Origin of the sequence: Streptomyces sp. NPDC007875 (genome assembly GCF_042868035.1) — a bacterium.
Lineage (GTDB): Bacteria > Actinomycetota > Actinomycetes > Streptomycetales > Streptomycetaceae > Streptomyces > Streptomyces antimycoticus.
In genome coordinates this window covers 55311-108769 of the sequence record NZ_JBIADZ010000027.1, presented here as the reverse complement: position 1 = coordinate 108769, position 53459 = coordinate 55311, and the positions used below count along the sequence as shown (strand labels likewise).

53 protein-coding genes and 4 pseudogenes (1 of these 57 only partly in view) are annotated in these 53459 nt (G+C 69.8%); 19 read left to right on the top strand and 38 right to left on the bottom strand.

The window, feature by feature from the left end; all coding sequences use genetic code 11:
- Positions 1-110 precede the first annotated feature (110 nt).
- Positions 111-683 carry a helix-turn-helix domain-containing protein gene (locus ACFYOY_RS38665; RefSeq protein WP_351902114.1) on the top strand — a complete coding sequence of 191 codons (573 nt, stop codon included), beginning with the start codon at positions 111-113 and terminating at the stop codon, positions 681-683.
- A gap of 297 nt (positions 684-980) precedes the next feature.
- Positions 981-1316: a hypothetical protein gene (locus ACFYOY_RS38660; protein WP_351902297.1), complete on the top strand. Its 336-nt coding sequence runs from the start codon at positions 981-983 to the stop codon at positions 1314-1316.
- A 119-nt stretch (positions 1317-1435) separates the two neighbouring features.
- Here the strand turns inward: ACFYOY_RS38660 and ACFYOY_RS38655 are convergent.
- Positions 1436-1576: pseudogene (locus ACFYOY_RS38655) on the bottom strand (RidA family protein); the annotation flags it as partial.
- Positions 1577-1718: 142 nt separating this feature from the next.
- On the opposite strand from ACFYOY_RS38655, the gene ACFYOY_RS38650 reads away from it, so the two are divergent.
- On the top strand, positions 1719-2387 hold the full coding sequence (locus ACFYOY_RS38650; RefSeq protein ID WP_351902116.1) for an SGNH/GDSL hydrolase family protein: 669 nt from the start codon (positions 1719-1721) through the stop codon (positions 2385-2387).
- A gap of 40 nt (positions 2388-2427) precedes the next feature.
- Here the strand turns inward: ACFYOY_RS38650 and ACFYOY_RS38645 are convergent, their stop codons facing one another.
- From ACFYOY_RS38645 to ACFYOY_RS38630, 4 genes are all read right to left on the bottom strand, one after another.
- The gene (locus ACFYOY_RS38645; protein WP_351902288.1) at positions 2428-3336 is read right to left on the bottom strand and encodes a class I SAM-dependent methyltransferase; all 909 of its coding nucleotides are present in this window, start codon (positions 3334-3336) and stop codon (positions 2428-2430) included.
- 101 nt (positions 3337-3437) lie between these two features.
- Positions 3438-4547 (bottom strand): NAD(P)-dependent alcohol dehydrogenase, encoded by a 1110-nt coding sequence (locus tag ACFYOY_RS38640; RefSeq protein WP_351902118.1) that lies wholly within the window; start codon positions 4545-4547, stop codon positions 3438-3440.
- Positions 4544-5947 carry an aldehyde dehydrogenase family protein gene (locus tag ACFYOY_RS38635; RefSeq protein ID WP_388592290.1) on the bottom strand — a complete coding sequence of 468 codons (1404 nt, stop codon included), beginning with the start codon at positions 5945-5947 and terminating at the stop codon, positions 4544-4546. The genes ACFYOY_RS38640 and ACFYOY_RS38635 overlap by 4 nt, the downstream gene beginning before the upstream one ends.
- A gap of 8 nt (positions 5948-5955) precedes the next feature.
- Positions 5956-6732 carry a (5-formylfuran-3-yl)methyl phosphate synthase gene (locus tag ACFYOY_RS38630; protein WP_351902122.1) on the bottom strand — a complete coding sequence of 259 codons (777 nt, stop codon included), beginning with the start codon at positions 6730-6732 and terminating at the stop codon, positions 5956-5958.
- 614 nt (positions 6733-7346) lie between these two features.
- On the opposite strand from ACFYOY_RS38630, the gene ACFYOY_RS38625 reads away from it, so the two are divergent.
- Together ACFYOY_RS38625 and ACFYOY_RS38620 are read left to right on the top strand one after the other, a co-directional pair.
- On the top strand, positions 7347-7628 hold the full coding sequence (locus ACFYOY_RS38625; protein WP_388592310.1) for a hypothetical protein: 282 nt from the start codon (positions 7347-7349) through the stop codon (positions 7626-7628).
- A 30-nt stretch (positions 7629-7658) separates the two neighbouring features.
- Positions 7659-7907, top strand: coding sequence for a hypothetical protein (locus ACFYOY_RS38620; RefSeq protein ID WP_388592288.1), 249 nt, complete (start codon positions 7659-7661; stop codon positions 7905-7907).
- Here the strand turns inward: ACFYOY_RS38620 and ACFYOY_RS38615 are convergent.
- The 6 genes from ACFYOY_RS38615 to ACFYOY_RS38590 form a co-directional block, all read right to left on the bottom strand.
- Positions 7904-10831, bottom strand: a complete 2928-nt coding sequence (locus ACFYOY_RS38615) for an alpha-glucuronidase family glycosyl hydrolase (RefSeq protein WP_388592287.1) — start codon at positions 10829-10831, stop codon at positions 7904-7906. The two genes, ACFYOY_RS38620 and ACFYOY_RS38615, sit on opposite strands and share 4 nt — an antisense overlap.
- Before the next feature lie 155 nt (positions 10832-10986).
- Positions 10987-12126 (bottom strand): serine hydrolase domain-containing protein, encoded by a 1140-nt coding sequence (locus ACFYOY_RS38610; RefSeq protein WP_388592285.1) that lies wholly within the window; start codon positions 12124-12126, stop codon positions 10987-10989.
- The gene (locus ACFYOY_RS38605) at positions 12123-12956 is read right to left on the bottom strand and encodes an IclR family transcriptional regulator (RefSeq protein ID WP_351902126.1); all 834 of its coding nucleotides are present in this window, start codon (positions 12954-12956) and stop codon (positions 12123-12125) included. The genes ACFYOY_RS38610 and ACFYOY_RS38605 overlap by 4 nt, the downstream gene beginning before the upstream one ends.
- A 51-nt stretch (positions 12957-13007) precedes the next feature.
- Positions 13008-13418 carry a Rid family hydrolase gene (locus ACFYOY_RS38600; RefSeq protein ID WP_351902128.1) on the bottom strand — a complete coding sequence of 137 codons (411 nt, stop codon included), beginning with the start codon at positions 13416-13418 and terminating at the stop codon, positions 13008-13010.
- Positions 13415-14542, bottom strand: coding sequence for an enolase C-terminal domain-like protein (locus ACFYOY_RS38595; protein ID WP_351902130.1), 1128 nt, complete (start codon positions 14540-14542; stop codon positions 13415-13417). The genes ACFYOY_RS38600 and ACFYOY_RS38595 overlap by 4 nt, the downstream gene beginning before the upstream one ends.
- A 14-nt stretch (positions 14543-14556) precedes the next feature.
- Complete coding sequence (locus ACFYOY_RS38590) at positions 14557-15327, bottom strand: creatininase family protein (protein ID WP_351902132.1); 771 nt, start codon at positions 15325-15327, stop codon at positions 14557-14559.
- Between the two features lie 62 nt (positions 15328-15389).
- Between ACFYOY_RS38590 and ACFYOY_RS38585 the strand changes: the two genes are divergently transcribed.
- The gene (locus ACFYOY_RS38585; RefSeq protein ID WP_351902294.1) at positions 15390-16328 is read left to right on the top strand and encodes an ROK family protein; all 939 of its coding nucleotides are present in this window, start codon (positions 15390-15392) and stop codon (positions 16326-16328) included.
- Positions 16329-16339: 11 nt separating this feature from the next.
- On the opposite strand, the gene ACFYOY_RS38580 is transcribed toward ACFYOY_RS38585, so the two are convergent.
- Genes ACFYOY_RS38580 through ACFYOY_RS38560 form a run of 5 tightly spaced genes read right to left on the bottom strand, consistent with a single transcriptional unit; the run spans position 16340 to position 21528 of the window.
- Positions 16340-17212 (bottom strand): ATP-binding cassette domain-containing protein, encoded by an 873-nt coding sequence (locus ACFYOY_RS38580; RefSeq protein ID WP_351902134.1) that lies wholly within the window; start codon positions 17210-17212, stop codon positions 16340-16342.
- Positions 17209-18054 carry an ABC transporter ATP-binding protein gene (locus ACFYOY_RS38575; protein WP_351902136.1) on the bottom strand — a complete coding sequence of 282 codons (846 nt, stop codon included), beginning with the start codon at positions 18052-18054 and terminating at the stop codon, positions 17209-17211. Before ACFYOY_RS38575 ends, ACFYOY_RS38580 begins: the two co-directional genes overlap by 4 nt.
- Positions 18051-18965: an ABC transporter permease gene (locus ACFYOY_RS38570; protein ID WP_351902138.1), complete on the bottom strand. Its 915-nt coding sequence runs from the start codon at positions 18963-18965 to the stop codon at positions 18051-18053. The genes ACFYOY_RS38575 and ACFYOY_RS38570 overlap by 4 nt, the downstream gene beginning before the upstream one ends.
- Complete coding sequence (locus ACFYOY_RS38565) at positions 18962-19954, bottom strand: ABC transporter permease (protein ID WP_351902140.1); 993 nt, start codon at positions 19952-19954, stop codon at positions 18962-18964. The genes ACFYOY_RS38570 and ACFYOY_RS38565 overlap by 4 nt, the downstream gene beginning before the upstream one ends.
- Positions 19954-21528: an ABC transporter substrate-binding protein gene (locus ACFYOY_RS38560; protein ID WP_351902141.1), complete on the bottom strand. Its 1575-nt coding sequence runs from the start codon at positions 21526-21528 to the stop codon at positions 19954-19956. Before ACFYOY_RS38560 ends, ACFYOY_RS38565 begins: the two co-directional genes overlap by 1 nt.
- A gap of 319 nt (positions 21529-21847) precedes the next feature.
- On the opposite strand from ACFYOY_RS38560, the gene ACFYOY_RS38555 reads away from it, so the two are divergent.
- Positions 21848-22309: an RICIN domain-containing protein gene (locus ACFYOY_RS38555; protein WP_351902143.1), complete on the top strand. Its 462-nt coding sequence runs from the start codon at positions 21848-21850 to the stop codon at positions 22307-22309.
- 543 nt (positions 22310-22852) lie between these two features.
- Here the strand turns inward: ACFYOY_RS38555 and ACFYOY_RS38550 are convergent.
- From ACFYOY_RS38550 to ACFYOY_RS38540, 3 genes are read right to left on the bottom strand one after another with little or no spacing between them, the layout of a single operon-like run.
- Entirely contained in the window at positions 22853-23329 is a 477-nt protein-coding gene (locus tag ACFYOY_RS38550; protein ID WP_351902145.1) for a helix-turn-helix domain-containing protein, read from the bottom strand.
- Positions 23313-24368, bottom strand: coding sequence for an LLM class F420-dependent oxidoreductase (locus tag ACFYOY_RS38545; protein WP_351902147.1), 1056 nt, complete (start codon positions 24366-24368; stop codon positions 23313-23315). Before ACFYOY_RS38545 ends, ACFYOY_RS38550 begins: the two co-directional genes overlap by 17 nt.
- Complete coding sequence (locus ACFYOY_RS38540) at positions 24365-25537, bottom strand: acyl-CoA dehydrogenase family protein (protein WP_351902149.1); 1173 nt, start codon at positions 25535-25537, stop codon at positions 24365-24367. Before ACFYOY_RS38540 ends, ACFYOY_RS38545 begins: the two co-directional genes overlap by 4 nt.
- A 252-nt stretch (positions 25538-25789) precedes the next feature.
- On the opposite strand from ACFYOY_RS38540, the gene ACFYOY_RS38535 reads away from it, so the two are divergent.
- Both ACFYOY_RS38535 and ACFYOY_RS38530 read left to right on the top strand, forming a co-directional pair.
- Positions 25790-26788 carry an NADP-dependent oxidoreductase gene (locus ACFYOY_RS38535; protein ID WP_351902151.1) on the top strand — a complete coding sequence of 333 codons (999 nt, stop codon included), beginning with the start codon at positions 25790-25792 and terminating at the stop codon, positions 26786-26788.
- 97 nt (positions 26789-26885) lie between these two features.
- Positions 26886-27380, top strand: a complete 495-nt coding sequence (locus tag ACFYOY_RS38530) for a flavin reductase family protein (protein WP_351902153.1) — start codon at positions 26886-26888, stop codon at positions 27378-27380.
- A 235-nt stretch (positions 27381-27615) separates the two neighbouring features.
- On the opposite strand, the gene ACFYOY_RS38525 is transcribed toward ACFYOY_RS38530, so the two are convergent.
- The gene (locus tag ACFYOY_RS38525; RefSeq protein WP_351902155.1) at positions 27616-28533 is read right to left on the bottom strand and encodes an AraC family transcriptional regulator; all 918 of its coding nucleotides are present in this window, start codon (positions 28531-28533) and stop codon (positions 27616-27618) included.
- Between the two features lie 73 nt (positions 28534-28606).
- Positions 28607-29515: a zinc-binding dehydrogenase gene (locus ACFYOY_RS38520; protein ID WP_388592278.1), complete on the bottom strand. Its 909-nt coding sequence runs from the start codon at positions 29513-29515 to the stop codon at positions 28607-28609.
- Between the two features lie 551 nt (positions 29516-30066).
- Between ACFYOY_RS38520 and ACFYOY_RS38515 the strand changes: the two are divergent.
- Positions 30067-30324: pseudogene (locus ACFYOY_RS38515) on the top strand (LamB/YcsF family protein); the annotation flags it as partial.
- 329 nt (positions 30325-30653) lie between these two features.
- On the opposite strand, the gene ACFYOY_RS38510 reads toward ACFYOY_RS38515, so the two are convergent.
- Positions 30654-31055 carry a RidA family protein gene (locus tag ACFYOY_RS38510; RefSeq protein WP_351902159.1) on the bottom strand — a complete coding sequence of 134 codons (402 nt, stop codon included), beginning with the start codon at positions 31053-31055 and terminating at the stop codon, positions 30654-30656.
- Positions 31056-31158: 103 nt separating this feature from the next.
- Between ACFYOY_RS38510 and ACFYOY_RS38505 the strand changes: the two are divergent.
- A pseudogene (locus ACFYOY_RS38505) lies at positions 31159-31541 on the top strand (winged helix-turn-helix transcriptional regulator).
- Positions 31542-31678: 137 nt separating this feature from the next.
- Here ACFYOY_RS38505 and ACFYOY_RS38500 read toward each other — a convergent pair.
- Positions 31679-32287: a TetR/AcrR family transcriptional regulator gene (locus tag ACFYOY_RS38500; protein ID WP_388592276.1), complete on the bottom strand. Its 609-nt coding sequence runs from the start codon at positions 32285-32287 to the stop codon at positions 31679-31681.
- Between the two features lie 43 nt (positions 32288-32330).
- On the opposite strand from ACFYOY_RS38500, the gene ACFYOY_RS38495 reads away from it, so the two are divergent.
- Complete coding sequence (locus ACFYOY_RS38495) at positions 32331-32762, top strand: VOC family protein (RefSeq protein ID WP_351902166.1); 432 nt, start codon at positions 32331-32333, stop codon at positions 32760-32762.
- A gap of 65 nt (positions 32763-32827) precedes the next feature.
- Here the strand turns inward: ACFYOY_RS38495 and ACFYOY_RS38490 are convergent, their stop codons facing one another.
- A complete protein-coding gene (locus tag ACFYOY_RS38490; protein ID WP_388592275.1) occupies positions 32828-33769 on the bottom strand; it encodes a LysR family transcriptional regulator in 942 nt (313 codons plus the stop codon).
- Positions 33770-33840: 71 nt separating this feature from the next.
- Between ACFYOY_RS38490 and ACFYOY_RS38485 the strand changes: the two genes are divergently transcribed.
- Together ACFYOY_RS38485 and ACFYOY_RS38480 are read left to right on the top strand one after the other, a co-directional pair.
- Positions 33841-34728 carry an SDR family NAD(P)-dependent oxidoreductase gene (locus tag ACFYOY_RS38485; RefSeq protein ID WP_351902172.1) on the top strand — a complete coding sequence of 296 codons (888 nt, stop codon included), beginning with the start codon at positions 33841-33843 and terminating at the stop codon, positions 34726-34728.
- A gap of 44 nt (positions 34729-34772) precedes the next feature.
- Complete coding sequence (locus tag ACFYOY_RS38480) at positions 34773-35702, top strand: SDR family NAD(P)-dependent oxidoreductase (RefSeq protein ID WP_351902175.1); 930 nt, start codon at positions 34773-34775, stop codon at positions 35700-35702.
- Between the two features lie 90 nt (positions 35703-35792).
- Here the strand turns inward: ACFYOY_RS38480 and ACFYOY_RS38475 are convergent, their stop codons facing one another.
- Both ACFYOY_RS38475 and ACFYOY_RS38470 read right to left on the bottom strand, forming a co-directional pair.
- The gene (locus ACFYOY_RS38475) at positions 35793-36227 is read right to left on the bottom strand and encodes an SRPBCC domain-containing protein (RefSeq protein ID WP_351902178.1); all 435 of its coding nucleotides are present in this window, start codon (positions 36225-36227) and stop codon (positions 35793-35795) included.
- On the bottom strand, positions 36224-36571 hold the full coding sequence (locus tag ACFYOY_RS38470) for a metalloregulator ArsR/SmtB family transcription factor (protein ID WP_351902181.1): 348 nt from the start codon (positions 36569-36571) through the stop codon (positions 36224-36226). The genes ACFYOY_RS38475 and ACFYOY_RS38470 overlap by 4 nt, the downstream gene beginning before the upstream one ends.
- Positions 36572-36941: 370 nt before the next feature.
- On the opposite strand from ACFYOY_RS38470, the gene ACFYOY_RS38465 reads away from it, so the two are divergent.
- Together ACFYOY_RS38465 and ACFYOY_RS38460 are read left to right on the top strand one after the other, a co-directional pair.
- Positions 36942-37304, top strand: coding sequence for a hypothetical protein (locus ACFYOY_RS38465; RefSeq protein WP_351902184.1), 363 nt, complete (start codon positions 36942-36944; stop codon positions 37302-37304).
- Positions 37305-37845: 541 nt separating this feature from the next.
- Entirely contained in the window at positions 37846-38430 is a 585-nt protein-coding gene (locus ACFYOY_RS38460) for a flavodoxin family protein (RefSeq protein WP_388592271.1), read from the top strand.
- Positions 38431-38750: 320 nt separating this feature from the next.
- On the opposite strand, the gene ACFYOY_RS38455 is transcribed toward ACFYOY_RS38460, so the two are convergent.
- From ACFYOY_RS38455 to ACFYOY_RS38430, 6 genes are all read right to left on the bottom strand, one after another.
- Positions 38751-39086, bottom strand: coding sequence for a YnfA family protein (locus ACFYOY_RS38455; RefSeq protein ID WP_351902189.1), 336 nt, complete (start codon positions 39084-39086; stop codon positions 38751-38753).
- A gap of 61 nt (positions 39087-39147) precedes the next feature.
- Positions 39148-39654: a MerR family transcriptional regulator gene (locus ACFYOY_RS38450; protein ID WP_388592269.1), complete on the bottom strand. Its 507-nt coding sequence runs from the start codon at positions 39652-39654 to the stop codon at positions 39148-39150.
- A 137-nt stretch (positions 39655-39791) separates the two neighbouring features.
- On the bottom strand, positions 39792-40301 hold the full coding sequence (locus ACFYOY_RS38445; protein ID WP_388592267.1) for a GNAT family N-acetyltransferase: 510 nt from the start codon (positions 40299-40301) through the stop codon (positions 39792-39794).
- Positions 40298-40717, bottom strand: a complete 420-nt coding sequence (locus ACFYOY_RS38440) for an arsenate reductase ArsC (protein WP_351902197.1) — start codon at positions 40715-40717, stop codon at positions 40298-40300. Before ACFYOY_RS38440 ends, ACFYOY_RS38445 begins: the two co-directional genes overlap by 4 nt.
- Positions 40710-41825: an ACR3 family arsenite efflux transporter gene (gene arsB / locus ACFYOY_RS38435; RefSeq protein WP_351902200.1), complete on the bottom strand. Its 1116-nt coding sequence runs from the start codon at positions 41823-41825 to the stop codon at positions 40710-40712. Before arsB ends, ACFYOY_RS38440 begins: the two co-directional genes overlap by 8 nt.
- A complete protein-coding gene (locus tag ACFYOY_RS38430; RefSeq protein ID WP_351902203.1) occupies positions 41822-42232 on the bottom strand; it encodes a metalloregulator ArsR/SmtB family transcription factor in 411 nt (136 codons plus the stop codon). The genes arsB and ACFYOY_RS38430 overlap by 4 nt, the downstream gene beginning before the upstream one ends.
- A gap of 80 nt (positions 42233-42312) precedes the next feature.
- Between ACFYOY_RS38430 and ACFYOY_RS38425 the strand changes: the two genes are divergently transcribed.
- Positions 42313-42792, top strand: coding sequence for an ArsI/CadI family heavy metal resistance metalloenzyme (locus ACFYOY_RS38425; protein WP_351902206.1), 480 nt, complete (start codon positions 42313-42315; stop codon positions 42790-42792).
- A gap of 44 nt (positions 42793-42836) precedes the next feature.
- Here the strand turns inward: ACFYOY_RS38425 and ACFYOY_RS38420 are convergent, their stop codons facing one another.
- Positions 42837-43736 carry a LysR family transcriptional regulator gene (locus tag ACFYOY_RS38420; protein WP_351902209.1) on the bottom strand — a complete coding sequence of 300 codons (900 nt, stop codon included), beginning with the start codon at positions 43734-43736 and terminating at the stop codon, positions 42837-42839.
- Between the two features lie 84 nt (positions 43737-43820).
- On the opposite strand from ACFYOY_RS38420, the gene ACFYOY_RS38415 reads away from it, so the two are divergent.
- Positions 43821-44807 carry a DMT family transporter gene (locus tag ACFYOY_RS38415; protein WP_388592263.1) on the top strand — a complete coding sequence of 329 codons (987 nt, stop codon included), beginning with the start codon at positions 43821-43823 and terminating at the stop codon, positions 44805-44807.
- Between the two features lie 18 nt (positions 44808-44825).
- Here the strand turns inward: ACFYOY_RS38415 and ACFYOY_RS38410 are convergent.
- Positions 44826-45014: pseudogene (locus ACFYOY_RS38410) on the bottom strand (maleylpyruvate isomerase N-terminal domain-containing protein); the annotation flags it as partial.
- Positions 45015-45100: 86 nt separating this feature from the next.
- Here ACFYOY_RS38410 and ACFYOY_RS38405 point away from each other — a divergent pair.
- Positions 45101-45574 (top strand): nuclear transport factor 2 family protein, encoded by a 474-nt coding sequence (locus tag ACFYOY_RS38405; RefSeq protein ID WP_388592261.1) that lies wholly within the window; start codon positions 45101-45103, stop codon positions 45572-45574.
- 89 nt (positions 45575-45663) lie between these two features.
- Here the strand turns inward: ACFYOY_RS38405 and ACFYOY_RS38400 are convergent, their stop codons facing one another.
- From ACFYOY_RS38400 to ACFYOY_RS38385, 4 genes are all read right to left on the bottom strand, one after another.
- Positions 45664-46704: a vWA domain-containing protein gene (locus ACFYOY_RS38400; protein WP_351902218.1), complete on the bottom strand. Its 1041-nt coding sequence runs from the start codon at positions 46702-46704 to the stop codon at positions 45664-45666.
- A gap of 138 nt (positions 46705-46842) precedes the next feature.
- Positions 46843-49119, bottom strand: coding sequence for a family 43 glycosylhydrolase (locus tag ACFYOY_RS38395; protein ID WP_351902221.1), 2277 nt, complete (start codon positions 49117-49119; stop codon positions 46843-46845).
- Positions 49120-49212: 93 nt separating this feature from the next.
- Entirely contained in the window at positions 49213-52869 is a 3657-nt protein-coding gene (locus ACFYOY_RS38390) for an alpha-glucuronidase family glycosyl hydrolase (RefSeq protein WP_388592258.1), read from the bottom strand.
- A 63-nt stretch (positions 52870-52932) separates the two neighbouring features.
- Positions 52933-53459, bottom strand: the end of a protein-coding gene (locus tag ACFYOY_RS38385; RefSeq protein ID WP_351902227.1) for a sugar-binding domain-containing protein. It continues 1270 nt past the right edge of the window; the window shows 527 of its 1797 coding nt (coding positions 1271-1797); its start codon lies beyond the right edge, outside the window; the stop codon is at positions 52933-52935.

Sequence of the window (53459 nt, the reverse complement as noted above, 5' to 3'; positions counted from 1 at the left end):
CCATGGCCTACAGTGGAATTGGGGGCGTCCCCACTTACGTGACGAGAGGCTAAGTGGGCGCCCCTCCGTTTAGCAAGTGAAGGGGACCGGAGAGGGAATGGCGACCGCTGATGGCCGGCAGTGCACAACGCCCGTTGCGAGCTGACGCGCGGCGTAACAGAGACAGGATTCTCGCGGCCGCGGTGCGCGTGTTCGCCGAGGAGGGGCTGGACACGCATCTGGAGCGCATCGCCAAGGAGGCGGGCGTGGGCAGCGCGACGCTGTACCGAAACTTCCCCACCCGTGAGGCTCTGATCGAGGCGGTCTACCGCAACGAGGTGGCTCAGCTGTGCGACGCCGTCCCCGATCTGCTCGAGGAGAAGCCGCCCTACGAAGCCCTGCGCGCTTGGACGCGCCTCTTCCTGGACTACGTCACCGCGAAATTCGGCATGGCCGACGCCTTGCGTGCCATCGCCGCCGCGGGAAGCAGCCCCTACGGCCACAGCCGGGACATGATCCAGGCTGCCGTCACGGCCCTGATGGACGCGTGCATAGCCGCCGGGGCGATCCGCACCGACATCAGCCCGACCGACATGGGCGCCGCCCTCGAAGGCATCGCCGTCACCTCGGCCATGCCCGAACACCGGGAACGGGCTGAACGCCTGCTCGACCTCACGCTGGACGGGCTGAGGGCCCGTTCGTGATGCCGTCTCCACGGCGGAGCCGTGCAGACCTGTGCCCATGCGACGCCAGATGACTGGCCGTGTTCGCGGGCTTGGAGTCGGCTCCGCACGCGCTGACGGAGATGATCGCCGGCCGAACGACTGGAAAGACGCTCGTCAGCCTCGGCTGACTCGATGCGACAGCGGTTCGGGAGCCACCGGGCCGTCGCTGCCCAGTCGGAAGGTGCACGAGTTTCGACAGCACAGATCCATGCCCTAGGGTGCAACGCTGCGCCCTGGCGCGCATAACTTTCCGACCCACCATCACGGGGATCTCTCATGCGTTTGGCCACCACACTCCTCCTGATCGGCGCCCTGCTCGGGGCGACACCCGCCGCGGCCCACGCGGCGCCGACGCGTGACTCCGTCTCGTACGTCGCGCTGTCGTCGAAGCGAGGCGGTGGCACCAGCGGCGGCGGGGTCAGCAAGGTCGGCGGCAACAAGAAGTCGAACGGCAGCGGTTACTCCTCCCGCAGCAACGGCGGCCACTCGTCCACCGGAAAGAAGAAGATGCCCCTGTGGCAGGCGATCCTGTTCCTGCTCCTCCTGGGAGGTCTCATCGTCTGGGCCGTCGTCAAGCTCATACGCAAACTCCGGAAGGTCGTCAACGCCTGACGGCCCTTCGGCGGCGCCGTGGCGCGGACCGGATGCCACCGCCCGGCTCCGCCCGGCGGCCGCACGCCGCGTCCTGCGCGCCGCGATCTCCTTGATGCCGGAATGGCGACAAGCTCAGGCGGGCGCTCCGTGTCGGCGATGAAGCTGATCTCGATGACCTGGCCGGGGAGGGTCGGTTCGGTGACGCCGAGGGCCGTGCTGGCCGGGCGGTGGTCGCCGAAGTGCGCGAGGCTGCCCTCCGCGGGGGCGGCGGAGCCTTGGTGTCGGCGGCATATCGGGGGCTGTCGGTCCGATGTCGGTGAGGTCCGACACCTTTCGAGAGGTCCTGCCGGATGCTCATATCGCCGCGATATCAGCGTTCTCATCCGGTTTCCTCTCCTCACCCGAGTTCAAGGAGCGCACATGACGATCACTGTCCGACCGGGAAGCACCGTGATGTTCACCGGCGATTCGATCACCGACTGCCAACGGCTGGAGAGCGAAGACGGTCTCGGGTTCGGCTACCCGCTGCGCGTCGCGGGCGAGTGGGGACTGCGGCACCCGGACCGGCCCGTGACCTGGCTGAACACCGGGATCGGGGGCAACAAGGTGATGGACCTCGAAGCCCGCTGGCAGACAGACGTACTCGACGCGCGCCCGGACGTGGTGTCGATCCTCGTCGGGGTCAACGACATGGGCTGGCACACGCTGGACCCGAAGGGGTACGTGATCCCCGTGGAGGAGTTCGAAGCGGGTTATGACCGCCTGCTCGTGCCCCTCGCCGAGGCGGGCACGAAGCTGATCCTCATCGAGCCGTTCCTCCTGCCGATCCACGGCATCGTGGAGGCCGGTGGCGGTGTCGTGCGCATCGGGGAGGAAGAGCGCAAGGAATGGCGCACCGACCTGGACCCGAAGATCCAGGTCGTGCGCAAGCTCGCCCTCGAATACGGCGCGCAGCTGCTCGACGCCGACAGCATGTTCGCCGAGCTCGCCGCGACGACCGGGCCGGAGTACTGGGCCGCGGACGGCGTGCACCCGACGCCGGCCGGTCACGCCGCACTCGCGGCGGCCTGGCTGCGCCTGGTCGCGTGACCGCGGGCGTGGCGGGGCCGTCGGCCGTCTGACGGCGGTGTTACGGCCGGGGCTTGTTCGCGAACACCCACCGGTTGCCCTCCAGCGCGTCGTTCTGCTCGGGCAGCGGGCCGCGCCCGTGCCGGCGGGTGAAGTCGAAGGGGGTGTGGACCGAGGTGGACCAGCCCTTGCCCGCCAGATCACCCGCGGAATCGGGCCGCGGTTCGCCATCGAACAGGTTGAGCAGGTCGATGCCGATCTGGTTTTTTGTGGAGGTGTAGAGCGGGCTGTCGCGGTATGCCAGCAAGTCCCTCTCGAGCTTGACCTCGAACGCCAGGGCGCTGCCCCCCGTGCTCAGCAGGTCCACCGTGTCGATGAGGTACCTCTCGGAGGCGCCTGGCAGGTAGAACAGCAACCCCTCGGCCAGCCAGACGCTCGGTGCGGCCCGGTCGAAGCCGGCGTCGGTCAGCGCTCCGACCCAGTCGGCGCGCAGATCGATCGGGATCGGCACGCGCGCCGCCTTCGGGGTGGCCGACAGCCCGTCGAGCACCTGGTGCTTGAAGGCCAGCACGCCTTCCCTGTCGATCTCGAAGATGACACAGCCGGAAGGCCAATCGAGCCGGAACGCCCGCGTATCCAACCCCGCCCCGAGCAGGACCACTTGGCGGGCGCCCCCCGCCTGTACCGACCGGAGGAGAAAGTCGTCGAGGACCCTCGTCCGCAGACCGAAGTAGCGCGCGAATCGCCCCCACAGCGGATCCGCGTCTCCGGCCGGAACCTGTTGCATGCGGACCGGCCAGCCCGCGGACGCCGGTGCGGCGAGCACGAAGTGCTCCGCGAAGACGTCCCGTGCCAGGCTGTCGTGGCGGTGGGTCTCGATCGCCCGTGCCGCGGCGACCATGAGAGCGGTCAGGCCCACACCCCCTTCCACGCCTTCCACACCGGCGCTTCGATGCGCTGTGCCGACCATGTGTCCTCCCTTGGTGCGAGCAGAGACTACGAACAGCGGGGAATACGAAGTACGAATGATGTGGCGGTCGATCGGGTGGGCAGTGGCATTAAACGCCACGCTCATCGGCCCGTCCCAGCCGGAATCAGGACGGGTTTGACCACGCGGCCCGCGTCGCAGTCGCGTTCGGCCTCGTTGATGTCGGCGAGCGGATAGGTACGGATCAGCTGGTCGAAGGGGAACCGCCCGGCCTGCCACAGCCCGGTCAGCCGCGGAATCAGCAGTCCCGGCACCGCGTCCCCTTCGCAGATGTGGGAGATCCTCCGGCCCCGGTCCAGCGTGCCCGGTTCGAGTGGCAGTGCGGCGTGGAGCCGTGCCACCAGGCCGAGGTGGCCGGTCGGGCGCAGGGCCCGGAGCGCGTCGTTGATCAGCTGGGCGGAGCCCGTGGTGTCCAGCGCGTACTGCGCGCCACCGTCGGTCAGTTGCCGAATGCGCTCGGTCAGGCCGGCCGATGCGGCGTGCAGCGGGAGCGCGCCGAGCCGTCCGGCGAGGGCCAGCCGTTCGGGGTGCCGGTCGACGGCCACGGTCACCGCCCCGGCGGCGGTGGCCGCCATCACCGCGGCCAGGCCCACCGCTCCCGCGCCGAAGACCGCGATGGTGTCGCCGGGGCCGGCACCGAAGGAGGTGAAGACCGCTCCGGCGCCGGTGAGGAAGCCGCAGCCGAGCGGTCCGAGCAGTTCGATGGGCAGCGAGGAATCGACCCGGACGGCATTGCGAGCCGGGACCATCGCGTACTCGGCGAACGAGGACTGGCCGAACCACTGGGGAGCCAAGGCGACTCCGGCCGCGTCGGTGAACCGTGCCGCGTTCTCCTTACGCCCTCCGAAGAGGTTGAGCGAGGCGAAGGAGTCACAGTAGGCGGGGGCCGCGCCCAGACAGCTCCGGCAGTGTCCGCAGGAGTCGAAGCTCAGCACGACATGGTCGCCGACGCCGAGGCCGGTGTCCGGGCCGCCCGTCTCCACCACGACCCCGGCCCCTTCATGGCCGAGCACCGCCGGCAGCGGTGAGCGGCCCGCCGAACGCCGGACCGCGAGATCGGTGCGGCACATCCCGCAGCCCGCGATCTGGACCAGGATCTCGCCGTCGGCCGGCCCGGCGTCCAGGGTCACCTCCTCGACGGCGAAGCGGCTCTCGTACGAGCGCAGTACAGCCGCACCGAACCTTTTCGTCACGCCTCCTCCGGACGGTGCACGACGAACGGCCTGAGGTTTCCGTAGAGCCCCCACGGCCCGCCCGCGACGCCGACACCGCTGTCCTTGACGCCGGCGAAGGGCTGGGCGAGGGACAGTTCGGCGTGGTGGTTGATCCACGCCGTCCCGCACTCCAGCCGGCCGGCCACCGCCTCGGCCCGGTCGAGGTCGGCCCCCCATACCGAGCCGCCCAGTCCGAAGCCGGTGTCGTTGGCCGCCTCGACGGCTTCGTCCAGGCGCCGGTACGGCAGCACCGGCAGGACCGGGCCGAACTGCTCCTCGGTCACCACCGGGCTGCCGGACGGGACGTCGGCCAGGATCGTCGGCGCGAAGAAGTAACCCGGTCCCTCCAGCCGGTGACCACCGGCCGCGGCCCTGGCACCGTCCGCCAGGGCCTGGGCCGTACAGCGCTCGACCCGGGCCAGCTGGGGGGCGTTGCCGACCGGCCCCAGCTGGGAGCCCGGGTCGAGTCCTGGTCCGACCACGACGGTCTTCGCGCGCTCCGCGAGGGCCTCGACCACCTGGGAGTAGAGCCGGGCCGGGGCGTAGACGCGCTTGACCGCCATGCAGACCTGCCCGCAGTTGCGGAACGCCGCCCAGAACAACCGGTCCGCGATCCGCTCCACCTCCACGTCCTCCAGCAGGATGGCGGCGTCGTTGCCGCCCAGCTCCAGGGTGACCCGGGCGAGCGAGGCCGCCGCGCCGTTGGCGACGGCCCGTCCGGTGGCGATCGAACCGGTGAAGGTCACATGGCGGATCCCTGGATGGGACGCGAGGCGGGCACCGAGGGGCTCGCGACCGGTGACGATCGTCAGTACGTCCTGGGGGAGGGCGGTGGAGAGGACGGCTCCCAGCAGCCGTGTGGCGAGGGGTGTGAACGGGGAGGGCTTGAGCACCATCGTGTTGCCCGCGGCGAGCGCGGGCGCGAACTTCGCCGACGCGAGCTGGAGGGGAAAGTTCCACGGGACGATCGCGGCGATGGGTCCGAGCGGTCGCCAGCGGATCTCGGTGCGTACCGCCCGACCGTCTGTGATCGGCTCGGGCACCGGGTCCAGTTCGGCGAAGTAGCGCAGGCGGGCCGCCGCGCGGGCGATCTCCGCGTACGACTCGGCCAGGGGTTTGCCCTGTTCACGGGTGAGCAGGGGAGCGAGGTCGGCCCCGGCCGCCTCCACGGCGTCGGCCGCCGCGAACAGCGCGGTGGTGCGGGCGACGGGGTCGGCCCGCCAGTCGCGCCAGGCATCGTGGGCCCGGCCGACGATGGCGTCCAACTCCTCCGGCCGCTGGTCGGGAGCCTCGTCGAAGGCCACGCCCGTCGCCGGATCGAGGACGGCGAAGCGCTCGCCGATGGGCCCCGGGGTACGACGGGGCTGATGTGTCGGCATGCCCGCGGTCAGCTCGCGGTGGCGACGGTGGCCGCGTACTCCCGGGCGTGCCGGTCCATCTCCGCCCGGAAGGCGGCCACCAGCTCCGGCTGAATCCTTCCGGTGTTGCGGTCGCCTCCCTCGCAGACCGCTCCGCGCACCCCCACGATGTCGGCGCCGATGCGGGTCAGTTCGCCGAGGTCTGCTGCCTTGACGCTCCCCGCGAGGGCGGCGAGCAGATCGGCCTCATGGGCCAGTCGGACGAACTCCGCGCAGACGTCCGGCGGAACGTGGTCGAACAGCCGTGTCCCGTCCTTGATCGCGGTGTCGAGCATGGCCGCGTCGGAACCGGAGCGGCGGGCGATGTCGGGCAGCGCGAGCGGGTTGACACAGCCGATCCGGTGGGCGTCGGCGTAGCCCGAGGCGACGACGAAAGCGTCCGGCCGGTAGTCCTTCACCGCCCGGACGACCCCGCGCATGACATCGATGGCCTGGTCGGGCGTCGTGCATCCATAGAGGCCGACCTTGATGTATGTGGCTCCGGAGACGGCGGCACCGAGCGCCGCCTGGGCCACCGTGCCGGGCTTGTACGGCACGTCTCCCACGGTGGCGGACACCGGCTTGTCGGCCGGGACCGCGTCGCGGATCTCCCTGATGATCCACGGGAAGTTCGCACCGAGCGAGCCCTCGTCGGGCTTCTTGACATCGACGATGTCGAGGTGCTCCGCCGCCTTCGCGCAGTCGAGGGCCTCATCGACGCTGTCCGGGGAGATGAGAAGCAACAACGTACATTCCTTCCACCGCATGTCCACCCGCCACAGGGCAGGTGTGCGGAGTCGTGGATCACGTGCGGTCCGCTCATCATTGCCGTGGCTCGTGGCCACCGGCAGGGCGCGCGGAGTCCGAACGGGTCATTGCATGGCGCACCCGCGCCCCCAACGCACCGTCTACGCCGTTTCGAAGCAGCCGCGCGCGATGTATCCGTGGTCCGGCGGCCTCGCCGATCAACGTCGTCCGCACGAGTAAGGCGCCCGCCAACCGTGATGCGCGGGAGCCGGTCAACCGCGAGCGGGGCCGGGAGCGTTGTGGCCTCGAGGGCGGGCCCGTCCCGTACTGCCTGCCCTGCAGCCGGGTCCCGCTGCGGGAGGCCACCGCGAGCTGGCATGCTCCTGCGAGCGGTTCGCGGAGCTGCGGGACCGGGGCGTCGAGCCCCATCTGGAGAGCTTCGGCGGGTGCATGATGGGCCAGATGCGCCCGCCCCGACTGCTCATCGCCATCACCGTGCTCGAAGGGCTCTTCTTCCACAGGCACGGGCTGCGCAGCATCTCGCTCTCGGCACTGTCGTACGTGGAACCTTCGACAACCGTGAACACCACAGCCGCCGGATCGTCGCCCGCCGGAGCGGGTCTGGCAGGAACTCATGGATTGGCGGGTCGGCGACCTCGCCATCGACTTCGGCCTGATGCGGGTGCGCGGCGGCCCCAAGACCTGGGTGAGCGGTGTCGACACCGGCGCCCACCAGGGCATGGACCTGCGGGTCCTGGAGTCGTTGGCACCCCGGGAGATGGCCGCCGACCCGCCCCATGAGGGGGTGCTCGGCGACACCGCCCGCTACACGCGCTGCGCCCCCGCCCGGACGTCGAACGCGGCGATCCGGAGGCGTTCGCACACTTCGACGAGGCGGGCTGGTCCAAGGTGGTGATGAACGTCCGGCTCACCCCAGGGCGACGGCATGTGGCTGTCCACGGAGACCCGGGTGCTGAACACCGCCCCAGCCACCCGCCGCGCTTCCGCCCTGTACTGGGGCTTCGTGCGGGCGGGCAGCGGCATGATCCGCCATGACCTCCTGCGGGCCATCGCGAAGAAGGTGGCCACCACCTCGGGCCAGGACGGCCTGGCCGCCGGTCGGCCCGAGGGGCCACCCACACTCGCTCAAGGGCCCGTCAGCAAGCCGACGGGCCCTGGTGAGCAGCGAGGCTAGGCCCGCCGCTGGTCGTCCGCCACGACCACGCAGGCGCTGAGATGCCAGGTCTCGTCCTCCTTCGCGGACAGCTCCAGGTCCACCTCGCGTCCGGAGGATCCGCCGTCCAGCGGGATCCGGAGCCAGGTGAACTCCCGGCCGTCGAGCTGCTCGCTCCGGGCCTTCTCGATCCCGTCCACCCGGACGATGAGCGACCTGTTGAGGGTGTTGGGGTCGCCGGTGAGCAGATGCGCGGTGCAGGGTCCGGCGGGCAGCCTCAGCCGCAGCACGGTCGGGGCGCTGTCGCGTACGTAGTCCCGGCGGACGACATCGAACAGTCCGGTGTCCGTGGCGTCGGGCGTGTTGCCGACCCAGCCGAAGCCGGCGCCCTCGTGCCAGCCGCTCGACGGTGAGAGCCGGGTGTAGTCCTTCAGAAGCGGCGCCGAGTCGGGCCCGGCGTCCAGCGCGTGTACGCATCGCGCGGCGGGTGGGACGACGACGGCCTTGGCCAGGCTGCGCAGCGAGGCGTCGAGGACCGGCACCGCGCCCGACCTCGGGCGCGCGTGCAGGGTGGCGAGCGCGGGCGTCGGCGGCGGCACGACGGGCATCTTCACCGTCTCGCCCTCCCGCGAGGCCACGTAAGCGGCCGCATCCTCGGACCGCCAGCCCTCGGGTACATCCAGTGTGGTCACCGTGCGCAGCCCGGAGCCCGTCGCGTTGAGGACCTGCACTGGAAGCCCGTTGCGCTCTCCGCCCAGCAGCACGGTGTCGGCCGGGGCGACGATCGCCTGGAGCCAGGCGCGGCGCTCGTCGCGGATCCGGCTCAGGTCGAACCAGTAGGCGACCAGGGTGTCCCGCCACCGGGCGGCCTCGGTGATCTGCTCCCCGAACTGGCGGTGCACATCGGCGAACCGCCGGTGGTCGACACGGCGGCGCAGCCCCTCCCAGTCCGTGCGCATGTCCGCCACCCGGGCCGCGCCGGAGAAGTGCGTGTCGTAGATGTGCTGGATCACGGTCGTGCCGCGCTCCAGCCGGTGGGTGTACGGGACATGGTGGAGGAAGAGGAGCAGCTCCTCGGGGCAATTTTCCAGCGACTCGTAGACGTCCCGTGTCGTCGGCGCGTACAGCTCGGTGTAGCCGTTGCCGGTGGCGGCGGTGCGGTCGTAGCCGATGCCCGCGCGGTCCGACTTGTGGAACTGAGTGGTCGTCGTCGGGCTGGGGTCGAAGTGCCCGGCCACCGAGGCGTCCGGCGGATGGGTGAGGTATCCCGTGCCCAGCGGCGAGGTGTAGTCCTCGTAGGTGCGCCAGGAGTCCAGAAGCAGGGCGGAGACCGTCTCGATGACCTGCGGGTCGTTGCCGAAGGTCATCCGGATCCACTCGGCGGCCAGGTCCTGCGCGGACAGGTCCGGGTTCCAGGCCAGCCGTCCGTAGCCGTGGGTGTTGGCGGCGGCCAGATGTGAGCCGGTCCAGTTCCTGGCATCGCCGAAGTTCATCACCCCGGCGAATCCGAAGTGCGTGTAGGAGTGCACCCGGCCGGTCACGACACGGGCCACGGTGCTGCCCTCGCCGGCCTTGAGCGTGTCGAAGTCCAGGACTTCCTTCCACTGCGGAACCAGATAGCACAGATGGGTGGCGTGCCCCGTGTACTCCTGTGTCACCTGGAGTTCGATCATCGAGTTGGTATGCGGCAGCGAGCCGAAGAGCGGGTGGGCGGGCTCGCGGACCTGGAAGTCGATCGGCCCGTTCTTGATCTGCACAACGGCGTTGTCCGCGAACTTCCCGTCCAGCGGTGTGAAGTCGAGGTAGGCCTGCCGGTCCCACCTCTCGTCACTGTCGTGCACGAACGCCCGCCACATCACGATCCCGCCGTACGGCCTCAGCGCGCCCGCCAGCAGATTGGCCCCGTCGGCGTGGGTGCGTCCGTAGTCCAACGGCCCGGGGCGGCCCTCGGAGTTGGCCTTCACCAGGAAGCCACCGAAGTCCTCGATCTTGCCGTAGATCTCCTCGGCCTTCTTCGTCCACCAGCCGCGCACCCCCGGGTCGAAGGGGTCGGCGGTGTCCAGTCCGCCCAGGTCGATGGGGGCGGCGAAGTTCGCCGTGACGTACAGCGCCACGCCGTAGCGGCGCAGTACCCCGGCCAGGGCGGCCAGCTTGGTCAGGAACGGCTCGGCGAGGTAGTCCGCCGGCGTGTTGACATTGTTGATCACGGCGCCGTTGATGCCGAGCGAGGCCAGGACCCGTGCGTAGTCCGTGTACCGGGTGTCGAGCTGTGGCAGCTTCTCCCAGTCGAAGAAGGACCGGCCCGCATAGCCGCGCTCGATCGAACCGTCGTCGTTGTCCCAGTGGTTGGCCATGCGCAGCGGGGTGGCCGGGCGCTCCGTGAGGTCGACGTGCTCCAGCGGCTGTCGGGTCTGTACGAGCCGCAGCAGGTGGAACGCACCGTAGAGCACACCGCGGTCGGCGTGGGCCGCCACCACGGTGAAGTGTTTGCCGCGCCGGGCGACGCGGCGGACGACGTAGCCCTCGTCGCCGAGCTCGGCCAGGTCGGCCGCGGGGACGAGTTCTCGGATCAGGGAGGAACCCGTCGGGGTGCCGACCACGAGTGACGCGTGGGAGGGGGCGCTGGTGCGTGGCGCCACCCGGGTACCGAGCAGCCCGGTGAGCCCGCGGGCCAACTCCTCCACCGCCGACTGCTGGAGCGGGCCGCCTCCCTGCCAGACCAGGGTCCTCAACGCGGCCCGGTACCCCTTGAGCTGACCGGGATCCTCCACCCGCCGGTAGCGCAGCCACAGGTCGTACCCGTCCTCGGCGGGCAGTGCGGCCGCGGACGGTTCGGCGCCGAGGACCGGCTGTGCCGACGCCGGGACGGAGAGACCGAGTGAAGCGGCTGTGCTTCCCAGAGCGGCCGCGGACAGAAGGCTGCGGCGCCGTATTCCTGAGCTCATGAGTCTCACTTCCGTTGAAGAACGAACAGTGCACATCCAGGCCAGGATCAAGCTCCGCAACCGTCACACTCATCACGACACGTGTCAACACAACGAACCACAAGGGAACATGGCGCCCTTGTCACCTATCAAAATCCAACAAACCCGAGCCTGCGTCAGAGCGCGTCCGTTGCGCGGGCGAGGGCCGCCGCGTGGTGGTGGAAGGCGCGGCGGACCGCCGGGAAGCGGCGGGGCTCGCGGCTGGGGTGGACGCGGTTGGTGAGCAGGACGTAGTAGCGGCCTCCCGCCCCGTTCACCCCCGGCTCCACCCACAGACTCGTCCCCGTAAAGCCCGTGTGGCCGTACGAGGACGGACCCATCGCCATACCGACCGGCGAGCCCACCGCGTCCTGCCCCTGCCAGCCGAGGCAGCGGCGCAGCGGGAGGCCCTCCGTATGGCAGGCGGTCATACGAGCGAAGCCGGCCGCGCTCAGCAGACCCTCGCCGCCCGCCGCGAGCGCCCGGCCCAGCCGGTCCACGTCGGCCAGCGACGCGAACAGGCCGGCGTGGCCGCAGACCCCGCCGAGCACCACCGCGTTCTCGTCGTGCACCTGGCCGGTCACCAGACGGCCGCGCCAGGTGCACAGCTCGGTGGAGACCGCGCGCTCGCGGGCGGCCGGGCCGGGCACGAACACCGTCTCGCGCATGCCGAGGGGCGCGCACACCTGCTGCGCCACCAGCTCGTCCAGGCCGGTGGCGGTGGCCCGTTCGAGGATCAGGCCGAGCAGGATGAAGCCCGCGGAGGAGTACTCCACCACCGTGCCCGGCGCGCCGCGCAGCGGCAGCTCGCGGAGGGCGGCGAGCAGCCCGTCCCGGTCGGAGTGCGCGCGCCACAGGGGGGTACCGCCGGGCAGTCCGGAGGTGTGGGCGAGGAGCTGGGTGAGGGTGATGTCCGCCTTGCCGGGCACGCCGCGGTACTCCGGCAGGTACGCGCCGACCGTGTCGTCGAGGCGCAGCGCTCCCGCCTCCGCCAGCCGCAGCGCGGCCAGGCCCACGATCGGCTTCGTCACCGAGGCCAGGTCCCACAGTTCGGTGCCGTTCAGCTCCGCCCCGCCCCAACTGCGGGTGCCCAGGTGCCCGTGGACCGTCCGCCCGGCCGCGGTGCCGACCGACCAGGCGGCCGCGGAGTAGATCCCGGTCCGGCGGCCGGCTGCCAGGAGTCCATCGAGCGGCGCCGGTTCGTCTGACGGGCGCGGTCCGGCTGTTCCCGTCCGGTCCGCCCTCAAGGTGGTCCGACCGCCCGCCGCCCTGCTCACTCCAGCCCCCGCACGATCCCCAGCGTTCCCGCGCCGCCGCGCAGCGCCGCCGACACCGTGCCGGCTGCGGCGCGCACCATCGGCCCCAGCATCGCCACGCTCCCCTCGTCCAGCATGAACGTCAGCCCGACGATGCCGACCGCGCCGGCGACCTGGCCGCCAGGCCCCAGCACCGGGGCCGCGATGGCGCGGACGTCCTGCTCCGCGTATTCGTCGTCGACCGCATAGCCCTGTTCGCGCACGGCGGGCAGAGCCGCGAGCACGGCCTCCGGGTCCGTCGCCGTCCGCGGCGTACGGGCCGGGAGGGGCGCGCTGCCCAGCAGCTCCGCCGCCATGGGCGACGGAAGGGCCGACAGCATCGCCCATCCCACCGCCGAGCAGTACAGCGGGACTTCGCCGCCCGCGGCCGGCGCCATGTGGTACGCGGACGACGGCTCCGAGTGCGTCACATGCACCGCCACGGCGCCGTCCCGTACCGAGAAGTGGGCCAGGTGGCCGGTGCGCTGCCGCAGGTCGTCCAGGACCGGGCGGGCCAGCCGCAGCTCGCGGCTGGACGCCATCGTCGTGGCGGCGAGCCCGAGCAGACGCGGTCCGGCCTGGTAGTTGCCGCCGGGGCCCGGGACCGCGTATCCGGCGTCGGCGAAGGTCTGCAACAGACGGTGGACGGTCGGCTTCGGCAGCCCCGTGCGGGCGGCGAGGTCGGCCAGGCGGTGCGGGGCGTCGGGCTGGACCAGTGCGTCCAGCACCTCGAGTGCCTTGTCCACAGGGCCCTTTGCGGCGGCACGCGGCTCCTCGCGGTGGCTCGCGGGGGTATTGACCGGCTTCGGCATGTCGCTCAGCCTAACCCATCGCCGTTCCATTATCCGGAACGGATAGACGATTCATCGGAACGCCCCGTCCGTGCCCGGTAGGACAGCCACCACATCGATCTCCACCAGGATGTCCATCAGATCAGAGCCGACGGTGGTGCGCACCGGACAGGGCTCGCTGAAGAACTCGCGGTAGGCGGCGTCGTACGCGGCGAAGTCCCGCTTCAGGTGCTGCAGATGCGTCGTCACCTTCACCACGTCCCGCAGGGTCAGCCCCTGTTCGGCGAGCACGGCGGCGATGTTGCGCAGTACCTGTGCGGTCTGTGCCGCGACGCCTTCCGGAATCTCGCCCGTCACCGGGTTCTGCGGGCCGAAGCCCGCCGTGTACAGGAACCCGCCCGCCACCACGCCCTGGGAGTAGGCACCCGCGGGGCGAGGGGCCCCGGGCGTGTGCACGGCCCGCTTGCTCATCCGCTCGCTCATCCCGTCAGGTCCCCGTCCCGCTCGTTGGCCGCGGCGTAGTGCCGGAGCTTTTCCTCGTCCACGCTCACGCCAAGCCCCGGTCCCGTCGGCACCCTCAGTCGGCCCTTCTCCAGGTGCAGCGGCTCGATGATGTCGTCGGCGTGCAGGTAGTACATGCTGTCGATGGCGCGCGAGAGCACGGGGGTGCTGGAGACGACGGCCAGGTGCGCCGCCGTGGCGATGCCGAGCTCGCCTCCACTGTGCAGGTTCATGCCCAGGCCGAAGGTCTCGCAGTGCGCGGCGAGCGCCTTGGTCGCCGCGATCCCGCCCCACTTGTAGACGTCACCGTGGATGACGTCGACGGCGTTCAGCCGCATGGCGGGAGCGAACTCCTCGAAGCGCACGACACACATGTTGGTGCACAGCGGGATGCGCACCTTCGCCTTCACCTGGCTCATGCCCTCGATGCCGACGCAGGGGTCCTCCAGATACTCCAGGTCGAGTTCCTCCAGGGCTATGCCGGCGCGTATCGAGTCGGGCACCGACCAGGCCGCGTTCGGGTCGACACGCAGGTTCACCTCGGGCAGCGCCTCGCGCACGGCACGCAGGATGGCGACATCGCCCGCGCAGTCCTTCGTGCCCTTGAGCTTGACGGCCTCGAAGCCGCCCTCCGCCACGACGCGTACCGCGTGCTCCGCCATCGCCTCGGGCAGGCCCGGGCCCCGCGCGCCCGGCGCGTCGGCGCGGGTGATGAGCGCGGTGATCGGCACCTCGTCGCGGACGGCACCGCCCAGCAGGTCGGTGACGGACTGATCGGTGGCCTTGCCCATCGCGTCCCAGCAGGCGACATCGAGGGCGGCGATCGCCGCGTAGCCGAGGTAGCCGTAGAAGAACGGCACCATGTGCTGCTTGCGGTGAAAGCTTTCCAGCGCGAAAGGGCTGGTCCCGATCAGGTCCGGGGCCATCGACCGGACGATCGCGGCGACCGGCGCGCCCCACATCGTCTCGCCCCAGCCCTCGACGCCCTCGTCGGTGCGAATGCGCACCACGGTGCGCGTCTCGCCCGTCTTGGTCTCGAACGAGCTGGTGAAGGGGTTGACGAGGGGGAGGTTGACCACCCATACGTCGACGTCAGTGATCTTCATTGCTACTCCTCGCATCATCGGGGTGACCGGCTCGCCGCGTCGAAGGCATGGATCGCCCGGGCCAGTCCGCGTGCCCGGTCCTCCAGCAGCCGGTCGCCCCGGGCGGCGTCGGCATCGCAGGCGTCGTCCGTGGAGCCGCCGACCCGCTCCCACTCCCCGTGGCGTTCCACGGTCAGGCCCGGGTAGGGCGGGGTGTCGAACAGGGGCGGCGGTTCGACCGGAGCGCGGGCCGGCACGGGCGTCCGCACCAGGTCCGGGTGGGCCGCCAGCATGAGTGACGTCTCGAACCATCCGGCATGCCCCGGGGTGACATCCGGCCGCCCCGCTCCGTCCTCACCCGCGGTGAGGGTCCAGTACGAGCAGGCGGCGACCGTCACCGGGGAACGCAGCGCGAACCGCTTCACGGCGAGCCGCATGATCTCGTCGTTGCCGCCATGGCCGTTCACGACCATGATGCGGCGGTATCCGCTGGTCACCAGCGAGTCGAGGATGTCGTCCAGGACCGCGCCCAAGGTCGCCGCGGAGAGCGAGACGGCCGCAGCGAACAAGTGGTGCGGGCTGTGCCCGAAGGGCAGCGCCGGCAACCGCACCACGCCGGGCCCGGCCTCCCGGGCGAGCATGTCCAGCGCGCGGTCCACCACCTTCTCGACCAGGAGGGTGTCGGTGCCCATCGGAAGGTGCGAGGCGTGCTGCTCCTGCGAACCGATGGGCAGCAGGGCGATGCCCATCTCGCCGGCCCGGCGCACCTCTCGCCAGGTGAGTTCGGTCAGTCTCGATTGGCTCACAGTGCTACCTCTCCGAAACGGGGCCATGGCAGAGTCGGCGCATGGCCCACAAACGTTCTCCGTTGCGACTGGTCCCCGAGGCCGCGCCGCAACCGGCCGTTCCCCAGGCGCCGCGGCGGCTGGGGGCCGTCGAGCTGGTCCCCGGTCGGGTCAGGGCGGCCGTACTGTCCATGGCGGGCCGGATCCTGGACCGCACCGAGTCGTCGTACGACGCGGCCACCGCGACCCCCGCGGACATCGACACGGCGCTGGCCGGGGCGGCGGTGGTCTTCGCCGGCCATGAACTCCAGGGGATCGGGGTGGCCGCCGCCGGGCTCGTGGACCCCGTCACGGGCCTGATCATGGAAGTGAACGACGCGCCCGGACTGCACGGCTATCCGGTCACGGAGCGGCTCGGCGCGCTCACCGGGGCGAGCGTGCGGGTGGAGCACCGGGCGCGACTTCAGGTGCTCGGCGACCGCTGGTTCGGCGCGGGTCGTGGACGGCGCACCTTCGCCTCGGTCTCCACGGGCGAGGTGCTCGGGGTGGGGCTCCTCTACGACGGCGAGGTGATGGCCCCGCCCGGCGGGCGCAGCGGCGCGCATATGACCGTGTCGGCCAGCGGCGAGCGGTGCACCTGCGGGAACCGCGGCTGCTGGAAGACCGTGGCCACCACCGGCTGGCTGCGGGCCCGGGCCCGCGCCGTGGGGCTCGGGGGCCATACGTCCCTGGAGGCACTGGTGAACCGCGGGGACGCGCTCGCCGGGCAGGTGGTGGAGGAGTACGCGCACAACCTCGCTCTGGGGCTGGTGAACGTGCAGCAGCTCTTCGCACCCGGCCTCTTCATCCTGCACGGCGAGGCGCGCGAGGGCGGTGAGCGGTTCCGCACCGTGGTGGAGGACAGGCTGCGGGACGCCATCGCCTTCTCGGGCGCCGAGCAGCCGCGGGTGCTCGTCGGCACGGCCGCCGTCGACGATGTCGCGCTGCTCGGCGGCGCAGGTCTCGTCGTCTCGCATCTGTAGCGCGCGGGCGGTCATCGGCTCTCTTCGCTCGTCAGGGACGGGCGGTCCGCGGCACGGCGGCCCCTGCGCGGGTCGAGGACCGGCACCGCGTCGAGCAGTTGCCGGGTGTAGGGGTGCTTGGGGGTGCGCAGTACCGCGGCCGTCTCGCCCACCTCGACCAGGCGCCCTCGGCGCATCACCGCGACCCGGTCGGCCACTTGCCGTACGACGGCGAGGTTGTGCGAGACGAACACATAGGTGAGGCCCAGCCGGCTCTGGAGATCCGCCAGCAGGTCGAGGACGGTGGCCTGCACGGAGACATCCAGTGCGCTGGTGGGCTCGTCGAGCACGAGCAGGCGGGGCCGGAGCGCCAGGGCCCGTGCGATCGAGACGCGTTGGCGCTGGCCGCCGGAGAACTCGTGCGGGTAGCGGTCCTGGATGCCGGCGTCCAGACCCACGGCCTCCAGGAGTTCCCCGACCCGTTCCCTGGTGCGGGCCCGGGCACGCCGCCCGCGTGCCTCGGGATCGTGGGTGATCAGCGGTTCGGCGACGATGTCGGTGATGCGCATCCGCGGGTTCATGCTGGAGTACGGGTCCTGGAGGACGACCTGCATCTGGCGGCGTACGGCACGCAGTCCGGCGGGGGAGAGGGCGGCGAGGTCCTGTCCGTCGAAGCGCACGCTTCCGGCGGTGGGTTCGACGAGCTTGAGCAGCAGCCGGGTGAGGGTGGTCTTGCCGCAGCCGGACTCGCCGACCAGGGCGAGCGTCTCACCTTCGTGGACCTCGAGCGAGACGTCGTCGACGGCCACGTTCACCGTCCTGGTGCCGAACTCCTTGCGCAGTCCGACGAGTTCCAGGAGGACCTTTCCGCCCGGGGGCGCGGGCGCAGCGGCTTCGGTGGTCATGCCGCCTCCAATCGCGGGGTGGCGGCGAGCAGTTTGCGGGTGTAGTCGTCGGCCGGACGGTCGAAGACGTCGAGCACGTCGCCGGTCTCGACGACCTTGCCCTGGTTCATGACCACGACACGGTCGGCGGTCTCCGCCACGACCGCGAGGTCGTGGGTGATCAGCACGACCGCCATGCCGTGCTTGTGCTGGAGGGTGACGAGCAGGTCGAGGATCTGGCTCTGCACGGTGACGTCCAGGGCGGTGGTCGGCTCGTCGGCGATGAGCAGGCGGGGCCGTCCCACCAGCGCGGTCGCGATCATCACGCGCTGGCGCAGGCCCCCGGAGAGTTCGTGCGGGTACTGCCGGTAGCGCAGGGCCGGGTCGGGTATGCCGACCTCCTCCAGCGCGTCCAGCGCGGCGTCCCTGGCCGCGGCGCGGGACATGCCGGTGTGGTGTCTGAGCACCTCGGCCACCTGCGTCCCGACGCGTTGCAGCGGATCGAGGCAGGTCATCGGGTCCTGGAACACCATGGCGATGTCGCGGCCCCGGATCCGGCCGAGTTCCTTCTCGGAGAGCGTCAGCAGGTCACGTCCGTCGAAGAGGATCTCGCCGCTCGCGTAGACGCACGGAGGGCTCGGGTTCAGGCGCGGAACGGACAGTGCGGTGGCGGTCTTCCCGCTGCCCGACTCTCCGACGACGGCGAGGGTCTCACCGGCCCGGACGTGGAGGGAGACGTCCCTGACGGCGTGCACGACGGAGGTCTCGAGCCTGAAGTCGACGCTGAGGCCGTTGATTTCCAGCAGCGGCTGCTCGTCCGCCGGCCGCTGGGACGGGTCGGTTGTCGGTCGGTCGATGGTCATCGGCGGTAGGCCTTCGGGTCCGCGACGTCCCGCAGGGCGTCGCCGGTGATGTTGATGGCGAGAGAAGTCAGCATCAGCGTGATGCCGGGGAATACGGCGACCCACCAGGAGGTGCCCAGATAGAGCTGGCCGTCGGAGAGCATGGCGCCCCAGGTGACCGTCTCCTTGGGCACGCCCAGGCCCAGATAGCTCAGGGAAGCCTCGGCCACGATCGCGGCGGCGACGTGCAGGGTCCCGATCGTGGCCAGCGGCGCCATCACGTTGGGCAGCAGGTGGCGGCGCATGATGGTGACGTCGGTGACGCCGATCGCCCGGGCCTCGGTGATGAAGTCGCGCGTGCGCAGCGACATCACCTCGGACCGCACGACGCGGGCGTAGGAGACCCAGCCGGTGAAGCCGAGCACCAGGATCACGTACCACAGACCCGAGCCGAGGAAGCCGACGATGGCGAGGGCCAGGAGCAGCGAGGGGAAGGCGAGCTGGACATCGGCGAGCCGCATGAGCACCCGGTCCGCCCAGCCGCCGAAGTAGCCGGAGGCCAGTCCCACGACGGTGCCGATGACACCGGCGAGCAGGGCGGCCCCCGCGCCGACGAGCAGGGAGACCCGGGCGCCGTAGATGACGCGCGAGAGCATGTCGCGGCCCAGCTGGTCGGTGCCGAGGAGGTGGGCGCCGCTGCCGCCGTCCTGCCAGGCGGGGGGCCGCAGCCGCAGGAGGAGGTTCTGCGCGTTGGGGTCGTAGGGGGCGACGAGCGGTGCGAACAGGGCGGCGATCAGCAGTACGGCGAGTACCGCGAGCGCCAGGACGGCGAGCTTGTTGCGCAGCAGCGCGCGCAGGACGACGGACCGGGAGCCGCCGGCCGGTGCCGCCGCCGGGGCATGGCCGGTCGCGGCAGGTGACATGAGGGTCATCGTGACGTCCTCACCCTCGGGTCGAGGAAGCTGTAGGAGAGGTCGACGAGCAGGTTCACCACGACGAAGGTGGCGGCGAAGAACAGGACGGTGGCCTGGACGAGCGGGAAGTCGCGATTGGAGATCGCCTCGACGGTCAGCTGTCCGACTCCGGGCCAGGAGAAGACCCGTTCGGTGAGGATCGCCCCGCCGAGCAGGTTGCCGACTTCGAGACCGATGACGGTCACCACCGGCAGTGAGGCGTTGCGCAGCCCGTGCCGGAGCACCACCTTCAGCGGCCCGAAGCCCTTGGCGCGGGAACTGCGGATGTGGTCGGAGGACAGCACGTCGATCAGCGAGGAGCGCAGCAGCCGCGCGACGACGGCCACGGAGTAGACGGCGAGGGTGACCGCCGGCAGCACCAGGTTGGCGAAGGTGCCGTATCCGGAGGCGGGCAGGGCGTGCAGCCAGACGGCGAAGACCAGGATGAGGAGGATGCCGACCCAGAACGGCGGGGTGGACTGGCCGAGCAGGACACCGGTCATCACGGTGTGGTCGGAGCGGCGGCCGCGGCGCATCGCGGCGAAGATGCCCGCCGGGATGGCGATGACGAGGGTCACCGCCAGGGCGGCGGCGGCCAGCTCGATCGTGGCGGGCAGCCGGTCGGCCAGGATTTCGCTGACGGGCTGGCCGTAGACCAGGGAGTCGCCGAGGTCCAGGCGGGGCAGTCCCCAGAGGTAGTCGAGGTATTGCGTGAACAGTGGCCGGTCGAGTCCGAGGGACGCGCGGAGCACGCTCTCCTGGTGGGCCGTGGCGTCGGGCGGCAGCAGGATCTTCACGGGGTCGCCGGAGAGCCGTACGAGGAAGAACGAGACGGTCGCCGTGCACAGCAGGACGAACAGCGCGGTGCCCAGGCGCCTGATGACGGTGCGCAGCAGCCGTGCCGTGTCCCGGTGGCGCGTCGGGGTGTCCGCCGGGGCGGGTGGCTTGTCGAGGGTGAGGGCGCTCATCAGGAGACCTCCGCGCTCTCCATGGCGAGGACACCTGCGGATCCCGGCGTCCAGCGGGGGCGGTCGTTGCGAGCGAAGATGTTGTCGAGCTGGTAGAGGAAGACGAAGGGTGCTTCCTGGCGCATCAGCCGTTGCAGGTCCGAGAAGGCCTGTTTGCGCTTCGTGGGGCTCTCGGACAGCTCTTCGATGTCGATGAGGCGGTCGGCTTCCTTGGAGTGCCAGCGGCTCTGGCGCCGGTCGCTGCGTACGTTGGACTGGACGATGCTCTGGCCGTCCATCGTCCAGACGGTGCTCGCCGCCAGGTAGATCGGGCCGAGTGCTCCCCGGTTGTCGGAGGTGAGCCGGGCGGCGTACGTACCGGGGTCGAGCAGGTTGACCCGGGCTCGCACCCCTGCTCTGGCCAGCAGTCCCGACAGGGCCTCGGCGACATTGGAGTCGACGTTGGAGGCGGTGAGTGTCGTGGCGAAGCCGTGCGGGTGGCCGGCCTCGGCGAGGAGGGTGCGCGCGGTCTCCAGGGAGCGGGTGAAGGGCTTCACCGTGGGGTCGAAGCCGAAGGCGCCGCGCGGCACGAGGGCGGGTGTCTCGGTGGCCTTGCCGCCGAGCACGGCCTTGATCAGCAGGGGGACATCGATCGCGTGGTTGAGCGCCTGGCGCACGCGACGGTCCTGGAGCGGGCCCCGTTCCAGGGTGTTCAGGGACAGATAGGACGTGCGGATCCCCGTGTAGCCGTCCAGCGTGACACCGGAGTAGCCGTCGAGCTGCTGAGCGGCGTCCGGGGTGAGTCCGGCGACGAGGTCGACGCCTCCGCTCTGGAGGGCGGCGAGGGAGGACGAGGCGTTGGGCGCGGGGCTGAAGACGAGGCCGTCGACGCTCGGCCGTCCGTTCCAGTGGTCGGCGTAGGCCCGCATGCGCAGTTCGTGGTCGCGCCGCCAGCTGACGAACGTGAAGGGGCCGGTGCCGACGGGGTGTTCGGCGAACGCGGCGTCGCCCGCCTCCGAGAGGTGGCGGGGCGGCAGGATCACTCCGCCGAACAGGGAGAGCTTGGCGGGCAGGATCGGGTCGTGCACGGTGGTGTGCACATCCACGGTGAGCCGGTCGACCACGGTGACGCCCTTGACGTAGCGCAGTTCGACGATCGGTGACTTGGTGGCGGGGTCGAGCAGCCGCTCGATGCTGAACGCGACGGCCCGCGCGTCGCACGCCTCACCGTTGTGGAAGGTCACCCCGGGGCGGAGCGCGAAGCGCCAGGTGCGCGCGTCGGTGGCCTTCCAGGAGAGGGCGAGCCTGGGGTGCAACTGGTTGTCGCGGCCCCGTGTGGTGAGCGTGTCGAACATGTTGATCAGAACGTTCATGGACACCATGTCGCCCTGCTTCTGCGGGTCCAGCGTCTTGGGGTCGCCGGGCTGGGAAACCCGCAGGACGTTGCCGGCCCCGTCCGCGGCGGCGTTCGTGCCGCACGCGCTCAGGAGCGCCGGAGCGCTGAGGGCCCCGAGCAGCAGACCACCGGTCCGCAGGACGCCGCGTCGGGTGGGACGGCCGCGGTCCACCGTGCGCCCCTGATGAATTCGTTCCATTGAACAACACCTCCGTTCCGTCAGATGGAATGTGGTTGGGTTAAGCTAAGCGACATGGCGAAGGTGGTCAACACCCGGTCGGTCGACCGAGTCGGTGAGGGAGTTGGCGATCCCCAGATCGATGCCGACCACCGAGCCGGTCGGCGCAAGCGGTTCGGGCCGGCCGGACCTTCATGAGGGCCAGGCCCGGTGGTCGTACAGCTCACCGGGACCCGTCCCGGGCCGGTCTGGCCATCGTGAAGGCCAGGGCCGGTGGTCGTGCAGGTCGCCGGGATGTCCAGGGGGTCGCCAGGGTTCGGCCCCGGAGAAGGGAACGGTCATGCTTGCATTACGATCCGGACGCCGCAGCCGCGTGGCCGGACTGACCGCCGTACTTGTGACGGGAGTCCTCGGCATCGGTGTGGCCAACGCTTCCTCAGCGAAGGCAGACGCGATCAACACGTTCACGAACCATGCGACCTCAAAGTGCCTGGAATATGGGTACACCTCCTCGAACTGCGACGGTCACCCGGCCCAGCAGTGGAATGTCCACGCGTGGGCGGACGGCACGCGCGAGCTGAAAAACATGTTCGTCGGCAAGTGTCTCGACGACAGCAACCAGTACGGGCTGCGCACATTCCCCTGCAACGCCACGCCCTACCAGAGCTGGTATGTCATCCGCCACAACAACAACACGCTGTCGCTGAGGAACGAGGCGACCGGACGGTGTCTCGACGACAGCCTCGAATACGGGCTGCGCACCTTCTCCTGCAATGGCATGTCGTATCAGGAATGGTACTGAACACCCGCTTGGTCGCCGCGCGGCTCAGGGCGGGCCCTCAGCGGTGAGCCGCACCGTGTGAGATCAGCCGGGCGGGTCCCGGGCGTGTGCCCGGGAGCCAGCCGGCGCGCCGGTGCCGCAGTTCCTCCGTGAGGGCGCGATGCCGCCCCTCTCGCTCCTTCCGCTGCCGAAGTTCCTCCTCGGCGCGGCGACGCCGCTGCGCCTCCTGCCTTCCCTTGCGGTGCCGTTCGTCCTTGTCTTCCAAGTCCGCCAGGGCAAGGGAACCTTCGTGAGCTCTTCGGAGACCTGCCAGACGTGCTGGGCCTCCTCGGTGCCGCGAAGGCGCGAGTAGAGCTTCTGGCCTGCTGGACCGCGGGTTCGCCCGGATCGGCGAGGGTGATCGGGCCACGGGTGCCTGGGCGAACGACGTGGCCCGGTTGGCACACGTCGCCGCGCTGCGCGATTCCTCCTTGGCGGACCTGGCTGCGCAGGTCACCGCGCTCGCAGCCCGGCACCTCGGCAGCAGCGACGCCTGATGTACGCACTCCGGCTGGAGAGGTCACCTCATGGTGTATCGCCCGTGAGGTGCACATTGTGCGCGGTGACCGGTTCCCCGCATTGGTCGCAGGTCAGCCTCGGATGTGTGGGCGATCCGCACACGTCGTGCGTCCAGGCCACCTTGGATCCGCTGCCCGCCGGTTCGTCCGGGAGATAGGTATTGCCCCATTCCATCAAGATCTGGATCGCCGGGAAGAGATCGAGGCCGGCCTGGGTGAGGCGGTATTCGTAGTCGCTGCGGATCGGACCGCCCGCGTAACGCTCCCGGATCAGCAGGCCGACGTCCACGAGCTTGCCGAGCCGGTTCGACAGAGTGGGGCGCGGAATGCCCAGGTTCTGAGCGAATTGTCCGTAACGGTGCACACCGAAGAACGCTTCGCGGAGGATCAGCATCGTCCATCGCTCGCCGACCAGGTTCAGGGTCCGCGTGACCGAGTCGTCGCCGCGCGAATCCGGGGGCTGCGCCTCAGGGGTGTCCGTCACCGAGTGATCGTATCCCGTCGTCGCAGGCCGGCCGCTTCGCCCCGATCGGCCCCGAGACGAGGTCCGGGGCGTGGTCCCTGATGAAAGCCAAGGTCCGAGCGCCGTCGCAGTCGTCCGCCGTCGTGGGTACCAGCCCGATGTGGTCGGCGCCGGCGTCGAAGTAGCTCTCGATACGTCGCAGTACTTCAGGTCCTGAGCCGATCGCGCCGACGGCCGCCGGAAGCTCGGGGGGAATCTCTGGGACGAGCGTATGGCGGTCGGCGGCGGAACGCGCCTTGCGGACGAGGCTGCCGAAGCCCAGTTCGGTGAACATCTCGCCGTATCCCGGTGGGCGGAGGTAGACGGCGAGCTGCGAGGCGAGCTGGTGGTGGGTGGCCGGGTGCGGCTCGACGGAACAGGTGACCCATACCGCGAGCCGTGGTGCGGGCAGCCCGCGGGCTTCGGAGAGGGTGTCGATCGACGCGCGGATCTGGGCGATGTGTTCCGGCGGCACCAGGTTCAGCACGACCTCGTCCGCGGTCTCCGCCGCGACGCGCGTCATGCGGGGCCCGAACGCCGCGACGCTGATCGTGGAGTCCGGCTGCGGCTGGCGCAGCCGGAAGCCCCGTGTGCGGATGTGCCGTCCGGAAAAGGCGGCCCGCCTTCCACCGAGGAGTTCACGCAGCACCGTGACCGATTCCCTGGTGCGCTGCGGGTTGCCGCTCCAGCTGCGGTCGTGCCAGTCGGAGACGATGTGCGGGCTGGACGCTCCCAGTGCCACATCCACATGTGTGCCCGTCAGCGTTGCGACGCTGGCGGCCCCCATGGCGATGGCGACGGGGGAGCGCACGCCGACGGCGAGGGGGCCGACCGTCAGCCGGGGGATCGAGGTGCTGTTGGCGACGGCGGTGGCGAGGGCGAACACGTCGAAGGTGGCCATCTCGCCGAGCCACAGCCGCTCGAAGCCGCAGGCACTCGCCTGGTGAGCGATCCCGAGGGCTTCCAGGTCGGGCCGGTCCAGCCAGTACGGAAGTACCACGCCGAGCGATCGCCGCCTCACAGCTGTGCCACGTTCGTCGGGAGGCCGAGCAGGATGCGGCCGGTCGTCTCCCACGTGGCCGGGCTCACCTGGAGGTGGGCGGTGGCGGTGGTCGCGTCCCGGAAGCGACGCTGGAGCGGCGAGCTGTCGTAGACCGCCGATCCGCCGCCGAGGTCGTACATGGCGCGGACGACCTCCGCCGACGTGCGAGCGGCGTGGGCCGCTGCCAGACGCAACCCGGTGCGGAGGTCGAGCGCCACTGTGCCGGTGGTGCACGCCGCCTGCCAGGCGTCGTCGATGGCGGAGTAGAAGAAGGCGCGTGCGGCGCGCAAGGCGGCCTCCGCCTGCCCCACGGCGGCCTGCGTGGTCGCCTTCTCCGCCAGGGTTCGCCGCGAGCCGGTGGCCACCTTGTGGCCCGCGAGGTCCATGAGGTCATCGATCGCCCCGCGTGCGTTGCCCAGCGCGGCCGCGGCGATGGACAGCGCGAAGTACCCGTAGATCGGAAAGCGGTACAGCGGAGCGTCGATCAGCGGACCCTCGTCCAGGGCCAGTACGCGGTGCGCGGGAACGAACACCTCCTCGGCCACGGCGTCATGGCTGCCCGTCGCGCGAAGGCCGGATGTGTGCCAGGTGTCGAGTATCCGCAGCTGTTCGGCCGGGATCCCGACCGCGCGGAGCGTCGGCGCACCGTCCTTGTCGCCACGGCCGTCGTCCAGGACGCAGCCGCCGAAGAAGTAGTCCGCGTGGGTGATCCCGCTGCAGAACGACCAGCGGCCGGAGACGACCACGCCCCCCTCGACCGGGCGGGCCTTGGCCCGGGGCGCCCATACGCCCGCCGCGATCGTGCGCGGGTCACCGAAAGTCTCGGCGGCGCCCTTCTCCGGAAGGTACGCCGCGAGCAGGCTGCTGGTGAGAGCGATCGAGACGCACCAGCCGGTGGCGGCGTCGCCGCGCGCGATCGTCTCGGCGCATTCGAGTGAGACGGCGGGTGGGGCCTGCGCGGCTCCGAGAACCTCGGGAGCTCCGCAGCGCATCAGCCCGGAGTCACGGAGCGCATCGATCAGCTCCGGGCTCAGCCGGCGCTCCCGTTCGCTGTCGGCGGCCGCGGCCTGCGCCTGGAGACGGATGCGATCCGCCGCCTCCCTGAGGCTTTTCTGATTCGCGTCCGCCTCGTGAAGCGTGTGGGGCATGGGAGACCTCTCCTCGGCACAGGTGCTTTGGGTAAGTAGTTCATTTGCTTTACTAGTTCAGTCGTTATACTTTCGCCCCGTGCCGCAGCAGTCAAGTCGAAGGGGGCATCATGCGGTCGGCGGACATGACAGACCATCACCGAGCGGCGCATGACGCCGAGCCCGTGGCCGTAGGCGCGGGCACCGGAGGCTTGCGTGTGCTGTGGCGCTGCCGCGCGCCGGGCAGGCGACACGCAACGGAAAAGGGAAACCATGGACATCAATCACCAGCTGGTGCTCGCCGCACGTCCCGAAGGCGATGTGAAGGACTCCGACTTCACCCTCACCACCGCTGAGATACCCGCACCGGGCGAGGGGCAGGTCGTCGTCAAGGTCGATCTCATCTCCATCGACCCGGCGATGCGGAGCTGGATGAACCCGGGCGCCTCCTACGTACCCCCCGTGGACCTCGGCGCCGTCATGAGGGCCGGCGGGATCGGCACGGTCATCGCGTCCCGGCATCCCGACCACGCGGTCGGCGACGAGCTCTACGGAGCCTTCGGCGTTCAGGAATACGCGCTGTCCGACGGCACGGGCCTCCACAAGATCGACACCTCGATCGCACCGAAGACGACATACCTCAGTGCGCTCGGCATCACCGGCCTCACCGCCTACTTCGGCCTCTTCGACGTCGCCCGTATACAGCGGGGTGACACCGTTGTGGTCTCAGGCGCGGGAGGCGCCGTCGGCAGCATGGTGGGTCAGATCGCCAAGATCACCGGCTGCCGCGCCATCGGTATCGCGGGTGGCCCCGAGAAATGCCGGACCCTGGTCGAAGCGATCGGCTTCGACGCGGCCATCGACTACAAGAGTGACGACGTGCGGAAGGCCTTGCGCGAGTACGCCCCCGGCGGCGTGGATGTGTACTTCGACAACGTCGGCGGCCCGATCCTGGACGCGGTGCTGACCAGGCTTGCGCGCGGGGCACGCGTCGTCATCAGCGGCGCGATGTCCCAATACAACGACCAGCGCCCGAAAGGCCCGGCGAACTACATGTCGCTGCTCGTGAACCGGGCATCGATGACCGGCATGGTCGTATTCGACTACGAGGACCGCTACCCCGAGGCGACCCGACAACTCGCCCAGTGGCTTGCGGAAGGCAATTTGACCTCGGCCGAGCACGTCGTGGAAGGCGGCCTCAGGGACTTTCCGGGCCTGCTTCGCGGCCTGTTCACCGGAGCCAACACCGGAAAGCTGATCCTTCAGCTGTAGGACCAGCGGAACACCGAAGGTCCCTGTCTGCCGGCGGACAGAACCTATCGCCCAGCACCTCTGTGCCAGACTGCCATTTTCCATCCAGGGAGCTGCGATGGCCGAATCCGAGAATGCGCTGCTGATGTCTTCCTTCCGTGAGGCGATGGCCGGTGTGGCCACGCCGGTGACCGTCGTCACCGCGATGGACGGAGGACGGCCGCACGGCACCACGGTCAGCGCTTTCGCGTCGTTGTCGATGCGACCGCCCATGGTTCTGATCGCCCTCGACCGTCGTTCGGAACTCTTGGCGTTGATCAAGTCGTCGCTGCGGTTCGGAGTCAATGTCCTGGGGCACGGGCAATCCGCGCTGGCGCTGGCCTTTGCGCGCAAGGGGGGCGCCGGAAGGTTCACCGGCGTGCCCTGGGAGGTGGATTGGGACGTCCCCCGGCTATCCGCCGCCCCCGGCTGGCTGGCCTGCGAGGTGGCGGATGTGGTGGAGGGAGGAGACCACGTGATCGCCCTGGGCAACGTCCTGGCGACCCAAGCCGCCAAGGATGCCCCGCTCACCTACCACGCCCGGGCCTTCGGCACCCACGTCGCGCTGGCATAGACCCTGGCGGGCAGCCGCATCACACCGAACCCCGCAACTGACCTCACGCCAGTTCGGCCGTGGTCGAGGCCGCCGTGGTGCTGGTTGCCGGGGACCCCAAGGCGGTGGGATTGCTGCGCGAGCATATGGCCGCACATCCGCTGCACGGACGGCGTCGCGGCCCTGCTGTGGTACTGACACCAGGAGTTCGGTGGAGCGGTCCAAGGTCTTCCAGGCCCTGTGCACCTGCCTGCGATCACTTGCGAAGTCGAGAACGGTACTCGCCGGGGGCCATGCCCCGGGCACGTCGGAAGGCACGGCTGAACGTGTGCGGAGAGCCGTATCCGACCGCACCGGATATCGACTCGACCGGCTCATCGGTATCGCGGAGCCGGACGGACGCCAGGTCCATGCGCCACTGCGTCACGTACGCGCCCGGCGTCTGTCCGAGGGCGGACCGGAAGTGCCTGGACAGTGTCGCCCGGGAGACGCTCGTCGCGATGGCCAGGGTCTCCGTGGTCCAGGGGTGTTCCGGTCGGGCGTGAACACATGCCAGGGCGTCGCGCACGACCGGATCACGCATGGCGCCCAGCCATGAGCCGGACTGCTCCTGCGGGTGGCGGTCCAGCCAGGCGCGTACGAACTGGACGAGCAGCAGGTCGACGATGCTGTTGACGGCGGCGGTGGTGCCGATCTGCGGCTGCGCGAGTTCCGCCGTGAGGAGTTCGACGGTCCTTTTGAGCTGTGCGTTCTCCCGGGCTGCGACGTGCATCGGCCGGGCGAGGGAGGTGAGCACCGGTGTGCTCACCTCCGGGTCCTGCTCATAGTGCAGGACGATCACTTCCGTCTGCGCCGGTGCCGAACCCAGTTGGAGGGCGTTGCCATCGGCGATGGCCTGGACCGCCGCCTTCGGGTCGCAGGTGCCCATCGTCACGCTGGAGCCGCCGGCTATCCCGTGTGCGGTGCCCGGCGACAGCAGGACGGCTCCTCCGGCCTGTACCTCCAGGGGTTTCTCGCCGGTGACGTGGAGCCACATCGTGCCACGGGACACCACGTGCAGTGCCGCTCCCGGATAGGAGTCCAGCCACTGGCCCCAGGTTCCTCCGGCCTTCAGCACAACCCCGAGCGCCCCACGTGCACCCGAAACACGCAAGGCCTCCGCGAGTACGTCCATGGCTCCATTCTCATCCACTGCCGCGATCCGCGGCCGCCGGCGGACGACGTCGCATGTGTTTCTCGCCCAGGGCTCACACCACGTCAAGAACGATCTTTCCGTGCACCTTCCGGGCGAACAGCGCCTGGATGGCGTTGTCCACGTCCTTCCAGCCGCCTCGCAGTCCGACCGGCGCCGCAAGACTCCCGGCGGCCACCAGGCCCAGCAGATCCGTCAGCTCCTCGCCGGGCGGCGTCATGTCGCCGTAAGTGGCGATGGTGCGGGGTTCACCGAAGCCGAACAAGGTCCCTGAGGGAAACGTGGTGTCCTGGCCCGAGGTGAAGCCGACCAGGTGGATGGTGCCGCCCTCGGCGAGGGAACTCCACGCTCGGGCTGACAGCGGCCCGCCGACCGTGTCCATGACGAGGTCGAACCGGTCCTCGGTTTCGGCCAGGTCGGTCAGGACCTCGTCGGCCCCGAGCTCGCGGAGTCCGGCGGCCCGGTCCGGCGATCCGACGAGTGCCGTCACCCGGGCGCCCGCCAGCGCGGCCAGCTGGACGGCGAAGTGCCCCACGCCCCCGCTGGCACCGGTGACCAGGACGTTGCGTGCCAGCAGGGAACGCTTGCGCAGCACCCGGAGCGCGGTGACCCCGGCGACCCCCAGCGCGGCGGCGTCGGCCAGATCCACACCCCCGGGAACGGTGCCGAGCCAGGCAGGGCCGACCGCCACCCGCTCCGCCCATGCGTAGGGAGCCATTCCCAGCGCGACGCGCGCACCTTCGGGCGGCCCCGAGCCGTCGGATGCGGCGCGCACCACGACGCCGGCCGCGTCATGACCGTGCACAGCGCCGGTCGGCCACTGGTGCGCATACCTCAGCTCGCCGAAATTGAGACCGATGTGCCGTATCTCCACCAACGCCTCACCGGTGGACGGTACGGGCTCATCGACATCGGCGAACCGGACGGGTCCGGCCTCGCTGTGATCGACCACAAGGGCGCGCATAAGGTGTGCTTCCTTCTCTCGTGGATGCGCCTGAACGCTCGGCGCGGCAGCGGATCGAGTGCGCGAATGCCGCACTGCCGCCTGCTTGAAACCCTACGCACGACCAGGACGGCGACCAGTCCCGGGAGAATCAATCAGTTGACGATCTGTGTCAGTGCGACTCGCGGCGCGTCGAGCCGATCCCGTACGGGCAGCAGCAAGATGACTTCCAAGGGGTCAGGAGAGGAGCGAGCGGCCTGTGGGTGCCAGTCTCAGTGTCCGGGGGGCCGCTGTCTGTTCTCTGCCGATGCCCGCCAGAATCTCCCGGCCGAGGGGTTGGCCCGCACCTCGGCAAGGTGCCGGCGACACGCACGTTCGTCGGGGTAGGACGTGAAGACGGCGGCGACGTTCTCTCCGGTGCGGACCGGCAGCCTGGTGAAAGTGTTGTGCGCCGTCTCGGTGGTCAGGACGGCGAGTGGTGCGGGTCCCTCCTGTGGAGTACGGGGAGGAGGCCGTCCTGGGCTGCCGTCGACCTCGTCGCCGATCTCGGGGAGAGTCTCGGGGCCCACACCATGGGCAATGACGCCGAACTGCTGAAACCGCTGACCTCCGCGAACGTCGCGTGTGGATTTCACGCGGGCGACCCGCGGGTCATGGACGCGACCGTGCGTGCCTGCGTGGAGCGCGGCGTCCGCGTCGGCGCACACCCGAGCTTTCCCGACCTGGTGGGCTTCGGGCGCCGGGCGATGGACCTTACACCCGACGAGGTGCGCACCGACGTGCTCTATCAGATCGGGGCGCTGGCCGCGTTCACCCGGGCGCACGGCAGTACGCATCTACCGGTTCGCCGACTCCCGGCGGTATACCGCGATGTCCCTGTGCACCTGCGAGGTGCAGCCGCTCTCGCACGCCGCCGCGCTGGTGGCGGACCTCATACGCACGCTCATACGCGACCCGGCGGTCCCCGGGCGGAAGTCGGCGTGAACGCCGGACGGGCTCCGGCCCCGGGATGGGCAACTGAGCGAGTTGCTTGTCTTCGAGGTGACGTGGCCCGGGCCACTCGCTCCCGCCACGGCGGCCGCCGCCTCGATGCGGAAGCGGCGGCTGCCCGGGTGACTCCCGGAGGCCGGTCATGCCGGGCCGTGCGTTGCGGACAAGCTCAGGCGGGCAGCTTCGTGTCGACGATGAAGCTGATCTCGATGACCTGGCCGGGGAGGGTCAGTTCGGTGACGCCGAGGACCGTGCTGGCTGGGCGGTGGTCGCCGAAGTACGCGAGGTTGCCTTCCGCGGTCGAGGTGGCATGCTGTCGCAGGTTCACCACGTACAGGGTCTGCGAGATGACCTGGTTGCGGGTGACGCCGTAGTGGTGCAGGACCTTGTCCATGTTGACGTAGGTCTGCTCGAGCTGGGCGGTGAAGTCGTCCGCGGAGACGAACTCGCCCGTCTCGTCGAGCGAGAGCTGTCCGGAGACGTGGATGAGATCGCCGGACTTGATCGCCTGCGAGTAGCCGAAGTCGCTCTCGGCCGGCACGTTGTGGTTGAAGACATCGATGGTGGCCAATGGTGCTCGCCCTTTCCGTCTAGCTCTCTTGTAGTTACTGGGGAACTGTAGGAGAGTGGCGGTCGACCTGGAAGAACGCACTTTTCGGTGACTGGGGAACCTGATGGTGACCAAGCAGCTGCTCAAGGGCCTGCCCGAGGACGCGGACCTGAGGCGCGCGGACTCTCTGGCGCGGGAGATCTTCTCGGACGTCGCCAACAAATGGGCGTTCCTGATCATCGAAGCGCTCGGTGAGCGCACCCTGCGCTTCAGTGCGTTGCGGAATGACGTCCAGGGCGTCAGCCATAAGATGCTGACCCAGAACCTGCGCATGCTGGAGCGCAACGGCCTGGTCGAGCGGAAGGTGCACCCCACCTGCCGCCCCGGGTCGAGTACACCCTCACCGAGCCGGGCCAGGCTCTGCGTGCGACGGTCGATGGAATGTGCGGCTGGACCCACACCTACCTCGGTCACATCGAGGACGCGCGCCGTCGCTTCGGCGCCTGACGGGCGCTTGGTACCACGCCCCCGTTGGTGTGCTTCCTTGATCAATCTCCGCGATCAATCTCGCGGGCTCGTGTGTCGTGATCACGGCCGTGAGCATGCCGGCCGGCGCACGGTGGGCCAGGGCCCATGCGTCGAGGTCAGACGTCGTGCCGTCGCGCGATGTCCCGGGCCGTGCGGGCGGCCTTCTCCTCCGTGTCGGGGAGGGCTCCACTTCCCACTCCGAACAGCCCCTGGCGGCGGAATACGGCGAGTCCGTGTGCGGCCCCGGCGATGCGGAGCAGCAGGTCGAACGCGTGCCCCGGGTCCGGGGCCACCTCGCGGGCCACGGGCAGCAGGAGGCCGGCCACTTCGTCGCCGGCCGAGGCGAGCTCGGCGAATCTGGACTTGTCGAGGCCCGCGTTGAAGGTGATGTCGAAGAGGGCCGGCTCCTCGGCGGCGAAGCGGACGTAGGCGGACGCGAAAGAGGCCAGTTGCTCCACGGGGTCGTCGCTGCCGCCCACGGCAACGGCGAAACGGTCCCGTTGCTCGCGGTATCCCTTCGTGGCGAGCTCGGCCAGCAGCGTCTCCCGGTCGGCGAAGTGCTTGTACGGCGCCGCGACGCTCACTCCCGCCCGGCGGCTGGCCTCCGCCAGGGTGAAGCCGTGCGGGCCTCGTTCGCTGACCAGGTCGAGGGCTGCTCGCAGCAGGGCGTTGCGCAGGTCTCCGTGATGGTGGCCGGTGGGACGCCGCTTGACGGGAGGGCTCATGGCGCTAAGGTTAACACTATTTACCAGGTGAAAGGGGTTAACCATGGGAGTTGCCACGACCGCCGTTCGTTTCCACCACATCAGCCTCTCGGTCGCCGACCTCTCCGCTCAGGAAGCCTGGTACGGCGATGCCCTCGGGCTCACTCAGGTGGAGGAGCGCCTGGAGATGCCCGAGGCGGGTGTCCGCACCGCCGTCCTGAGTGATGCGACGGGCCTGCGCGTGGAATTCGTCGAACGGCCAGGTTCGAGCCCTGTCTCGCACGCCGACCCCTTCGCCGCCACCGCCCTGCAGACCTTCACCCACCTCGCTCTGCACGTCCCGGATCTGGACGCCGCGTTCAGGCGCCTGACCGTGGAATGCGGCGCCGCCCCTGTGTCGTCCCCCGCACCGGGCGTAACCGAAGGGATGCGTTACGCCTACATCGCCGATCCGGAAGGCAACCTCCTGGAGCTGATCGAAACGTCAGGGGTCTGACCCGTCGGTCCCCACCTGCGGCGCGGCACCGGTGTCGGCCGCGCCGTACCTGCCCGGCTCTGTCGTCACGAGGGCGGCGAGGGCGGGGCGGGTGGGTCGGCGTCGAGGGCCGCGGCACGGAGGGCGGCCGCCACGCGCGTGACCGGCTCGGCCGGCGGATGGGGGAGACGGGCCAGGAGCAGGCGCCGCTGTTCCTGGGGTCCGCCGCGGACAGGGAGGATGCGGACACCCGGTGGCGCGGCGGAGGCGAGGGCGGCCGGCACGGTGGTCAGCCCGCAGCCGGTGGCGACGAGGTGGAGCTTGGCGAGCCAGTCGCGGACGGTGTGGGCGATCTCGGGCCGCTCGTCCAGCCCCGGCCACACGCCCATGAGCCGGTCCTCGCCCGAGGAGGAACCGGCGATCCAGCGCTGTCCGCGCAGGTCGGCCACGTCGACGAAGTCGCCGCGGGCGAGGGGGTGGGTGGCGGGCACGGCCAGACACAGCGCGCGCTCGGTGAGCGTCTGCAGCGCGAGCGGGGGTGACTCGGCGTCGGGCGGCCGGAACGGCGGCGCCGACGCGAGCAGGGCCAGGTCGAGACTGCCGGCCCGCAGGGCGCGCACCAGCGCCGGGGTGCCGCTTTCCCGGCCGATGACGTCAAGGCCGGGGTCGGTGCCGCGCAGCGCGGCCAGGGCTCGGGGCACCAGGACGGCTCCGGCGCTGGGGAACCAGCCCAGCCGGACCGTCCCGGACTGCCCGGGCAGCCCGGACAGTTCCCGGGCGGTCGCGTCGATCTCGTCGAGCACGGTCGTCGCGCGGCGCATGACGATGCGCCCGGCGGCGGTGAGCCGTACCCCGTCGCGCCGCCGCTCCAGCAGCTCCGCGCCGGCGGCCCGTTCGATCGCGGCGATCTGGCGGGACACCGCCGACTGGGTGTAGCCCAGCGACGCGGCGGCCGCAGTGAAGGTTCCCTGTTCTGCCACGGCGCGGAAGACCCGCAGCGCGGTCAGCGACACATCCGTGAAGTCCATGACATTCACGCATACTAGCCGTGCCGAAGTTTCGTTGGACTCATGGTCGCGGCGTTTTTAGCGTGGCATCCATGAACGCTTCCCGCATCGCCCTCGTCACGGGCGCCAATCAAGGACTCGGCCGCGCCCTCGCCGAAGGACTGGCGGCCCGCATGACCCCGGACGACCTGGTCCTGCTCACCGGCCGCAGCCACCGGCGGGTGGCGGACGCCGCCCGCGAGGTCACCCAGCTGCCCGGTACCCGCGCCCGCGTCGAGGGCCGGGTTCTGGACGTCACGGACACCGACGCCATCGCTCGCCTCGCCGAGGACCTCCGGGCACGGTACGGCGGGGTCGACGTGGTCGTCTCCAACGCGGTCGCCCGTCTGCTGCCCGAGGAATCACAGGCCGAGCGGGCTGACGAGTTCATCGACGTCTCCAATACCGCCACCCACGCGATCCTGCGGTCCTTCACCCCCGTCCTGCGCCCGGGCGGCCGCCTGCTCGTCGTGGCCAGCAGTCTGGGCACCCTGGGCCACCTCGATCCGCGGCTGCACCACCTGTTCGACGGCGCGAGTCTCGAACAGGTGGTGTACGCCGTAGAGTCCTGGCGCAGCGCCATCCACACGAGGACCGCCGCGGAGGCGGGCTGGCCCATCTGGCTGAACGTGCCCTCGAAGGTCGCCCAGGTCGCCGCCGTCCGCGCGGTCGCCGCCGAACGCCGCGCACACGACCTCGCCACCGGCACCCTGATCGCCTCCGTGTGCCCCGGCATGGTCGACACCGCCACCTCGCGCCCCTGGTTCCGCGACTACAGCCAGGCCCAGTCCCCGGCCCAGGCTGCCGGAGCCGTGCTCGACCTGATCTTCGCCGAGCACGTCGATCCCGCCCTCTACGGCGAGTTGGTCCGCTTCGGCCAGGCCCTGGCCTGGCACGACGGCACGCCTCCGGTGGAACAGGACCGGATGCTCATTCCCTGAACGCCGTCACGCACGCTTCAGCACACACGGCAAGGAGTTCACTCATGAGTGCCATCACCACCCCGTTCGGTTTCTCCAGCACGGCCGCAGAGGTCACGGAAGGGATCGACCTCACCGGTCGCCGTGCGGTCGTCACCGGGGCCTCCTCCGGCCTCGGGGCTGAGACGGCCCGCGCCCTGGCGATCACGGGTGCGGCAGTCACCCTCGCCGTCCGGGACGTGGCGGCGGGCGAACGCGTCGCCAAGGACATCACCGCCTCGACCGGCAACCAGGAGGTGCGTGTCGCGCACCTCGACCTGGCCGATCCCGCGTCGGTCATCGCTTTCACCGCCGCCTGGCAGGGCCCGCTGCACGTGCTCGTGAACAACGCGGGTGTCATGGCCTGCCCCGAGCGGTACACCGAACAGGGCTGGGAGTGGCAGTTCGCCACCAATCACCTGGGCCACTTCGCCCTCGCCACCGGACTGCACGACGCGCTGGCCGCCGATGGCAACGCCCGCGTCGTCGTGGTGAGTTCCACCGGCCACCAGCAGTCACCCATCGTGTGGGACGACGTCAACTTCGCCTTCCGCCCCTACGATCCATGGCTGGCCTACGGTCAGTCCAAGACGGCCAATGTCCTCTTCGCCGTGGAGGCCACCCGGCGCTGGGCCGACGACAACATCACAGCCAACGCCCTGATGCCCGGGGCCATTTACACCAGCCTGCAGCGGCACACCGGTGGCCGGGGCAGCGGCAGGGTCCCCGCCCACCTGATCAAGAGCGTCGAGCAGGGCGCCGCGACCTCCGTGCTCCTCGCCACCTCGCCCCTCCTCGACGGCGTCGGCGGCCGCTACTTCGTCGACTGCAACGAGACCGAGGTCGTCGACCGCCGCTCCGGCACGCTGCACGGCGTCGCCCGGTACGCCGTTGACCCGGACAACGCACGACGCCTGTGGACCCTGTCGCAGGACCTGCTCACACACACCGGCTGACCGCGGAGTGGCGATGCCCGTCGCCCCGACCCGATCGAGAATCAGCCCTCCAGGTGCGCGGCAACGTCTTCGTTGCTCATGGCGGGCACCTCACGCCTGGAGTTCTTCGCCCAGTCTGGCCAGCCAGTCGCTGGTGCCGTGCTCCCGCCAGCTCGGTTCCTCCCTGCCGTCGAGGAAGGTTGCCTGCTCGGTCAGGGTGAGCCGGGTGCCCTCGCCCTCGGCGGTGAGTTCCACCGTGGTCGTCGACACCGTGGCAAGGGTGTCGTCGGCAGTCAGCGTCGAGGAGTAGACGATCCGCTGATCCGGGACGATGTCGTGGTACACCGAGGCGAACGCCAGATCCTTGCCGTCCGGCGTCCGGCCCCGGGTCAATTCCCGCCCACCAGCACGGAAGTCGAGTTCGTGAGTGCCGCCGGACCCGAACCAGCGGGCCTTCGCGGCCGGATCGGCCCAGGCGGCGAACACGCGCGCCGGTTCCGCGGCGTAGCTGCGTTCCAGGCCCAACGTGGTGTGCGTGACGGTCATGACGTGGTCCCTTCTGATGGGCCGGGGTCGGCAAGGAAGTCGCCGAGGTGGTCGAGTCTGGTCTCCCAGGTGGTGCGCTGTCGCCCGAGCCAGCTTTCGCCGGGCCGCAGGGCCTCCGATTCGATCCGGCAGGTGCGGACCCGGCCGACCTTCTCCGACCGGACGATCCCGGCGGTTTCCAGCACCTGAAGGTGCTGGACGACCGCGGCGAGCGACATGGTCAGCGGCGCGGCGAGCTCGCTCACCGAGGCGGGCCCGCGAACCAGCCGCTCGACCAGCGCACGTCGAGTCCGGTCCCCCAGAGCCCGGAAGACCAGGTCCAGTCGCTCTTCATGGTTAAGCATGTTCTTAAGTGAAACTCGTCGCGACGTAAAGTCAAGTAGCTACTTAAGTAATCTCTGGTCATCGCTCAGCGGCACCGAGGGCCGCCCGACCCCGCTCCGGCGACAAGCAGCCCCGGCCGTCCGTAGTCGTGCGACTGGCCACCGTCGCACTCGTAGATCCCGGACTCGGGCGCGATCTCTCCCGGGGGGTGGACATTGCGGCTTTCATCGCTCATGCGTCGTGGGCGCGTCTGGACCGTGCGGTCCGCGATCCAGGGGTGCCGTCGGTGGGTCGAGCACCACCGATCAGCCACCTCCAACCGCCGCTGGACCAGGGCATGTCGTGGAATTCCAGGTGACGTGGCTTGTGGTGCGGCGACGGGAGATACTCATGGGCCTGCCCGACAACTCGTTGTCTGTCGCCGGACTTACCGGTGTCACGGCTATTGTGGCCAGTTCGCTGGCGAGCTGGCTGACCAGCAGGGGTAATGCGCATGCCGCGCGGATTCAGGTCGAGGCGTCCACCGTTGCCCAGCGGCGGGAAGCGGCCCGGCAGACCAGGCGGGCTGCCTATCTGGCCCTCATCGAGCAGGCTCAGACGGTCGCTGAAGGGCTCACGGTGGTCGCTGGCGGGCTTGCGATGGCCGACGGCCCGCTCCGGCATCAGCTGGGCGTTGATTCTGAGGAATGCGGCCCTGTCCTCGAGGCGCACCGTGATCGCCACCAACACCCCAACACCTGCTCCGGGCACTGAGGGTCATCGATCTGGAAGGTCCTTCGTCGGTGATGACTTCGGCTGCGGAGGTTGAGGTCATGCCGGCCAGGATCACCACCGCCCTGGCAGCGCTGGCTGAGACCGCAACCGCGGAGAACCAGCGGGAGTTCAGAGAGATCCTGCGTGCGTATCTGCGGCAGACGGCGCTTCGTCCAGGACGCGTCCTCAGCGTTGGAGCCGACGTGGCTGCGCCGGGGTGAGCGTTCAGGCGCCGCTCGGCGAGAGGGGCGCCACGAAGGACGCGAGGGCGTTCCGCGTGTTCCGCGGCTGAAGACTCACGACGGCTGCCGGGCGTCGTACTCCTCGCGGGCCGCCAGGATGTCGTTCATCGAACCCTCCGCACAGTGGATGACAGGTCGATCTGCTCCTGCTCCTCGGGCGTGCCGCTCATGACATAGGCGTACGCGAACGCAGCGCTAGCCATCAGGTTGCGCTAACTGAAAGTTAGTGCTTTCCTGTGGTCACTGCTTTCGAGCTGCCCGTTCGGGCTATGCGAGTGCCCCCAGAGGAGTAATTCACCGTGACCATCCCTGTCGTGTCCATCGCGTACCACTCCGGCTACGGCCACACCGCCGTGATCGCCGAGGCCGTCCGTGCCGGTGCCGCCGAGGCCGGCGCCGAGGTGCACCTGATCAAGGTGGACGAGATCACCGACGAGCAGTGGGAGACGCTGGACCGCTCCGACGCGATCGTCTTCGGTTCGCCTACGTACATGGGCACCGCGTCCGGCGCCTTCCACGTGTTCGCCGAGGCGTCCTCCAAGCGCTGGTTCCAGCTGGCCTGGAAGGACAAGCTGGCGGCCGGCTTCACCAACTCCGCCTCGAAGAGTGGCGACAAGCTGCACACGCTGCAGTTCTTCCAGATCCTCGCCGGCCAGCACGGCATGCACTGGATCAACCTCGGCCTGCACCCTGGCTGGAACAGCAGCACGGGTTCCGAGAACGACCTCAACCGCCTCGGCGTCTTCACGGGCGCGGCCGCCCAGACCAACAGCGACGAGGGCCCGGAAGCCGTGCACAAGGCCGATGTGGCCACGGCCGGACACCTGGGGCGCCGGGTGACCGAGACGGCGAAGGTGTTCGCGCGGGGGAGCGTCGCCGCGTAGACGGGCCGCGGGTCCGGCCGATCCCGGGGTCGTTCTCGTGCGCGACGCCCGCACACCGTCGTGGCCTGCCTGCCGGCCTGGCGCGGGGGTGCCGTCCCCTGCTGCCAGGCAGCAGGGGACGGCCGTGACGAGGCTCACTGCCGCACAGTGGGTGAGCACCGCCCCCCCCGTGCCCGTACAGGTCACCATGCGGTTTCGGCCTGATCGGGCCCTGACGTCCCCGTTGGGGCCGCTTTCGCCCAAGTGATCAGAATGCGGCCCCGTTGGTTGGCGGCCATGTGGCGGGCCACCAGTCTGGCGAGGTGGACGACGGCGGTGGGTCAGTTACCGCGCGGGCCGTACATGATGACCGCCATTCCGGCGAGGCAGATCAGTGCGCCGATGACGTCGAAGCGGTCAGGGCGATAGCCGTCGGCCACCATGCCCCAGGCGATCGATCCGGCAACGAAGATGCCACCGTAGGCGGCCAGGATACGGCCGAAGTTGTCGTCGCTCTGGAAGGTCGCGACCACACCGTACAGGCCCAGCGCGATCACGCCGGCGCCAATCCAGATCCAGCCCTTGTGCTCGCGCACGCCCTGCCAGACCAGCCAGGCGCCTCCGATCTCGAACAGGGCAGCGACGACGAACAAGGCTACGGAGCGGGCGACGAGCACAGTGAGGGATCTTTCTGAGAAGCGAGAGAGCGTGGGGAAGGGGGAGTCGCGCAGGGCTGGTTCAGGTGACCGCACCGAATGCCTCGGTGAGCAGGCCGGTCCCGTAGGCAGAAGTTCGGACGTCCAGGTGCAGGTGAGGGCCGTCGAGGTGAAGGCGGCCATCGAAGAACGGGCAGCACCGGTGTTCGGCGGCGGCCAGCTCGGCGGTGGCAGCGGCCCGTTCGGCGGGCAGGGTCAGCCGCAGTCCGTCCGGGATCGCTGCCCGGAGGGCGCCGCCGGGGACCGCATGCCAGGCGCTCGTGCGCTCGGCCATCCCCTGGCCGCTCAGTGGGCAGGCCACTGTGGCGCCGCTCCACCGCTCGGTTTGTTCCTCTGCCGTCCGGTGGCTGGGCGCGAGCTCGACATCGACCGGCCGTGCGGCGGGTGGCTCCACCGCGTCCTCGCCGTACACCCGGTACCCGGCCGGGGTCCGGTCGGCGGGCAGGAGCCCGGCTCCCTCGTAGAACCGCAGTGTGGTCGCTGGGACACCCGCGCGCTCGGCGAGCTGGGAGATCCGCGTGGTGGTCATACCGACGACGCTAAACCTTCGACTCGGCTCGAAGGTCAAGCCGTCACCGGCAGGAGCCCGGCACCGCGCCGCCAGGTTCATGATCTCGGTACTGCTCTAAGCCTTGAGCGTCGTACTGGACGGCCGCCGGGCCTTGGTCAGGTGATATTGGGACTGCGACGTTCGATGAGCACGACGTCGCGCCAGACTCCGTGGTGGCGGCCGATGCGTTCGCGGGTGCCGATGACGCGGAAGCCCGCCCGCTGGTGGAGGCGGAGGCTGGCGGTGTTCTCGGGGAAGATGCCGGACTGGATGGTCCAGATCCCTGCCGCTTCACTGGACGCGATCAATGCGTCGAGAAGTGCAGCCCCGACTCCTCGCCGACGGGCTCCGGGGCGTACGTAGACGGAGTGCTCAACCACGCCCGCGTACGCGCAACGGTCGGAGACCTTCGTGGCGGCGACCCAGCCGAGGACCTGCCCGTCGGTGTCGAGCGCGATGTGCCGGTGGTCGGGGAGTTTGGCTGCGTCGAACGCTTCCCAGGTGGGTGCGGTGGTCTCGAAGGTGGCGTTGCCTTCGTCGATGCCGAGCTGGTAGATCGCCAGCACGTCTTGAGCGTGCTCGGCGGTCAGCTCGGTGATCCGGAGGCTGCCGGTGGTCGCGGTCATGTGCGGTCACCTGGGGTGAGTTCGTTGATCAGGTTCTGGACGCGGGTGCGGATGCCGTCGCGGATCGGTCGCACGGCCGCCACTCCTTGTCCGGCTGGGTCGTCGAGTTTCCAGTCGAGGTAGGTCTTGCCGGGGAAGACAGGACAGGCGTCACCGCAGCCCATCGTGATGACGACGTCGGATGCTTGCACGGCCTCGGTGGTGAGGACCTTGGGGATTTCGGCGGCGATGTCGATGTCGACCTCGGCCATTGCCTCGACCACGGCGGGGTTGACGGTGTCGGCGGGGGCGGATCCGGCGGAGCGGACCTCGATGCGGTCGCCCGCGAGGTGGGTGAGGAAGGCGGCGGCCATCTGGGAGCGACCCGCGTTGTGGACGCAGACGAACAGCACCGAGGGCTTTCGGGGGTCAGACACGGGCGGAACCTTCCGGAGCGGCCGCCGGGTGAAGGGTGCTGGTGGCGGGGGTGGGGAAGAAGCGGCGTGCGGCCAGGGCGACGTAGACCAGGCCGATCAGCACGGGGACTTCGATGAGCGGGCCGACGACTCCGGCCAGGGCCTGCCCGGAGGAGGCGCCGAAGGTTGCGATGGCGACGGCGATGGCGAGTTCGAAGTTGTTGCCCGCCGCGGTGAAGGCCAGTGTGGCCGCCCGGGGGTAGTCCAGTCCGACGGCCCGTCCCAGGGCCATGGATCCGGCCCACATCACGGCGAAGTACACCAGCAGCGGCAGCGCGATGCGCGCTACGTCGACGGGGCGGGAGGTGATCGCCTCTCCCTGGAGGGCGAACAGCACGACGATGGTGAACAGCAGCCCGTACAGGGCGAACGGCCCGATGCGTGGGATGAGCGTCGTCTCGTACCAGGCCCGGCCCTTGACCTTCTCGCCCAGGCGGCGGGTGAGGAACCCGGCCAACAGCGGAATGCCGAGGAAGATCAGGACGCTGCGGGCGATCTCCCACACGCTGATCTCGAGCCCGGTCTGTTCCAGGCCGAGCCAGCCGGGCAGGACGCTGAGGTAGAACCAGCCGAGCGCGGAGAAGGCGATCACCTGGAACACGCTGTTGAGTGCCACCAGGACGGCGGCGGCTTCGCGGTGGCCGCAGGCGAGGTCGTTCCAGATGATGACCATGGCAATGCAGCGGGCCAGGCCGACGATGATCAGGCCGGTGCGGTATTGCGGAAGGTCCGGCAGGAAGAGCCAGGCCAGGGCGAACATCACCGCTGGTCCGGCAATCCAGTTCACGGCCAGAGATGGGATGAGGAGGCGGCGGTCGCGGGTGACGGTGTCCAGGCGGTCGTAGCGGACCTTGGCCAGCACCGGGTACATCATCACCAGCAAGCCGAGCGCGATCGGCAGGGAGACACCGGTGACGGTCACCTTGGCCAGCGCGTCACCCAGGCCGGGAACGAGCCGTCCCAGGCCGAGGCCGGCGGCCATCGCGAGCAGGATCCACACCGCCAGGAACCGGTCCAGGAACGACAGCCGGGCCGCCACCGGCCCGGTCTGCGGTGCTGGGGCGGTCATGAGGCGGCCCCGGCGATGCTCTTCCCGGCCCGCTCAGGAAGCGGCCGGCCCGCAGGACGGGTGAGGATGCCGGCGATCCTGTCCGTCATCTCCGGCAGCAGCCAGTAGTACACCCACGTCCCCCGGCGCTCGCAGTCGATCAGCCCGGCCTGCCGCAGCAGCTTGAGGTGGTGGGAGATCGTCGGCTGGGACAGGTCGAAGGCGGGAGTCAGGTCGCAGACACACACCTCGCCCCCGGCCCGGGAGGCGATCATCGACAGCAGCCGCAGCCGGATCGGATCGCCCAAAGCCTTGAACACCTTCGCCAGCTCCACCGCCTGGTCCTCGTCCAGCGGGGCGGTCAGCAGTCCGGGGCAGCAGCCCTCGACTCCGTCCTGGCCGAGTACCTCAAGCTCTTGTTTCGACATGCTTCTATGTTGACGTTCTTCGATTCAAGATGCAACGTTGAATCGACAGGCATCGATACAACAAGACCAAGGGAATCGTCATGTCCCGCGTTCAGCTTGCCCTCAACGTCGCCGACCTTGAGGGATCCATCACGTTCTACTCCCGGCTCTTCGGCGTCGAGCCCGCCAAGCGCCGCCCGGGGTACGCCAACTTCGCCATCAGCGAGCCGCCGCTCAAGCTCGTCCTGATCGAGGGCGAACCCGGCCAGGCCACCCGCTTGGACCACCTCGGTGTCGAGGTCACCTCCACCGACCAGGTCCTCGCGGCCGCCGGGCGTCTGAAGGACGCAGGGCTTGCCACGTTCGAGGAGAACGACACCTCGTGCTGCTACGCGCTCCAGGACAAGGTCTGGGTCCACGGGCCCGGCAAGGAGCCCTGGGAGGTCTACACCGTCAAGGCCGACGCCGAGCAGATGGGCAAGAGCCCTGCCATCGAGAACGGCCCCGGCGGCTGTTGCGGCGGGCAGGAGGACGGCGATAGGTCCGACGCGGCCGGGGCGGGCTGCGGGTGCGGTGCCTGAGGAGTGGTCCTCGGTCGATTCTGAACGCCGTCTGCACGTCGAGGCTAGGCACCCTGCGCTGACTGCCGAATGATCAGGTCGGTCAGCAGGGCCAGCGGAGGCCAGCTGTCGCGACCCCGGCGGGCGACGGCGAAGGCGCGCAGGACAACGTCCGGCGCGGTGAGCGGCACCAGATGGACACCGGGCAACGTGGAGGTGCCCATCGGCAGCAGCCCCACACCCATTCCTGCCGCGATCATGCCCTGTACGAGGTCGAGGTTATCCGCCTGGTGAGTGAGGTGGGGGCTGAAGCCGGCCATGGAGGCGAGTGTCCGGATGACGGTCTCGTCACCGGTGTTGCGCGAGTTGCCGATCCAATCCGCCGTGCGGAACCGGCGGAAGACCTCCGGGGCGTCCGGTGCTGAGGGACGGGCGACGTTGTCGGGAATGCCCAGACCCCAGGGAGCGGTCCACAGTGGGTTGATCGCGACCGCGAGGTCCGGCTCGGCAGGTGCCAGGTTGTAGTCGTAGGTGAGCGCGAGGTCGGCCTCGTCGTTGGCCAGCAGATGGAGGGCTTCGGCGGGTTCGTGCTCACGGACCAGGACACTGAGCTCAGGATGGCTGGTGGACAAACCGCTGATGATGGGCAGCAGTTGGGCTCGGATAGCCGTGGCGAAGCCTGCCACCCGCACTGTGCCGGTCGGCGGGGCGTCGGGACTCAAGTCCCGCTGCGCGGCCTCGACTGCCGCAAGGATCGTCACGGCGTGTTCCGCCAGACGGCGGCCCGCCGGCGTGAGCCTGACCCTGCGTCCATGCGGCTCGATCAGTGCCGTGCCCATGTCCTGAGCCAAAGCGGCGACCTGCTGAGAAACCGTCGAGGTGGTAGTGCCGGTGGCCTCGGCCACGGCGCGCATCGAGCCTCGCCGGGCCAGCTCGGCCAGCATCTGCAGGCGGCGTGTTTCCATCCCTCCATTGTCCATGAATCCCGAACGAATCATTCGGGATCGACACGTGGACGTGAACGGTGTCGAGGATCTGTACTGGAGCCTATGAACGCCCCCGAACCACCCGAGGCTCTTCCTTCCCATCGCTCGCGCCATGTCGGCTCCGCGACCGGTTTGCTCATGGCTGCCACCTCGATGTCTACCGTGCAGCTCGGATCGGCTCTGACCGTTCCGCTGTTCGGACAGCTCGGCGCGCTGGGAACCGCAGGGCTGCGCCTGGGCTGGGCGGGGCTGATTCTGCTGGTCGCCGTCCGCCCCCGGCCTCGTGACTTCAGCTCCCGGGATCTTCTTGCCTGCATGGCGCTCGGTCTGGTGACCGCCGGAATGATGGTCTTCTTCATGCTGGCGATCGCCCGTCTCCCGCTGGGGACCGCAAGCGCACTGGAATTCTTGGGACCGCTCACCGTCTCCCTCTTCGGCCCGAGGAAGGGACGCCTCGTCTGGGCGGGTGCGGCGGCGACGGGCGTCGTGCTGCTGACCGAACCCTGGCATGGCGGCGCCGACCTTGTGGGGGTAGGGAGCGCGCTGCTCGCTGCGGGGTGCTGGGCCGCGTACATTCTGCTGACCCAACGGGTCGGTGATCGCGTCACCGGGCTGAAAGGGCTGGCTGTCTCCATGCCGGTCGCAGCGGTGCTGGGGCTGGCCCTCGCCGCCCCGGCCCTCGCCGAACGCCTCACGTGGTCAACGGCGTCGACCATGCTGGTTCTGGCGGTGCTCAGCCCCGTCATCCCCTTCGCTCTCGAGTTTCTCGCCCTGCGTCGACTGACCGCGTCCGCGTTCGGCACCCTGATGAGCCTTGAACCCGCCATCGCCCTCATGGTCGGTCTGCTCGTTCTCGGTCAGCGCCCCGGGGCGGCTGCGACACTTGGCCTGGTTCTCGTGGTCGTGGCCAGCGTCGGTGCCACCCGCGCCGGTGCTCGTCCCGCGGCATCCTCCAAGGAGGCACCAGCTTGTCGGTATGAGGCTGATCCGGAGCCTGCGCGACGTGATCAGGACCGGGCTGCTGTGTGCCAAGGCAGCCAGCCGCTGTGATCCGTCAGCGCCGCGGTAGCCCTTTTGCGCTATGGCGATGAGAACGTTCGCATCAGCTGAAGCAAGGTGAGCGATCTGGTGGGCGATCGTCCACCCCGCTGCCGGTGTGGGCTTGGTCCAGTTGGTCTGCGCTGATGCTACGGCGTCGAGTTCATCTCCTCCAGCCACCAAGTCGGGCAGGGCCAGGTCGTGCTCTACGCTGCACATGTCAAGGCCGTAGCCGACATCAGTGTCACCCTTGTTGCCGCCGAGGGCAGCACGCTGAAGATCTCCCGCTTTGCTTGGAGGGGACCATGTCCACACCCATCGGCATGCCCGCCGATCCGACGTTGAGCTACCGGGCTATCGAGAACTTGATCGCACGTTACGCCGAACTCGTGGACGACGGTGATTTCGCGGGACTCGGAATACTTCTCGCCGAAGCCACCTTCACGGGCGTTGGCGAGCCGGTCAGCGGGCGCGACGCGATCGAGAAAATGTTCCAGGACACTCTGATCGTCTACGCCGACGGCACGCCGCGAACCCAGCATGTCACCACCAACGTTGCCATCGAGGTCGACGAACAGGCGGGCACGGCGGTCTCGCGTTCGTACGTCACCGTGTTGCAGGCGCTGCCCGAGCTGCCGCTGCAACCCATCGCCGCCGGTCGGTACCAGGACCGCTTCGAGCGCCGTGAGGGGCAGTGGCGCTTCGTGGAGCGACGGGTCCGCATCAACCTGATCGGCGATGTGAGCCGCCATGCGCGCCAGGCTGCCGCACAACGGTAGTCGCTGAGAGGGGCCGCGCTCCCGGACAATGGGATCGCGGCCCCTCACTCACTTCGACAGGCTGGGCTCGATTCCCGGCTCGCGTCGCCTCAGATCATGAGCAGCAGTCGCGTGTGCGGTACCAGTTTCCGGTTCACGCTGGTGCTCTGCACGAATATCGTGAAGTCGTCGTTGTAGTCCGGCTTGACGCGAACTTCCGTGTCCGGCAGGCCGAGCAGGGATCGGGCCTCCGGCCCCGTGTACACCCGGTCCGTCTTCTTCTCCAGCACCGCGATCTGCTTCCGCGCCTGGATCTTCTCCGATTTACTCAGCTGATAAAAGGCGCCACCGGTACGGTAGGTGTGTCCGCATTCGATGACCCATTCCCGGATCGCTGCTTCGCGAGCCACCGGAATCAGCTGGTACTCCGACGGATTCACCGGGGTGAGACCGGCCGCCTTGATGGTGTCCTTGTTGACCGCCTCCGCACCGGTGGAGAACACCGCCCGCGATCCCCGGATACCCTGGGCTCGGCCCATCATAAAGTTCTCGGTGGCCTGCTGGATAACCTGCCCGGCCTCTTCCAGGCCCTGTGTGCTCGTGGCGTCCCAAATGGCGATGTTGTCCTTCGGGAAGCCGCACTGCATGGCCTCGCGCTTGCCCATCTGGTCCGGCACAAGGACGGCCAGTGTCCAGTTGTCCTCCTGCGTCTGCATCAGCTTGGCCACGGCCTGCACGAGTTCGCGTGGATTTTTGGTAGGGGCATCCGGGCAGCGATGACTCGCGTTCTCCTGGCCGTCCGTCAGTACGAACGTCAGGAAGCTGTGGTCGCCGTACAGTTGAGCAGTCTGCGCAAGCTCCCGCTGCGACTTCAGTGTGGCCGCCAGCAGAGCCGTCATTCCACCGACCCGGTAAAGCTGTTTCAAGGACGGCATACGCAGCACGTCCTTGTCGTAGATGACGCACTCCACCTTGTCCGCGAAGACGTAGACCGTGACGCGGGTTTCCTGGTCCAGTTCCTTCGAGCGTCGGGCCAGATACGCAATCTGCTGGTCGGCGACTTCGACGACCTTGCCGCTCAAGTGTGACATGGACGAACTGGCATCCAGCACAAGAGCAACGTGATTGATGTAGTTCTGGTTTCCGGACATGGACGCTCCCCCTTTTCCTTCTCGATGCTCCTACCTTCTCACCCACCACTGACAATCGATCTTGGACTCCGATGCGTGGGAACGGTGCGTTGGAACGGGTGGGGCAGGCGCCGCGTGGCCGCCTCCCGGATCGCGGTGTCAGGAGGAGAAGCGCACGTAGTCGAAGCGTGCGGTCACTCCCTCACCGGCCAGGGAGACGAGGCCGATGCGCGGGTCCGAGCCGGCGGGCAGATGCCAGACCCCACCCCAGATGTAGTGCTTCCCGTCCCGGCTCGTGGCCGACTGGAACCTGTGCTCGCCGGTCGTCGGATCGACGGTATGGCGCAGCCGCAGCCACATGGTGTCGGCCGACGGGCCCAGCTGCATCTCCGGCCAGCTGTCACGGTCCCGGCCGATCCACAGGAAAGCCTGCCGTGATGGGCCGGTCCGGGTCGGAGCCAGATGGATCGAGTCCTCCGGGCTCTGGAAGGCGATCAGCCCGGCCTGGCTGCGCCCGTCGGGGGCGTCGGTGATCGGGAAGTGCAGCTTGGTCTCGACCGTGTAGGTGCCGGTCGGAGCGTCACGAAGCAACGCCGATGCCATGGTCCCCTTGCCGGAGAAGTCGGCATCCTGCGTCGGCCACACGTACTGGCCGTCGGCGACCTTTCCGTCGGCGGGGCCGAACCACGTCCACCCGTCCAGCCGGTTGTCGTCGAACTCCTCGTCGTACTCCGGCAGTCGGGCTCCGATCCCAGGGTCCGGCTGTTTGACGGTCGTCGGCGTGTAGAGCCGGGTCACGCCGACGTTGTCCACCTCCCCGGCGCCGCGCGTCGAGGCGACACCGCCACGGCGCCAGTCCTTGGGTACGTCCACTTCCGATTCGGCCAGCGGCATGTCGAGCATGGCCGAGCTGACGTGTACCTGCGCCGCCCCGTCGCGGATCTCGGCCGTGAGCGAGTGCCAGGTCCGCAGATCGGCGTTGGCGTGCAGGCGAGCGGTCCGCTTCTGCACCACCTTCCGGTCCCGAGTGACCTCGACGGAGAGTGTGCCGGTGGAGTCCAGCCAGGCCACGGCGTGGTCGGAGGGGCCCGCGGATGCCAGGACAAGGCCGACCCGGCCTTTGCCGTCGCGCAGCCGAACGTCGGCCTCGATCCTCACATCGCCGCCCGGGGCCCGACGCGGCAGCAGCAGCTGCGGGACCGCGGCCCGCGACCGGCCACGGGCGTACCGCCCAGAGTCCGGATCCGAACCCATGGTCCAGGACCCGTGCCCGGCGGTGTCGAAGCCGCCGAGGCCGTCGTCGAAGGTGCTGCCCGCGTCCCATGTGCTCGTCGGCGCGGTCTGCCGGTCCTCGCTGGTCCAGGCGCCCGCGCGCACCGTCGGCCAGCCGTCGATCCAGTCGAGCCGGTCCATCATGGTCGGCCGCCCACCCCAGTTGGGATCGCTCTCGTGGCGGTCGAATCCGTTGGTGAGGATCCAGTCCTGGCCGGACTTGTCCACGACGTTCGCCGAGTGGCCGGTCGCGACCCACGTGTTGCCGTTCGGCGCGTTGACGATCGTGCCGCCGACATGCAGGTCGGCCAGGCCGACGCCCTCGGCGTCCTTGAACGGGCCCATCGGGTCCTTGGCCCGCCCGACGAACACCGGATAGGCGCCCTTGTCCCGGGCGCAGCAACCCAGGCCGGAGTAGAACAGGTAGTACCAGCCGTCGCGCTTCACCACGTACGCGGCTTCGCCGCGCCGGGCGCCGACCACCTGCACCGGATCGCCGACCGGCGCGGTGCCCTCCTCGTTCAGACGCACCGCCTGGATTCCGCCGTCACGGAACGAGCCGTAGTAGAGGTACTTCTGGCCGTCGGAGTCGACGAACACCGACGGATCGATCTGATTGACCGCCGTCCCGTACGGCAGCACGGGGTGGCCGATGTCCTTCCACGGGCCTGCCGGATGGTCCGACGTGGCCAGCGCGATGGTGTTCTTGTCGCCGCCGGCGACCGAGTAGTAGAGGTAGTACTTCCCGTTGATGTAGCGGATGTCGGGTGCCCAGTAGTAGGTGGTCGCGAAGTCGCGCCACTCCGGGTGGTTGTCGGGCCCGAAGACGTCACCGACGTAGGTCCAGTTGACCAGGTCGGCCGAGCGCGTGATCGGCATGAAGTGCTGCGACTCCCACGGGCCTGACTGGTTCTCCCGACGCATGCTGGTCTGGGTCGCATAGGCGTACCAGTAGCCGTCCTTGCCCCGGATGATCGACGGGTCGGAGAAGGCGTCCGCGACGTTGTCCATCACGGGGTTCTGGTACGTCCCGGGCGGATCGGCGGGATCGGCCGCGGCCGGTCCGGGATGCGCACTGCCCAGGCCGAGGACCATGAGCAGGGCGAGGAGGACGGTGCCGGGTCTGCCCCGGACCGCGCGGAATCGTGCTGACGTCGATGCCATGTCGGGAGCTCTCCTTGGTAGATGCCGGAGATATCGGAGACGCCGGGCCGCGGGCCGCGCCCGGAGGGACAGGTGTGTGGGGCGGGGGTGGGCTCAGACGATGACCAGGGTCGCGATGCGCCACAGGCCGTTCAGCTTCGAACCGGTGATCTCCAGGTCGGCGGTGCGCCCGTCCGCTCCACCGTCGAGTCCGAAGGAGAACCAGACGAAGGCGCGGCTCGGCAGGCTGTCGTCGCCGGAGCGTCCGAGGACCGTGCCGTCCTCGGAGATGGTGGTGACACCCGAATCGGTGAGGGAGTCGCCGGTCAGCACCCACACCGTGTGCCGGCCGGCCGGCACCGGGATGCGCAGGACGCTGGGTTCGCCCTTGTGCATGACGATGTCGCGGCGCAGGTCGTCGGCATTGCCCCGGTCACGGGTGTTCGGCCGGTGGCCGATCCAGCCGAAGCCGCGGTCGTCGGTGTAATCGTCCTCCGGCGACAGCCTGGTGTACCCGGTCAGCAGCGGGCTGGACGGCGGGCCGGCGTCGAACGCCGTGGCCGCGTCATCGGGGTGTGGCGTGGTGACCACGGACACCGACCGGCCGCGCTCGATCTCCTCGTCCCCGCTGGTGAGCCGGATCTCGACGGTGGCGAAACCCGGAGTGGACACCGGGGTCCCGGTGACGGTCAGCTCGCGCTCGGCTCCGGCGGCAACCGTCACGGTCCGCTCGGTGCCGGACCAGCCGTCGGGGGTGACGAGGCGGGCGGTGACATCGCGGTCCGCCGTGCCGGTGTTGCGCACCAGCACCGTGACCGGGTTGGCCCGGCCCGCCCACCACACCGGATCCGCCGTCGCCCGCATGACGACGAGGGACGGCACCGGGGCGCCGGGGTCCGTGACGGCGAACGCGGACAGCCGCCAGGGGCCGCCCACCCCCGTGAACGTGATGTCCGTGGTGCGGCCGGTGGCACCTCCGTCGAGGGGGAGCTCCAGCCAGGTGAAGGTTCCGCTGGGCTGCTTCGGACTGGTGGCGACGGTGGCGCCGTCCACCGCGACCCGGGTCGGCGAGGCCGTGGCACCGGTGTCACCGACCAGCACGTACCCGGTGTGCTTGCCGGCCGGTAGGGCGACGCGCAGCACCCGGGACGAGTTGTGCCACAGGTGGTCGCGCAGCAGGGGCTCGCCACCGCGGTCCCTGGCCGACGGGGCGGCGCCGACCCAGCCGTGGCCGACCGGCGCGGACCAGGCCGACTCGGGGGTCAGCGCGTCGTAGCCGGGCATCGAAGTGCCCTTCCGCGGACCGGCGTTGAGTGCCATGAGGCAGCGCCTGCCCTCGGGGGCGACGACCAGGGACGGCGGCCGGCCGTCGAGCCGGGTGAGCTTCGGCGCCACGTCCAGGTCCAGGGCGGCGACGGTGCCCGACAAGGGGGGTGTGACCGGCAGTTCGAGCTCCGCGGTCGCGGCTCCGGCCGCGGACTGTTCGGCGGGCTCGGTGTGCCAGTCCGCCGGCGGTGGCCGCAGTGCGACCGTGAGATCGCGGTCCCGCGACGAGGCGTTGGTGACGGTGACCGGCAGCAGGTTCGGCCGACCGCCGAGCAGCACCCGCGGCCCGTTCAGGGCCGCTTGCAGCCATTCCCGCTTCGCGTCGACGATGCGGCTCTTGTCGAAGAAGAATCCGACCACCGTGTCGCGCCAGAACCTCGCGTGCTCCCGCTGGGCTACGAAGCCCGCCGTGACGGCGGCATGGCGCTGCCGGTCGATCTCCCCGGACAGTTCGCTCCACCCGGCGAGGTACCGGTCGATGCGGTCGACCCCGGTGAAATGCGTATCGTAGATGTGCTGGATGACCGTCTTGCCCGAGCGCAGTCGATGGTCGTACGGCACCCAGTGCATGAACAGCAGCAGGTCGTCGGGACAGGTCGCCGTGGACTCGTAGTGCGTCCGCCACGGCCGCGGGTAGAGCCCGGTGAAGCCGCTGCCGGTCGCCTCGGTGCGGTCGAAACCGGTGCCCTCGGTCGTGGAGTGGTGTGACTGGAAGAGGGTGCCCAGCGGGCTCGGGTCCAGATGGTCGCCACCGGGGTCGGTGAGATAGCCCATCCCCAGTGGCGAGGTGTAGTCCTCGTACGTCCGGCGCGAGCGCGTCAGGATGTCGGCCACGACCTCGGTGATCGGGTCGTCGTGGCCGAAGGTCAGCCCGGCCCACTCCGCGGCCAGGTCCCGGGGATCGGCGTCCGGGTTCCAGCACATCCTGCCGAAGGCGTAGGTGTTCGCCGCTCCCAGCAGATAGCCGGTCCAGTTGCGGGCGTTGCCGAAGTTGCTGACCCCGGCGATGCCCGCCCGCGGCATACGGCCGTTGCCGTCGGAGAGGATGTCGGCGACGGTCGGTCCGGTACCGGGCCCCTGCGTCGGGAAGGTCAGCACCTCCCGCCACAGCGGAGCCAGATAGGTGGTGTGGATCTCGTGGCCCGTGTACTCCTGGGTGAGCTGGAGTTCCAGCATCTGGTGCGTGTGGCGCATCGCGCCGAACAGGGGGTGTACGGGCTCACGGATCTGGAAGTCGATCGGTCCGTACTTGGTCTGGAGGATGACGTTGTCGTCGAACGTGCCGTCCAGCGGGGCGAACACCCGGTACTGGTACTCCGCCCAGTCGCTGAAATCCTCGTGGACGAAGCTGCGCCAGACGATCTGCCCGTCGTGCGGTGCGACCGTGCGGGCCAGCATGTTCGCGCCCTCGGCATGGGTGCGTCCGTAGTCGAGCGGGCCGGGCTGCCCCTCCGAGTTCGCCTTCACCAAGAATCCACCGAATCCGGGCAGGCTCGTGAAGATTTCGGCGCTCTTGTCCCGCCACCACTGCTGGACCCGTCGATCGGCGGGATCGGCCGTCGTGATCGGATCGGCGTCGTCCGCGGTCAGGATCATCGGGCTGGCGTAGTTGACGGACAGCCAGACAGAGAGGCCCCACGAGTGGAGGAGTGCCGCCAGGGGTCTGAGTCTGGTCAGCATCTCGCCGGTGATGAAGTCGGCACTGGCGTTCACGTTGTTGAGCACCGAAGCGTTGATGCCGATCGATGCCATGGACCGCGCATAGTCGGCCACCCGGCCGGAGATGTCCGGCAGCTTGTCCCACTCGAAGAGCGAAGTGCCCGCGTAGCCACGCTCGATCGACCCGTCGACGTTGTCCCAGTGATTCATCATGCGCAGCGCGGTGCGCGGCTTCTCCAGGGCGGACAGCTTGTGCAGCGGCCGTTCGAGCTGGAGCAGCCGGATGAGATGGAAGACCCCGGCCAGCACGCCCCGATCACTGCGGGCCCCGATGACCAGCCGCCGCCTGCCCGGTGTGCCGGTCATCTCGATCACGAACCCCTGCTCACCGATACGGGCCAGCCGATCGGGACGCACCTGGGATCGCACGACCGGCGACTCGTCCACCGTGCCGATGACAACCGAGGCTCGCTCGGCGGGAACCCGGGCCGGTGCGCTACCGGTGAAGCCCCGGGCGGCCCGCCGCAGTTCCCGCTCGGCGTTCTCCATGACCCGGCCCTCGCCCTGCCGTGCCAGGCCGGCCAGGGCCTTCCGGTACTCGGCGAGCCGCCGGGGATCGGCAGTGGGGCGGTAGCGCAGCCAGAGATCGTAGCCGTCCTCGTCGGGGATGCCCGCCGATGCGGCGAAGCCGGCCGCCGTGCCCCACGGGCTCAGCGCGGTGGCGAAGGCGAGAGCGGATGCCTGGAGCACCCGGCGACGACTGTGCTCGTGCTCGGATCGCGCCATTGCGGTTTCTCCTCTACGTAAGGACGAAGGGAATTGCGCCGAGCCCTCAGAAGGCGGGACACGCTATGCGCGGGTTCGGGTGAGAATCGCGCGCAGTTCGGCCAGGGGGATCTTCGGTTGGCGGTCCGGTGTGAGCAGGCCGTTGGTCTCTTGTTCCGTGTCGGTGAACTGGGTGTAGCAAAAGCCCGCGAGCCCGGAGTCCACCGCGGCGGTCACCAGGTCGGCGAGGCGTTCGGCGAAGTCCTCCTTCGTGGCCACGGTGTCGTAGCCGAACCACTCGGCACCCTCGGCCGGTTCGAAGGTCGCGCCGCCGAACTCGCTCAGGACGACGGGCTGCCCCTGGTGGCGGACGCCGTCCAGGGTCAGCCGTTTGGCGCCGGGCCACTGCTCGGCGAGCTCGCCCTGCCGCAGCGAGGCGTGGCCGTAGCGCTTGCGCAGTACCTCCCCGTGCTGGGTGTAGTCGTGGACGCCCCAGATGTCGGCGGCGGAGATCTCCCAGCCGTCGTTGGAGACGGCGGGGCGGGAGGGATCCAGGGCCTTGGTCAGGTGGTAGAGGGCGTCCATGAAGTGGCGCTGTGCGGGGACCAGCG

Excerpts from the sequence above, each read along its gene's own strand:
- ACFYOY_RS38535 (WP_351902151.1), top strand. The coding sequence starts at position 25,790 with ATGGACATCAATCACCAGCTGGTGCTCGCCGCACGTCCCGAAGGCGAT.
- ACFYOY_RS38395 (WP_351902221.1), bottom strand. The coding sequence starts at position 49,119 with ATGGCATCGACGTCAGCACGATTCCGCGCGGTCCGGGGCAGACCCGGC.
- ACFYOY_RS38595 (WP_351902130.1), bottom strand. The coding sequence starts at position 14,542 with ATGAAGATCACTGACGTCGACGTATGGGTGGTCAACCTCCCCCTCGTC.
- ACFYOY_RS38420 (WP_351902209.1), bottom strand. The coding sequence starts at position 43,736 with ATGGAAACACGCCGCCTGCAGATGCTGGCCGAGCTGGCCCGGCGAGGC.
- ACFYOY_RS38520 (WP_388592278.1), bottom strand. The coding sequence starts at position 29,515 with ATGCGCGCCCTTGTGGTCGATCACAGCGAGGCCGGACCCGTCCGGTTC.
- ACFYOY_RS38660 (WP_351902297.1), top strand. The coding sequence starts at position 981 with ATGCGTTTGGCCACCACACTCCTCCTGATCGGCGCCCTGCTCGGGGCG.
- ACFYOY_RS38540 (WP_351902149.1), bottom strand. The coding sequence starts at position 25,537 with ATGCCCCACACGCTTCACGAGGCGGACGCGAATCAGAAAAGCCTCAGG.
- ACFYOY_RS38470 (WP_351902181.1), bottom strand. The coding sequence starts at position 36,571 with ATGCTTAACCATGAAGAGCGACTGGACCTGGTCTTCCGGGCTCTGGGG.
- ACFYOY_RS38615 (WP_388592287.1), bottom strand. The coding sequence starts at position 10,831 with ATGAGCTCAGGAATACGGCGCCGCAGCCTTCTGTCCGCGGCCGCTCTG.
- ACFYOY_RS38525 (WP_351902155.1), bottom strand. The coding sequence starts at position 28,533 with ATGGACGTACTCGCGGAGGCCTTGCGTGTTTCGGGTGCACGTGGGGCG.
- ACFYOY_RS38605 (WP_351902126.1), bottom strand. The coding sequence starts at position 12,956 with ATGCCGAAGCCGGTCAATACCCCCGCGAGCCACCGCGAGGAGCCGCGT.
- ACFYOY_RS38490 (WP_388592275.1), bottom strand. The coding sequence starts at position 33,769 with ATGGACTTCACGGATGTGTCGCTGACCGCGCTGCGGGTCTTCCGCGCC.
- ACFYOY_RS38425 (WP_351902206.1), top strand. The coding sequence starts at position 42,313 with ATGTCCCGCGTTCAGCTTGCCCTCAACGTCGCCGACCTTGAGGGATCC.
- ACFYOY_RS38635 (WP_388592290.1), bottom strand. The coding sequence starts at position 5,947 with ATGCCGACACATCAGCCCCGTCGTACCCCGGGGCCCATCGGCGAGCGC.
- ACFYOY_RS38560 (WP_351902141.1), bottom strand. The coding sequence starts at position 21,528 with ATGGAACGAATTCATCAGGGGCGCACGGTGGACCGCGGCCGTCCCACC.
- ACFYOY_RS38445 (WP_388592267.1), bottom strand. The coding sequence starts at position 40,301 with ATGACCGCGACCACCGGCAGCCTCCGGATCACCGAGCTGACCGCCGAG.
- ACFYOY_RS38390 (WP_388592258.1), bottom strand. The coding sequence starts at position 52,869 with ATGGCGCGATCCGAGCACGAGCACAGTCGTCGCCGGGTGCTCCAGGCA.
- ACFYOY_RS38500 (WP_388592276.1), bottom strand. The coding sequence starts at position 32,287 with ATGAGCCCTCCCGTCAAGCGGCGTCCCACCGGCCACCATCACGGAGAC.
- ACFYOY_RS38625 (WP_388592310.1), top strand. The coding sequence starts at position 7,347 with ATGGATTGGCGGGTCGGCGACCTCGCCATCGACTTCGGCCTGATGCGG.
- ACFYOY_RS38400 (WP_351902218.1), bottom strand. The coding sequence starts at position 46,704 with ATGTCCGGAAACCAGAACTACATCAATCACGTTGCTCTTGTGCTGGAT.
- ACFYOY_RS38495 (WP_351902166.1), top strand. The coding sequence starts at position 32,331 with ATGGGAGTTGCCACGACCGCCGTTCGTTTCCACCACATCAGCCTCTCG.
- ACFYOY_RS38485 (WP_351902172.1), top strand. The coding sequence starts at position 33,841 with ATGAACGCTTCCCGCATCGCCCTCGTCACGGGCGCCAATCAAGGACTC.
- ACFYOY_RS38465 (WP_351902184.1), top strand. The coding sequence starts at position 36,942 with ATGGGCCTGCCCGACAACTCGTTGTCTGTCGCCGGACTTACCGGTGTC.
- ACFYOY_RS38600 (WP_351902128.1), bottom strand. The coding sequence starts at position 13,418 with ATGAGCGAGCGGATGAGCAAGCGGGCCGTGCACACGCCCGGGGCCCCT.
- ACFYOY_RS38580 (WP_351902134.1), bottom strand. The coding sequence starts at position 17,212 with ATGACCACCGAAGCCGCTGCGCCCGCGCCCCCGGGCGGAAAGGTCCTC.
- ACFYOY_RS38430 (WP_351902203.1), bottom strand. The coding sequence starts at position 42,232 with ATGTCGAAACAAGAGCTTGAGGTACTCGGCCAGGACGGAGTCGAGGGC.
- ACFYOY_RS38575 (WP_351902136.1), bottom strand. The coding sequence starts at position 18,054 with ATGACCATCGACCGACCGACAACCGACCCGTCCCAGCGGCCGGCGGAC.
- ACFYOY_RS38570 (WP_351902138.1), bottom strand. The coding sequence starts at position 18,965 with ATGACCCTCATGTCACCTGCCGCGACCGGCCATGCCCCGGCGGCGGCA.
- ACFYOY_RS38620 (WP_388592288.1), top strand. The coding sequence starts at position 7,659 with ATGTGGCTGTCCACGGAGACCCGGGTGCTGAACACCGCCCCAGCCACC.
- ACFYOY_RS38650 (WP_351902116.1), top strand. The coding sequence starts at position 1,719 with ATGACGATCACTGTCCGACCGGGAAGCACCGTGATGTTCACCGGCGAT.
- ACFYOY_RS38630 (WP_351902122.1), bottom strand. The coding sequence starts at position 6,732 with ATGCGGTGGAAGGAATGTACGTTGTTGCTTCTCATCTCCCCGGACAGC.
- ACFYOY_RS38480 (WP_351902175.1), top strand. The coding sequence starts at position 34,773 with ATGAGTGCCATCACCACCCCGTTCGGTTTCTCCAGCACGGCCGCAGAG.
- ACFYOY_RS38530 (WP_351902153.1), top strand. The coding sequence starts at position 26,886 with ATGGCCGAATCCGAGAATGCGCTGCTGATGTCTTCCTTCCGTGAGGCG.
- ACFYOY_RS38415 (WP_388592263.1), top strand. The coding sequence starts at position 43,821 with ATGAACGCCCCCGAACCACCCGAGGCTCTTCCTTCCCATCGCTCGCGC.
- ACFYOY_RS38475 (WP_351902178.1), bottom strand. The coding sequence starts at position 36,227 with ATGACCGTCACGCACACCACGTTGGGCCTGGAACGCAGCTACGCCGCG.
- ACFYOY_RS38555 (WP_351902143.1), top strand. The coding sequence starts at position 21,848 with ATGCTTGCATTACGATCCGGACGCCGCAGCCGCGTGGCCGGACTGACC.
- ACFYOY_RS38405 (WP_388592261.1), top strand. The coding sequence starts at position 45,101 with ATGTCCACACCCATCGGCATGCCCGCCGATCCGACGTTGAGCTACCGG.
- ACFYOY_RS38565 (WP_351902140.1), bottom strand. The coding sequence starts at position 19,954 with ATGAGCGCCCTCACCCTCGACAAGCCACCCGCCCCGGCGGACACCCCG.
- arsB (WP_351902200.1), bottom strand. The coding sequence starts at position 41,825 with ATGACCGCCCCAGCACCGCAGACCGGGCCGGTGGCGGCCCGGCTGTCG.
- ACFYOY_RS38450 (WP_388592269.1), bottom strand. The coding sequence starts at position 39,654 with ATGACCACCACGCGGATCTCCCAGCTCGCCGAGCGCGCGGGTGTCCCA.
- ACFYOY_RS38665 (WP_351902114.1), top strand. The coding sequence starts at position 111 with ATGGCCGGCAGTGCACAACGCCCGTTGCGAGCTGACGCGCGGCGTAAC.
- ACFYOY_RS38645 (WP_351902288.1), bottom strand. The coding sequence starts at position 3,336 with ATGGTCGGCACAGCGCATCGAAGCGCCGGTGTGGAAGGCGTGGAAGGG.